This window comes from Actinosynnema sp. NPDC004786 (assembly GCF_053601135.1).
Genome location: NZ_JBSGBG010000014.1, coordinates 1 through 56332, shown reverse-complemented (window position 1 = coordinate 56332; position 56332 = coordinate 1). Strand labels below are relative to the sequence as shown.

Here is a 56332-nt window from a genome sequence, read left to right as displayed (position 1 = left end):
GGTACGGAACTCAAGAGATCACCTCGTGCACCTGGGACGGCAGATCGTCGGCGTGAGCGTAAGGGCCGACCACGGCGGCGGCGACGGGGCGTCGCAGCAAGTCGCGCGCCAGCGCCGCGACGTCCTCGGCGGTGACCGCGTCGATGCGCGCCAGCGTCTGCTCCACCGACAGGTAGTCGCCGTAGTTCAGCTCGCCCTTGCCGATGCGCGACATGCGCGAACTGGTGTCCTCCAGGCCCAGCACGAGCCCGCCGCGCAGCTGGCCCTTGCCCCGGGCCACCTCGGCGTCGCTGATCCCCTCGCGCGCCACGGTGGACAGCACCTCGCGCACCACGCCGGCCACGTCGCCGAGCCGGTCGGGCTGGCAGCCCGCGTACACCGAGAGCGTGCCCGCGTCCGCGTAGAGGCCCACCGACGAGTACACCTGGTACGCCAGGCCGCGCCGTTCCCGGACCTCCTGGAACAGGCGCGAGCTCATGCCGCCGCCCAGCGCGGCGTTGAGCACGTTCAGCGCGAACCGGCGCTCGTCGTGCCGGTCCAGCCCGCGTACGCCCAGCATCAGGTGCGCCTGCTCGGTGTCGTCGGAGTGCAGCACCAGCTTGCGCGACGCGGGGATGCGGGCGCGGCCGGACCGCGGCGCGACCGGCGTGCCGACGCGGTCGAGCCGGTCGCCGACCTGCTTGCGCACCAGCCGCATCACCCGGGCGTGGTCGATGTTGCCCGCCACCGCGAGCACCATCCGCGGCAACGTGTAGCGCTTCTTGTAGAAGCCGAACAGCGCGTCGCGGTCCATGTCCCCGATGGACTGCTCGGTGCCGAGCACCGGCCGGCCCAGCGCGTGGTCGCCCAGCAGGGCGTCGAGGAACGCGTCGTGCAGCAGGTCTTCCGGGTCGTCGTCGCGCATCGCGATCTCTTCGAGCACCACGCCGCGCTCGGTCTCGAAGTCGCGCAGCTCGCACAGCGCGTCGAACACCACGTCGCACACCAGGTCCATGGCCAACGGCAGGTCCTCGTCCAGGACGTGCGCGTAGTAGCAGGTGTGCTCCTTGGCGGTGAACGCGTTCAGCTCGCCGCCGACCGCGTCGATCTCCTCGGCGATCTGCGCGGCCGTGCGGTTCGCCGTGCCCTTGAACAGCAGGTGCTCCAGGTAGTGCGCGGCGCCCGCGACCTCGGTCCGCTCGTCGCGCGACCCGACCTGCACCCACAGGCCGACCGACGCCGACCGCACGCCCGGGATGCGCTCGGTGATGACCCGCAGGCCCGACGGCAGCAGGCTGCGGCGCACGGCCACGCCCTCCGGGCCGCGCTCCAGCGACACCGTGCTGCCGGGCTTCTGCAGGTGCCCGAGCGGGCGGGTAAGCGGACGGCCGCGAGTGCCAGGAGCACTCGCGGCCGTCCCGTTGACGCTCGTCGTCACTGCGCCGGGGCCTCGGCCTCGACGGCGGGGGCGGGAGCGGCGTCCTGGGCGGGGTTGTCGGCGGCGGGCGCCGCGTCCGCGTCCTCGTTGACCAGGACCAGGCTGATCTTGCCGCGCTGGTCGATGTCGGCGATCTCGACGCGGAGCTTGTCGCCGACCTTGACGACGTCCTCCACCTTGCCGATGCGCTTGCCGTTGCCCAGCTTGGAGATGTGGATCAGGCCGTCCTTGCCCGGGAGCAGGGACACGAACGCGCCGAACGCCGCGGTCTTCACCACGGTGCCCAGGAAGCGCTCGCCGACCTTCGGCAGCTGCGGGTTCGCGATCGCGTTGATCAGGCCGATCGCGGCCTCGGCCGACGGGCCGTCCGCCGCGCCGACGTAGATCGTGCCGTCGTCCTCGATGGAGATGTCGGCGCCGGTCTGCTCGGTGATCGAGTTGATCATCTTGCCCTTGGGGCCGATGACCTCGCCGATCTTGTCGGTCGGGATCTTGACCGACGTCACGCGCGGCGCGAACGGGCTCATCTCGTCCGGGCGGTCGATGGCCTCGGCCATGACCTCCAGGATGGTCAGGCGTGCGTCCCGGGCCTGGCCCAGGGCCGCCGCGAGCACGTCCGACGGGATGCCGTCGAGCTTGGTGTCCAGCTGGAGCGCGGTGACGAACTCCTTGGTGCCGGCGACCTTGAAGTCCATGTCGCCGAACGCGTCCTCGGCGCCGAGGATGTCGGTCAGCGCGACGTACTCCGTCTTGCCGTCGACCTCGTCGGACACCAGGCCCATGGCGATGCCGGAGACCGGCGCCTTCAGCGGCACACCGGCGTTGAGCAGCGACATGGTGGACGCGCAGACCGAGCCCATGGACGTGGAGCCGTTGGAGCCCAACGCCTCGGAGACCTGGCGGATCGCGTAGGGGAACTCGTCGCGCTTGGGCAGCACGGGCACCAGCGCCCGCTCGGCCAGCGCGCCGTGGCCGATCTCGCGGCGCTTCGGCGAGCCGACGCGGCCCGTCTCACCGGTGGAGAACGGCGGGAAGTTGTAGTGGTGCAGGTAGCGCTTGTGCGTCTCCGGGGACAGCGAGTCGATCTGCTGCTCCATGCGCAGCATGTTCAGCGTGGTGACACCCAGGATCTGGGTCTCGCCGCGCTCGAACAGCGCCGAGCCGTGCGCCCTCGGGATGACCTCGACCTCGGCCGACAACGACCGGATCTCGGTCAGGCCGCGGCCGTCGATGCGCACCTTGTCGCGCAGGATGCGCTGGCGGACGAGCTTCTTGGTCAGCGAGCGGAACGCCGCGCCGACCTCCTTCTCGCGGCCCTCGAACTGCTCGGCCAGCTTCTCCAGCACCGACGCCTTGACCTCGTCGAGGCGGTTCTCGCGCTCCTGCTTGCCCGCGATGGTCAGCGCCTGCGCCAGCTCGCCGGACGCGGCCTGCTCGACGGCCTCGAAGGCGTCGGGCTGGTAGGCCGGGTACGTCGGGAACTCGGCGGTCTCCTTGGCGGCGACCTGCGCGAGCTGGGCCTGCGCCTCGCACAGCACCCGGATGAACGGCTTGGCGGCCTCCAGGCCGGCGGCCACGACCTCCTCGGTGGGCGCCTGCGCGCCCTCGCCGACCAGGTCGGTGACGTGCTCGGTGGCCTCGGCCTCGACCATCATGATCGCGACGTCGTCACCGACCACGCGACCGGCGACGACCATGTCGAACACGGCCTTCTCGAGCTGCTCGTGGGTCGGGAACGCCACCCACTGGCCCTCGATCAGCGCCACCCGGACGCCGCCGATGGGGCCGGAGAACGGCAGGCCGGCGAGCTGCGTCGACGCGGACGCGGCGTTGATCGCCACGACGTCGTACAGGTCGGCCGGGTTCAGGCTCATCACCGTGATGACGACCTGGATCTCGTTGCGCAGACCGTCCACGAAGGACGGGCGCAGCGGCCGGTCGATCAGCCGGCAGGTCAGGATCGCGTCGGTCGACGGGCGACCCTCGCGGCGGAAGAACGAGCCGGGGATGCGGCCCGCGGCGTACATGCGCTCCTCGACGTCCACCGTGAGGGGGAAGAAGTCGAAGTGCTCCTTGGGGTGCTTCGACGCCGTCGTCGCCGACAGCAGCATCGTCTCGTCGTCCAGGTAGGCGACGACCGAGCCCGCCGCCTGGCGGGCCAGGCGACCGGTCTCGAAGCGGATGGTGCGCGTGCCGAACCGACCGTTGTCGATCACGGCTGAAGTCTCGTGGACCTCGATGTCCGTCATAGGGGTACTTCTCCTCGTCATGCGGGTCACAGCGCGCTCACGGCGCGGGATCGCGGTTCGGACGAGGCCGGTCTTCGATCGAAGTCCCCTGGGTTTCCACCCACCAGGGGGCCACTACCGAGGACCGGCGAACTGTCGTCCCGGGCTCCGCGCGTGCTTCCCTCGTCTTTGTTTTCCGTGTTGCGCCGAGGGGGAGCGACCCGGTGGCCACTCCCCCTCGGCACGTCTCAGCGGCGCAGGCCGAGGCGCCCGATCAGGGCGCGGTACCGCTGGATGTCCACCTTCTGCAGGTAGTTCAGCAGCCGGCGGCGCCGGCCGACCAGCAGGAGCAGACCACGGCGCGAGTGGTGGTCGTGCTTGTGCTTCTTCAGGTGCTCGGTCAGGTCGGCGATGCGCTTGCTCAGCAGCGCGACCTGGGCCTCGGCCGAACCGGTGTCCGTGTCGTGGACGCCGTACTCGGCGAGGATGGTCTTCTTTTCCTGGGTGGTCAGTGCCACGTGCTCGCTACTCCTCGTGCTGGTTGGGTGCCGTGGGGCCCCGCCTGGGCGGGGTAGTCGGTGCTGGCCGCCACGGACCGCAGCCAGACCCAACTGTCGAGGTTACCAGCTGTGGCCGCGCGTTACGCGTTTGGCGTGGTCAAGGGCACCCGGTCCAGCACCGCGTAGCCCTCCCCCGGGCGGCTGCGGACCAGCGCCACCTCGGTGGCGGTCCACTCGCGACCGGTGAACCCGACGTGCGGCAGCACCGCGCCGCGGGCGACCGTGAGGTGGGGCCGCCAGTCCGCCGGCACGCCCGCGGCCGCGCCCAGCTCGTCCAGCGCGCCGTCCACCCCGATCCACAGCACCTGCCGGAACGTGCCGCTGCCGCGCAGCCGCAGCACGGGCGCGGTCACCCGGTCCAGGCCGTCGAGTCGGCCGGCGGGCTCGGCCTCGCCGAAGAACCGGACGGTGACGTGCCAGCGGGTCGGGTCCACCCAGCGCAGCCGGGGGTGCGCCGCGCGGACCGGGCGGAGGGCGTCGTGCAGCTCGGCGACGACGTCGGCGGGCGGGAAGAGGGCGGTGAACAGGCTCACGGCGGTCAGCCGTCGCGGCCCTTGCCCGCGCGGCGCAGCAGCTCGGCGAGGGCCGGGAAGTCCTCGCCCAGCACGTCGGCGGCCTGCGACAGCTCGCGGCGGTCGGCCAGGCGGCGCAGGAAGGGGAACACCACGGCCTCGTCGTCGCCGTTCACGGGCAGCGAGTCGCGGCTCACCGTCGGCTTCGACTGCCGGACGTCCTCCAGCGCGCGCTGCAACGCCTCGGGGGAGCCGGAGGCCACGTCGGGGGTGAGGACCTTGCGCTCCAGCATGATCATCCGGGCGAGGACGGAGGGGTTGCCGATCTTGGCCCGGCGGCCGCTCATGACCTGGCTCAGCATGGGGGCGCTGATGCCCAGCACGTCCGCGAGCTGGGCCTGGGAGACGTTGAACGCGACCACGAGCCGGCGCACCCGGTCGCCCAGGGGTTCCCCGTACCACTCCCGCTGCAACGCGAGGTTGCGTTGGACGATCTTGTGGTCCTCCACCTTCGCCTCTCCCCTGACCGACGGACGTGTCAGGCATCTTGCCAGGTCGTGAGGTGTCGCACGGCGGGTTCCACCCACCTGGTTCAACCCGTCAGGCGTCACCCGGATCCGTCAGGAGTTCACGGGCCGTGGCCACGTCGCGGTGCATCTGCTCCAGCAGCGACTCGACGCTGTCGAACTTCTCCATGTCCCGCAGCCGGTCCACGAAGTCCAGCGCCACCCGCTGGCCGTAGAAGTCCTCGTCCACGTCGAGCACGAACGCCTCGACCCGCCGTTCCCGGCCGGAGAACGTCGGGTTGGTGCCCACGCTCACCGCGGCCCGGAGGCGGCGGCCCGAGCCGTGCACGAACCAGCACGCGTACACGCCGTCCGCGGGCACGGCGGCGAACCGCGTGGTCGACAGGTTGGCCGTGGGGAAGCCCAGCTCCTTGCCGCGGCCGTCGCCGCGCACCACGATGCCCTCCAGCCGGTGCGGCCGGCCGAGCGCCTGGGCCGCGGCGGCCACGTCGCCCGCGTCGATGCACGCCCGGATGTAGGTGGACGAGTACGTCACGCCGTCGTCGGTCACCAGGTCCGCCCCCTCGGTCACGAAACCGAACCGCTTGCCCAGCGCGCGCAGCAACTCGACGTTGCCCGCCGCCTTGTGGCCGAAGGTGAAGTTCTCCCCCACCACCACGGCCGCCACGTGCAGTCGTTCGACCAGCACCTCGTGCGCGAACTCGTCGGCCGGGGTGCGCGCCACCTCGGCGGTGAACGGGATCACGCAGAACACGTCCACGCCCAGGCGCTCGACCAGCTCGGCGCGGCGGTGCAGGCTGGTGAGCTGGGCCGGGTGGCTGCCCGGTCGGACCACTTCGGACGGGTGCGGGTCGAACGTGATGAGGACGCTCGGCACGTTCCGCTCGGCCGCCAGCCCGACCGCGCGGGCGATCAGCGCCTGGTGGCCGCGGTGCACCCCGTCGAACACGCCGATGGTCACCACGCATCGGCCCCAGCCGCCCGGCAGGTCGTCGAGCCCTCTCCAGCGTTGCACGCCGGCAAGCCTAGGGGACGGCCCGAGGGCGACCGCCGAAGCCGGCCGAGCCACGCCGCGCCCGCCACGCCGCGGGGTCGCTCGCGCCTCCGCCGGCACCGCGACCCTCGCCCCCGCCGGCACCGCGACCCTCGCCCCCCGCCGGGCCACCGCGACCTTCGACACGCCCAGGCCACCGCGACCTTCGACACGGCCGGCCCGGCGACGGCCTCGCGTCACCGGCGGGCCGCACCGCAGCCGTTCGACTCCGCGGGGTCAGTCGCGGCGGATGTCGCGGCCGGCCTGGTGCACCGTGCCGCCCTCGCGCGCGACGGCGTGCTGGTTGACCGTGGTCGGCGAGTTGATCGTCACCGAGCCGAGGTCGCCCGCCTGCACCACGCTGCCCGTGACCGAGCCGGACACGCTGTTGTGCACCGTCGTGGCGGGCCGCGGCTCCGGGCCGGCGGGCGGTGTCGTCGGCTGCACGCGCAGCGTGACCACCACGCCCAGCACGACGAGCAACGCGACCGCCACCCACGCCCACGGGTTGCCCGCGGCGTCGGCGGCCAGGCTGATCGCCACCCCGGTGGCCGACGTCACCACACCGGCCACGGCCGGCCACACCCATCTCGCCATGGCTCCACGGTAGGGCCTACCCCGCGGCCGTGAGAACCGCCAACGGGCTCGCGACCCCGGAGCCCTACCCGGCGGGGGTGAGGACCACCAGCGGCTTGGCGATCGGGCCCTCGTCCTTGGCCAGGGCGACCACGTGGCCGTCCGGGCCGAACACGCCGTAGGTGCCGGCCAGCCCGCCGGCGGCCAGGCGGCGGCCGTGCGACAGGGCCACCGCCTCGCGGGGCGCGATCTCGCGGCGCGGGAACGCCGTGGACACGGCCGCGTCGAGGTCCAGGGACAGGCCCGGCGCGCTCTCCAGCTGCTCCAGCGTCTTGGCCACGCGCAGGTCGAACGGCCCGACGCGGGTCCGGCGCAGGGCCGCCAGGTGGCCGCCGACGCCGAGGTCCGCGCCGAGGTCGCGGGCCAGCGCGCGCACGTACGTCCCGGACGAGCACTCCACCATCACGTCGAGTTCGGTGGCGTTCTCCTCACGCCGGACGGCCAGCACGTCGAAGCGGTGCACCGTGACCGGTCGGGCGGGCAGCTCCACGGCCTCGCCCGCGCGGACCCGCGCGTACGCGCGCTTGCCGTCGACCTTCACCGCGCTCACCGCGCTGGGCACCTGCTGGATCGCGCCGGTCAGCTTCGCCACCCCGGCCCGGATCGCGTCCTCGTCCACTTCGGACGCGTCGGTCGTGGACAGCACCTCGCCCTCGGCGTCGTCGGTCGTGGTGGACGAGCCCAGCCGGATCGTCGACAGGTACGCCTTGCTGTCCAGCGCCAGGTGGCCGAGCAGCTTGGTGGCCCGCTCGATGCCGAGCACGAGGACGCCGGTCGCCATCGGGTCGAGCGTGCCCGCGTGCCCGACCTTGCGGGTGCCGAGGATGCGGCGGACCTTGGCCACCACGTCGTGGGAGGTCATGCCGTCGGGCTTGTCGATCACCACGAGGCCGGGCTGGACGGGAGGACGTGAAGATGCGGACACGGACGAGGATCCTAAGCCTCGACCAGATCCCGCTCGCCGGCTCCACGGACGGCCGGGTCGCCGATCACGTCCCAACGACGGCGGCGCAACTGCACGGGCACGGTCTCGCCGCGGTCCTCGGCGGCGAACACCGCGGCACGCGCCCGGCGCCACCACACGACGGTCCGCCACACGCCCACCAGCAGCACCGCGGCCACCGCCACGAACGCGATCCGGTACGCCTGCGGGGCCGCCGCCACGGGCTCGACCACGTCCAGCAGCACGCCGACGACGAGCGCGGTGAACGTGACCGCGCCGAAGCCGCCGACGTTGGCCACGCCGGTCGCCGTGCTCACCCGGTGCAGCGGGTTGTAGTCGCGCACCAGCGCGAACGCCACGCCGGACACCGGGTTGCCCACCGCCAGCACCGCGAACACCCCGTACAGCAGGGGCGTCGGCAGCACGCCGCCGGGCCAGCCCAGCAGCACCGCCCAGCACAGCAGGGCCGCGGCCAGGTAGGTGCCGACGATCGGCATCCGCCAGGCCGGCCTGCTCCCGATCACCGTGCCCATCACGGGCCCGGTCACGATCGCCACCAGCACCAGCGTGCTCAGCACCGCGGACGCCGACGGCCGGGACAGGCCCTGCGCCTCGACCAGGTACGGGAAGCCCCACAGCAGGCCGAGCAGCGCGGGCGTGGACATGGACGTGAAGTGCACCCAGAACCCGAGCCGGGTGCTCGGCTCGCGCCACGCCTGCCGCACCTTCGCGCCGACCGCGCGCAGCGGCACCCGCTCCACCTCCGGCTGCGGCACGCCGTCGGGCACCTCGCGCACCCGCCACCCGACCACGGCCGAGTACGCCGCCGTCGCCAGGCCGGCGACCAGGAACGTCGCCGTCCAGCCCGCGTTGTCGAGCAGCAGCGTCAACGGCACGGTCGCGACCAGGTTGCCCGCGCCGCCGAGCGCCGCGGACAGGGTCATCACCAGCGTGAACCGGCGGGGCGGGAAGTGCGCGGCGGCCAGCCGCAGCACGCTCACCCACGTCATCGCGTCGCCGACGCCGAGCACGGCGCGGGCGGTCAGGCCGAGCGGGTAGGAGCCGGCCAGCGCGAACAGGGTCTGGCCGAGGCCCATGAGCAGGGCGGCGGCCATCAGCACGCGGCGCGGGCCGAAGCGGTCCACCAGCAGGCCGGTGGGGATCTGCATCAGCGCGTAGAGGCCGATCTGGAGCACGGTGAAGGTGCCGAGACCGGCGGGGCCGACGGAGAAGCGGTCGCCCGCCTCCAGGCTGGCGACACCCAGGGAGGTGCGGTGGAAGAGGGCGGCGATGTAGACGAGGACGGCGGTTGACCAGATCAGCCACGCTTGCTTCGTGGCACGATCGACCGGCAAGGCGGATCTCCTAGGCGTTCTGCGGCGGCACTCCCAGTATCGAGAAACAGTTGCCTTGTGTTAACGATTCCCCGGGGTGCCCCTCGCCACATCACGCCTGGTCACCGCCTCACCACCCGGCGCCGACCCGCGCCCACTTGCCCGACCGGGTCCGCGCGAGCACCAGCACCAGCCGCAGCACCATGAACGCGGACAGGCCGCTCCAGATGCCCGCCAACCCCCAGCCGAACGCGTAGGACGCCCACACCAGCGGCAAGAAGCCCAGCGCCGCCGACACCAGCGTGGCGGTCCGCAGGAACCGGGCATCGCCCGCGCCGAGCAGCACGCCGTCCAGCGCGAACACCACGCCCGCGATCGGCTGCAACGCCACGAAGAACCACCACGCGTGCGGCACCTCGTCCAGCACCGCCCGGTCGCTGGTGAACACCAGGGGCAGCGGGCCGGACAGCGCGGCGAACACGATCCCGAGCAGCACGCCGAACCACAGCCCGTACCCGGTGACCTGCCAGGCGAACCGGCGTGCCTGCTCGCGCCGCTCCGCGCCCAGCGCCGCGCCCACGATCGACTGCGCGGCGATCGCCAACGAGTCCAGCACGAGCGCGAGGAACGTCCACAGCTGCAACACCACCTGGTGCGCGCCGACCGCGCCGACCGACGTGCGCGCGGCCACCGACGCGGCGGACAGGAAGCACGCCTGGAAGGCGAGGCTGCGCAGCACCAGGTCGCGGCCGAGGCCGAGCTGGGCCCGCATCCGGTGGCGGTCCGGCCGCAGGGCCACCCGCTCCGAGCGCAGCGCCCGGAAGAACAACCCGGCCGACAGCACCTGCGCGACCACGTTCGCGACCGCCGAGCCCTCCAGCCCCCAGTGCGCGCCGTGCACCAGCAGCGGGCACAGCACGGCCGAGATGCCGTTGCCGACCAGCACGTACCGCAGCGGGCGGCGGGTGTCCTGCACGCCGCGCATCCAGCCGTTGCCCGCCATCGTGACGAGCACGAACGGCGCGCCGAACAACGCGATCCGCAGCCACGACACCGCGTTGTCGGCGACCTCGCCACCGCCTGCCAGCAGCCGTGCGGCGGGACCGGCCAGCGCCTGCCCGAGCACGATCACCAGCGCGCCGACGGCCAGCGCGAGCCAGGTCGCCTGCACGCCCTCCTCGACCGCCTCGGACCGGCGGCCCGCGCCGAACAGCCGCGCCGTGCGGGCCGTGGTGCCGTAGGAGAGGAACGTGAGCTGCGTGGCCACCTGGGTGAACAGCACGCCGCCCAGCGCCAGCCCGGCCAGCGGCAACCCGCCCAGGTGGCCGACGACCGCCGTGTCCACCAGCACGTACAGCGGCTCGGCCGCCAGCACCACCAGCGCGGGCGCGGCCAACCCGACCACCCGCCGCGCCGGAACCCGCTCCTCCACCGACACCCCTCACCGGACCACGTGAGTCCTACGTCCAGAACGCGAGTGTCCTACGTTCGGAACACCCGAATTCAACGCTCAGGACGCGGCCACGGTCTCCAGGGCGGCCCGCAGCCGCGCCAGGACCTCCTCCGCCGGACCCGTCGCGGTGAAGCCCGCGGCGAGCCGGTGGCCACCGCCGCCGAGCAGCTGCGCCACCTCGCGCACGTCCACCGCGCTCACCGCGCGCAACGACACCGACCACGACGACGGCCGCAGCTCCTTCAGCACCGCCGCCACCTCGGCCTCCGCCGTGGTGCGCACCAGGTCGACCACGCTCTCCACCTCCTCGGGCCGCAGCCCGGAGGCGTCCTCCAGCGTCACGACGGCGTGCACGAACCCCAGCCCGCCCGCGGCCTCCCGCTCCAGGCACGCCCGGCCCAGCACCTTCGCCAACATCCCGAGATACCCGAACGGGTGAGAGTCCATCAGCGGCCGGGCCACCGCCTCGGCGTCCACCCCGGCCGCGAGCAGCCGGGCCGCCACCTGGTGCGTCGTCGCCGACGCGTGCCGGAACGACCGCGTGTCCGTCACCAGACCCGCGTACACGCACCGGGCCACCGGCTCGTCCAGCTCCACGCCCAGCGCGTCCAGCAGCCGCAGCACCACGATCGCGGTCGCCTCGGCCCGGTCGTCGACCACGTTCACGTGCCCGAACCGGGGGTTCGACACGTGGTGGTCCAACACCACCACCACACCGGCGGTGGACACCCGGTCGGCCAACGGCCCCAGCCGCCCGACGCTGCCGGTGTCCAGCGCGACCAGCACGGGCGGCGCGGCGGGCACGGCGGACGCGGGCACGAGCAGCCCCGCCACGTCCAGGCTCCGCAATGTCTCCGGCACCTCGTCCGGCGCGCCGAACGACACCCGGACCGCCACCCCGCGGCGGTGCAGGGCCAACCCCAGCGCCAACGCGCTGCCCAACGCGTCCGCGTCGGGGTTCACGTGGGCCAGCAGCGTGACGTCGGTGGCGGTGGACAGGACGCGGGCCGCCTCGGCGAGGTCCGCGTCCAGGTCCTCGGTGGAACGGGGGTCGTTCAAGCTCGGGTCGTTGCGCACGCCCAGAACGCTAGTCGGCGTCCTCGGCGTCGCGCGCGGGCTTGTACGGGTCGGGTTCGCCCGCGGGCTCCGCGCCGTGCGCGATCCGCGCCACCTCGGCGTCCAGCTCCCGCGCCTTGGCCAGCAGCTCGTCCATCCGGCGCGCCTCGTCGGGCACGGTGTCCGTGACGAACGACAGGGTCGGCGTGAACCGGACACCGGTCTGCTGGCCGACCATGGTGCGCAGCACGCCCTTGGCCTTCTCCAGCGCCGCCGCGGCCCCCGCGAAGTCCGGCTCGGAGTCGAGCCGCTCGCCGAGCACGGTGTAGTAGACCGTCGCGTCGTGCAGGTCGCCGGTCACCCTCGTGTCCGTGATCGTGACGCGGGCCAGCCGGGGGTCCTTGACCTCGTGCTCCAGCGCGGAAGCCACGATCTGCGAGATCCGCTTGGCCAGCTTGCGAGCCCGTGCCTGGTCGGCCACGGCGCTCCCCTCCTGTCGTTGCGATTCGTCGCCTCCAGCGGCGACGCCTGCTAGTCGTCCTCCGGCCCGACCAACCTGTGGCGGGCGGAGAGAAGTTCCAGTTCGGGCCGTCCGGCCACCAGCCGCTCGCACGCGGTCAGGACGTCCCTCACATGCTCGGCGTCGGCGGCGACGGCCGCCACTCCGATCAGGGCGCGCCGGTGCAGGTCCAGGTGGCCCGCCTCGGCGACGGACACCTCGAACCTGCGGCGCAGCTCGGCCACGACCGGCTTGACCACCGACCGCTTCTGCTTCAACGAGTGGACGTCGCCGAGCAGCACGTCCAGCTCAAGGGCACCCACGAACACAGATGACCACCGGGTCCGAAGGTGCGGGGCCGCCGCCGGGCGACGGCCCCGCACCTGGTTGACGACGATCAGGCGCGCGGCTTCTCGCGCATCTCGAACGTCTCGATGATGTCGCCGACCTTCAGGTCGCTGTAGTTGCCGAGCGTCAGACCGCACTCGAAGCCCTCGCGGACCTCGGTCGCGTCGTCCTTGAACCGGCGCAGCGAGCTGATCGGCAGGTTCTCCTGCACGACGTTGTTGTCGCGCAGCAGGCGGGCCCGCGCGTTGCGGCGGATCTCGCCCGACACCACGAGGCAACCCGCGATCGTGCCGACCTTGGAGGACTTGAAGACCTCGCGGATCTCGGCACGGCCCAGCTGGACCTCTTCGTACTCCGGCTTGAGCATGCCCTTGAGGGCCTGCTCGATCTCGTCGATCGCCTGGTAGATCACCGTGTAGTAGCGGACGTCCACGCCCTCGCGGTTGGCGAGTTCGGTGGCCTTGCCCTCGGCCCGGACGTTGAAGCCCAGGACGATGGCGCTACCCGCGACGGCGAGGTTGATGTCGCCCTCGGTGATGCCACCGACGCCGCGGTGGATGACCCGCAGCTCGACGTCGTCGCCGACCTCGATCTTCATCAACGCGTCCTCGAGCGCCTCGACGGTACCCGAGTTGTCGCCCTTGATGATCAAGGTGAGGGCGCTGGTCTCCTTCAGCGCGGCGTCCAGGTCCTCCAGGCTGACGCGCTTGCGCTTCGCCGCGTTCATGGCGTTGCGGTTGCGGGCCTGGCGGCGCTCGGCGATCTGCCGCGCCACCCGGTCCTCCTCGACCACGAGGAACGTGTCACCCGCGCCGGGCACCGACGTCAGACCGATGACCTGCACCGGACGCGACGGGTACGCCTCGGTGACGTCCACGCCGTGCTCGTCCACCATGCGGCGGACGCGCCCGTACGCGGCGCCGGCGACGATCGAGTCGCCCACCCGCAGCGTGCCGCGCTGCACCAGCACCGTGGCCACCGGACCGCGACCGCGGTCGAGGTGCGCCTCGATGGCGACGCCCTGCGCCTCCATCTCCGGGTTGGCGCGCAGGTCCAGCGAGGCGTCGGCGGTCAGCAGGATCGCCTCCAGCAGGCCGTCGATGTTGATGCCCTGCTTCGCCGAGATGTCCACGAACATCGTGTCGCCGCCGTACTCCTCGGCGACCAGCCCGTACTCGGTGAGCTGCTGGCGGATCTTGGCGGGGTTGGCCCCCTCCTTGTCGATCTTGTTGACCGCGACCACGATCGGCGCGCCCGCCGCCTGGGCGTGGTTGATCGCCTCCACCGTCTGCGGCATCACGCCGTCGTCGGCCGCCACCACGATGACCGCGATGTCGGTCGAGTTCGCACCACGGGCGCGCATGGCGGTGAACGCCTCGTGACCCGGGGTGTCGATGAAGGTGATCAGGCGCTCGTTGCCCTCCAGCTCCGTGCGGACCTGGTAGGCGCCGATGTGCTGGGTGATGCCGCCGGCCTCGCCCTCGGCCACCTTCGCCTTGCGGATGGTGTCCAACAGGCGCGTCTTGCCGTGGTCGACGTGACCCATGACGGTGACGACCGGCGGGCGGACCTGCAGGTCCTCCTCGCCACCGGCGTCGTCGCCGTAGGTGATGTCGAACGTCTCCAGCAGCTCGCGGTCCTCCTCCTCGGGGGACACGACCTGCACGACGTAGTTCATCTCGGAGCCGAGCAGCTCCAGGATCTCGTCGGACACCGACTGCGTCGCGGTGACCATCTCGCCGAGGTGGAACAGCACCTGCACCAGCGAAGCCGGGTTGGCGTTGATCTTGTCGGCGAAGTCGGTCAACGAGGCGCCGCGGGGCAGGCGGATCGTCTCGCCGTTGCCCTTGGGCAGGCGGACGCCGCCGACCGACGGCGCCTGCATGTTGTCCATGTACTCCTGGCGCTTCTGCCGCTTCGACTTGCGACCGCGACGCGCCGGGCCACCGGGACGGCCGAAGGCGCCCGCGGCGCCGCCGCGACCACCGGGACCGCCGCCACCGGGACGACCGCGGAAGCCGCCGCCACCGGCCGGTGCGCCACCGCCACCGCCGCCACCGCCGCCGGGGCGGAAGCCACCGCCGCCGCCACCGCCGCCACCGGGTCGGAAGCCGCCGCCGGCGCCGCCACCGCCGCCGGGACGGAAGCCACCGCCACCGCCGCCGGGACGACCGCCGCCACCGGGACCGCGGCCACCGCCGCCGCCACCGGGACCGCCGGGGCCACGACCGCCGCCACCACCGCCACCGGGGCGGGGAGCGGGACGACCGGGCATCATGCCCGGGTTCGGCCGCGGCGGCATGTTGCCGGGGTTGGGCCGGGGACCGCCGGGAGCGCCGCCGGAGCCACCCGGACGGGGGCCCGCCGGACGGGTGTCACCGGGCTTGGGACCGGACGGCCGCTCGCCACCGCCGGGCGCGGCCGGGCGCGGCGCCTGCGGACGCGGCGCGGGAGCGCCACCGCCGACGCCGAACGGGTTGTTGCCCGGACGGGGCGGCCGCGGACCGGCGGGCTTGGGGGCCTGCGGGCGCGGCGGGACCACGGACGGGCTGTTCTGCGCCGCCGCGGGCTGCTGCTGCGGGGCGCGGGGGCCGGGGCGCGGGCCGGGAGCCGGGCGCGGCGCCTGCTGGGGGGGCTGCGGCACGGCCGCCGGGGTCGGGGCCGGCGCCGGAGCCGGTGCGGAGGCCGCGGCCGGGGCCGGGGCCTGGGGCTGCGGCGTCGCCGCCGGCGCCGCGGGCTGCGGCGCGGCCGGCTTGGCCATCGGCTTCGGGGCCATCGGCTTGGGGCCGGGCACCGGACGGGGACCCGGCTTGCCGGCGGGCGCCGACGGACGCGGGGTCGGGTCGTTGCGGACCTCGCCCGACGCCGACGGCGCGGGCTTGGGCGGCGCCGGGCGGGCACCGGACGGCTTGGGCTTCGACTCGCCCTTGGCGTAGGCGTCACGCAGCCGCCGGGCCACCGGGGCCTCGACGGTGCTGGACGCGGACTTCACGTATTCGCCCTGGTCGGCGAGCTTGCTCAGCAGTTCTTTACTCGTGACGCCGAGCTCTTTGGCGAGCTCGTGCACGCGGGCCTTACCTGCCACTGCACTCCTCTGTGAGGGAGGCCGGCGGGCAAGTCCCGTCGACCTCGTCTTAACGTCGCGCGTTCATGTCTTCAGCTTCACGGCTGACTCATGACGGGTCGACCTGCTTCCTTGCTTCCTGCTGGTCCCGGGGCGATCCCGCGACCTACTTCCCAACACCGCTCGAGGTGACCGCGAACGCGTTCCACGTCGAGCGGCCCCTGGACCCGGAAGGCCCGGGGGAACGCCCGCCGCTTCTCGGCGTTGCGGAGGCAGTCCGGATCGGGGTGCAACCATGCTCCCCTACCGGGCAGCCGTCTGCGTGTGTCCGGGACCACGGCCCCGTCCACGACCACCACGCGCAGCAGCTCGGAGGGCAACGTCCGGGCGCGGCATCCGATGCACGTACGAACCGGGCCGTGGTGCGTGAGATCCGATCCCCGACGTTGAACCACTGAGAAGTCTATCCCCTGTTGCCTAGTCAGCCGAACCGGATGTCGCCGCGCCCGCCGGAGCGGACCCGCCGGCCTCCGCGTCGCTGCGGATGTCGATGCGCCAGCCGGTCAGGCGCGCGGCCAGCCGGGCGTTCTGGCCCTCCTTGCCGATGGCGAGGGAGAGCTGGAAGTCCGGGACCACGACCCGTGCCGTCTTGGCGCGCTCGTCGAGCACTCTCACGGACACAACCTTCGCCGGTGACAAAGCATTCCCGACGAACGTGGCGGGGTCGTCCGAGTGGTCGATGATGTCGATCTTCTCACCGGCCAGCTCGCTCATGACGTTGCGCACCCGGGCACCCATCGGGCCGATGCACGCCCCCTTGGCGTTGACGCCGGGCACCGTCGTGCGGACCGCGATCTTCGAACGGTGACCTGCCTCACGTGCCACCGCCGGGATCTCCACGGTGCCGTCGGCGATCTCCGGGACCTCCAGCGCGAAGAGCCGGCGGACCAGGTTCGGGTGGGTGCGCGAGAGGGTGATCTGGGGGCCGCGCGCGCCGCGGGAGACGCCCACGACGTAGCACTTGAGCCGCGAGCCGTGCTCGTAGGACTCGCCGGGCACCTGCTCGGCGGGCGGCAGCACGCCCTCCGTGTCGCCGATCTGGACGACGACCATGCCGCGGGCGTTGGCGCGGGCGTCGCGCTGCACCACGCCGGCGATGATCTCGCCCTCCTTGGCGGAGAACTCGCCGAACGTGCGCTCGTGCTCGGCGTCGCGCAGGCGTTGGAGGATGACCTGGCGGGCGGTGGTGGCGGCGATGCGGCCGAAGCCCTCGGGGGTGTCGTCCCACTCCTCGGCGACGGTCCCGTCCGGGTTCAGCTCCTGGGCGAGCACCCGCACCACGCCGGTCTTGCGGTCGATCTCGACGCGGGAGTGCGAGTGGTGGCCCTCGGTGTGCTTGTAGGCGGTCAGCAGGGCGGTCTCGATGGCCTCGAGGACGGTGTCGAAGGGGATGTCCTTGTCCCGCTCGATCGCCCTGAGAGCGGCGATGTCGACGTTCACTCCGACTCCTCCTCCAGGTGCTTGCCTTCGAGGAGCGCGAGCTCTTCGACCGGCGGCTGCTTGAACTCGACTTCGACGACGGCGCGCTCGATCGTCCGGTACTCGACGCGGCGCAGCTCGCCCTTGACCAACAGCACGACCCCGGTGTCGTCGGCGTCGCCGACGCGGCCGAACCACTCGACCTGGTCCGGCTGCTTGACCTTCACCAGGCGCAGCCGGTTGCGCTTCCAGTGGCGAGGCTTGGTGAGCGGGCGGTCCGCGCCGGGCGAGGTGACCTCGAGCGTGTACGGCCCCGCGATCAGGTGCTCGTGCGCGTCGAGGGCGGCGGACACGGCGCGACTGGCCTGCGCCACCTCGTCCAGCCCGATCCCCTCGTCGCCGTCCACGACCACCTTGACCAGCCTGCGACGCCCAGCCTGGTTCACGTCGAGCAGCTCGAGGTCGAAGCCGATCGCCTCGACCGCCTCCCGCACGACGGGTGCTAGCTGCGCGGCGAGTTCTCCGCGCGGCGGGCTGGACACGTGGTGACTCCAAGTTCTCTTCGAGTGCAGAGGGCACGGCAACCCCGGCCGACGCTGCACTCGCCGGCCGTGGTCGCCCAGACTATCTCGTTCGGCGGTCGGACACGTCCCGCGGGCGAGGGGCCGCCTCTGGCAGGATCGGAACCCGTGATCGGAAGAACGGCGTTCAGCAGGCGCGCGGTGCTGCTGGCGACGGCCACCGCGCCGCTGGCAGTCGCGTGCACCACACCCCCTCCCCCTCCGCCGCCACCGGACCCGCTGGCGGAGTTGGTGAAGGCGGCGCTGTCGGACGCCGCGCTGGCCACCGCCGTGGGCGCGCCCGAGACCGCCGCCGCGCGCACCGAGCACGCCACGCGGTTGCAGGCCGAGGTCGACCGCGCCACGCCGCGCGTGCCGGGGTCTTCGGCGCCGCCGACGACGTCGGCCCCGGTCGCGCCGCCCGCGGGGGCGTCGCGCGAGGCGTTGGTGCCGGCGTTGCAGGCGGCGCAGAAGCAGGCGGGGGACATGGTGGCGTCGGTCGAGCCGCACCGGGTGGGCCTGGTGGCGTCGGTGGCGGCCGGGTGCGCGAGCCTGGTGGAGGCGTTGTCGTGAGCGTGGACGCGGTGCAGGGGGCGTTGGCCGCAGAGCACGCGGCGGTGTGGACGTACGGGCTGGTCAGCGCGTTCATCACGGGTCCGCAGCAGGCGGCGGCGGTGGCGGACGGCGCGAACGCGCACCGGGCGCGGCGGGACGTGACGGAGCGGTGGCTGCGCGACGCGGGCGCGACCCCGCGCCCACCGGCCCCGGCCTACCTCCCGCCGCAGCCGGTGGACAGCGCGGCGTCGGCCATCGCGGCGTTGATCACGGTGGAGACCGACGCGTGCGCGGCGTGGCGCGGGGTGCTGGAGCGGACCGACGACGGGGCGCTGCGGACGTCGGCGCTGGACGCGTTGACCGTGTCGGCGGTGCGCGCGACGCGGTGGCGGAAGGCGGCGGGCGTGACGCCCACGTCGATCACGTTCCCGGGTGCCGGGGTGGGCTGACACCCGCCCTCAGGATGCTGCGCAGGGGTCCCCGCCAGGGGACCCCTGTCTTGATTCTGCCGGCGGGCACCGACGACGAGGTGCGTCCGGAGCCGGGCTGTGGACAACTGCGGACGAGCCTGGGCATGGGCTGGGCGCGGGGTTCGGCGTGGGACGTCTCGGGGGCGGCGGGCAGTTCGGGGCACGGCAGGCGGCTCAGGGCACGGCGGGCAGCTCAGGACCCGTCGGCGGCTCACGGCAGGTGGGCGGCTCACGGCAAGGCAGGCAGCTCACGGCGCGGCGGGCGGCTCAGGGTGCGTGGGCGACGCCGGACTGATAGGGGTGGCGGCGAGCCGAGGCGCGACAACCCCGGGACGTGGGCGGCTCCCAGGACGGGCGATCCGGGCGCGGGCGATCCGGGCACCCAGTGGCTCCAGGCGTCCGGAGGCACCCGGTGGCTCCAGAGCCCACGGTGGCACCGGGGCACACGGCGGCTCCCGGCGCAAGGCAGCCGCCGGCGGCTGTGGACAGGTCCGGTGTCCCGGTCGGCCCGCGTCGTGGGCGGTGCCGGGCGCGGTCAGGAGGTCAGTTCGGCGGCGAGGCGGAAGGCGTCGTTGCTGATCCGCTTCATCAGGGTGTTGTGCGCGGTCTCGTCGGGGCCGTGCTTGACCGTGTCCGACTCGATGATGATCACGTCGCGGTCCTGCTGCCGGGCCGCGAAGCCGCCGTTGCCCAGGGTGGTCAGGTTCGGCACCCGCACCGCGCCGTCCTTGACCAGGTCGTTGACGTTGCCCGTGCCGTCGCGGGTGGTCAGGTCCTTCAGCTTGGCGGCGTCCTCGGCCGTCTTCATCCGCACGATGGACACCGACGTGTAGACGGTCACCCCGTCGGGTGTCTTGGTCGTGTACAGACCGCGAGTGAGCTGCTGGCACGGGGTGCTGGTCAGGAACGTCTTGGTCTGCCCGTACGCGTGCACCGCGCAGTCGCTGTCCTTCAGCGGCTCGGGGACGTCCGGCGACGCGGTGAACGCGAACTCGCCCGCCGGCGCGGAGGTGGTGGTCGGCGTGCCGGTGTGGGTGTTCTTCGGCATCACGACCAGCCACACCAGCCCGGACACCACGGCCACGCCGAGCAGTCCCAGCCCCTTGAGCACCAGCCCGCGCCGCGAGCGCGCTGCCGTGCCCGCCGGCGCGGCACGGCGGCGCGGCGGTGGCGGAGGGGAGCCGAGCAGCGAGTCCAGCTGCCCGATCTCCGACCGCCACAGCGGCGCGGTGTCCGACGGACGGACGGGCGGGATCCGCTGCGTCACCTCTTCGGGTGATTCGGGAGGAACCGACACAAAGACCCACGGTAACGGAAGAGGGTCAGGCGAGCGCTGTGAGCACCAGGTCGACGTCCTCCACCGTGTTGTAGAGGTGGAACGCGAGCCGCACCCGCCCGGCGCGCAGGCTGGACCGCACGCCGGCCGCCGCGAGCCGCTCGCCGGCGGACGGCAGGTCGAGCGACACGACGGCCGACCCGCGCGGGGCCAGCCCGAGGCCCGTGAGCAGGGCGTCGGCCAGTCCGACGGCGTGGTCCCGGACGGCCGCGAGGTCGAGCGAGGCGAGGTAGGGCAGGGACGCGGCGGCGCCGTACTGGGACAGCCAGACCGGGGAGATGTCGAGCCGCCGGGCGTCGGGCGCGAGCCGCAGCGGCAGCCCGTACACGGTGGCCCACGGGTCCTCGCCGGCGAACCAGTTCGCCGCCACGGGCACCGTGCGCTCCAGCGCCGAGGGCGAGCAGGCGAGCCACGCGCACCCGCGCGGCGACATCAGGAACTTGTAGCCGACGGCCACCACCCAGTCCGCCCACCCCAGGTCCAGCGGCATCCAGCCGACCGCCTGGGAGGCGTCCAGCAGCACGGGCACGCCGGTCGCGCGCAGGCCGTCCAGGTCCGCCACCCGCCCGTCGGCGGACTGCACGACGCTCACCGCGACCAGGTCGTGCCGCCCCGCTTCGGCCACGACGTCGTCGAGATCGACTTCGGTGACCCGCAGGCCGCGCGCCGCGAACGGGAACGTGAGGCTGGTGAACTCGCCGCGCACCACGAGCACCGACGCGTCGGCGGGCAGCCCGGCCGCCACCAGCGACACGAGCTGGGACGCCGACGCACCCGCGGCGACCCGTTCGGACGGCACGCCGACGAGCCGCCCGAACGCCTCCCTGGCCGTGCCGACCTGCTCGTCCACCGCGCCGGGACCGTCCGCACCGGTCGCCCACCGCCGCACCGCGTCCGCGACGACGGAGGCCGTGTGCGCCGGCGGCACGCCGATGCTCGCCGTGTTCAGGTAGCCGAGGGGGACGTCGAAGGTCGAGCCGAAGGCAGAACGCATGGGATCATCACACGGTCTCGGCCACGCCGCCGTCCACCGATTTGCGGTTCTTGCGCCGGGCGTAGACCTGCTTGCGGGTGCGGGCGACGACCTCGCCGCGGTCGTCCACCACGTCGGTGGAGAACCAGACCAGGGCCTTGCCGCCGTCGGCCGTCAGCGAGCGGACCTCCTCCAGCCGCTCGTCGGTCAGCCGGAACTCGGCGTGCACGGTGCCGCGGCCGGGCTTGACGAACTCGATCTCGCCCGCCCGGTCCCAGACCAGGTGCTCGCGGCCGAGGTTGTGCAGCACGAGCAGCATCCAGAACGGGTCGGTCATCGCGAACAGCGAGCCGCCGAAGTGGGTGCCGACGTAGTTGCGGTTCCACCAGTGCATCCGCATCCGGACCTTGACGTAGCGGTAGTCGTCGGACAGCTCGACCACGCGGATGCCGGCGAACAGGAACGGGGGCCACAGGTTCATGCCGCGGCGCAGACGCGATGCCTTCACGGCCGTCATGTTACCAGCGGGTAATACGCACTCGGCCGGAATCAGCGCAGGGTGACGACGTTCCCCGTCACCCTCGCCGCCGCCTCCGAGCACAGGAACGCCACCACCGCGGCCACGTCCTCGGGCTGCGACACGTCGTGCTCCGCGCGCACCGCGTCGTTGACCCAGCCGGTGTCGGTGACGCCCGGCTTGACCACGTTCGACGTGATGCCGTGCGGCCACAGCTCGGCCGCCGCCGACATGGCGTAGTTGTCCAGCGCCGCCTTCGCCGCGCCGTAGGAGACCTCGCTGGGGAACCCGTGCGGGCCGCCGGAGGTCAGGCCGACGATCCGGCCCCAGTTGCCGCCACGGGCGATGTGCCGCCGGGCGAACTCGGCGATCAGCAGCGCGCCCGCCCGCGCGTCCACCGCGAACTGGGCGTCGAACGTCTGCGGCGTCACGGCCTGGAGCACCCGGCCGAACCGGTCCTTCTCGACCGCGAGGAACGTGTCCTGCACCCAGCCGGAGGCGTTGTTGACCAGGATGTCCACCGGCCCGAAGACCCGTTCCGCGGCGTCGAACAGCGCGGCGGGCGCGTGCGGGTCGGTGAGGTCCGCCTCCACCGCGTGCGCCTTCCCGCCCGCCTCGGCGATCGCGGCGACCACGTCGTCGGCGTCCGACTCGCGGGCGGTGAAGTACTCGCGGGGCAGGCTCGGGTCCGGCGCGGGGGCGAAGCGCAGGAACGTGATGAGGACGTTGACGCCCTGGGCCGCGAGCGCCTTCGCGGTCGCGGCGCCGATGCCCTGGTTCGCGCCGGTGACGATCGCGGTGTGGATCACGGTCGGCATCCTGCCCCATCGGATCGCGGCGTCGCACCGCGTTTTCGGTGGCGGGCGCGCGTCGTTCGTAAGCTCTGGGCATGCGCAGCGAAGAGATCGAGGTCCGCACCGGCTCGACCGAGGTCGTGCACGACCTCACCCGCGCGTGCGAGGACTTCCTGGCCGACGTGGACGGCGACGGGCTGCTGCACGTCTGGGTGCCGCACGCCACCGCGGGCCTGGCGGTGCTGGAGACCGGCGCGGGCAGCGACGACGACCTGCTGGCCGCGTTGCGCGAGCTGCTGCCCGCCGACGGCCGGTGGCGGCACCGCCACGGGACGCCGGGCCACGGCCGTGACCACGTGCTGCCCGCGCTGGTGCCGCCGTACGCGACCATCCCGGTGCTAGGCGGTGTGCTGGCGCTGGGCACCTGGCAGTCGGTCTGCCTGGTCGACACCAACGTCGACAACCCCGTCCGCAAGGTCCGCTTCACGTTCCTGCCCGGGTAGCAGCAGCGCGACCAGGCCGACGGCGGCGAGCGCGACGAACACCCAGACCTGGGCGGCGTCGGGCGAGCCGCCGTGCAGCAGCGCCCGCAGCCCCTCGGTGGAGAACCGGAACGGCGTCCACGACCACAACAGGGCCCGGTAGGCGGGGGCGAGCAGCTCGGGCACCTGGCCCGCGACCGCGGGCGCGATCAGGTACAGCGGGGCGAGCACCGCCATCGCGCGGATGCCGAGCAGCCTCAGCAGCGCGCCCTGGACCAGCGCGAACGCCAGCCCGACGAGCGCGAGGTAGCCGAGCACGCCCCAGTCGAGGGGCAGCGACGAGTCCCACAGCGCGAAGAACCCCGCCACCACGGCGACGCCGAGCACGGTCGTGGCCGCCGCGCCCACCAGCCGGCCCGCCGCCGACTCCCGGCGCGCGAGCAGCGTGAACGCCGCGCCGGCGACCAGGCCAGCGATCCACAGCAACGCGCTCGCCGCGAGCGGCGCGGTCCGGCCGGCGGCGGAGGCCGGGTCCAGCGTGACGACCTCCGCCCGCATCCCCGCGCCCTGCGCGACGCCGCCGAGCACCTGCTGGGCGACCTGCGTGCCGGACGGGTTCACCGCGCCGGACAGCACCACGGTGGCATGGTCGGGCGCGAGTTCCAGCACCCCGTAGACCTCCTGCCGGGACAGCAGCTCCCGCGCCTCGTCCGGCGCGGCCACCCGCCACGAGACCTCCGCCACGTCCCCGCCCGCGAGCCTGTCCGCGACACCGCGCAGCGGGGGCGGCGCGTCCGGGGCCACGGCGACGGCGAGCGGCACCGCGTCGGGGTGCGCCGTCGCCTGGACGCCGAACGTCAGCAGGCCCAGGACGAGGGCGATCACCGCGCCGACCGCGGCGGTGGCCACCGCGATGACCGCCGGCGGCCGGTCGTGCAGTGCGGCCATGGGTGTCCTCCTCGGTAGTTCATCATGTGTTGAATTAGAGGCTACGACCCGTGCGCGCCGGAAGTCAACGCGTGCTGAATTAGGCGGAGCGGTCCGACCACCGGAGGTCATTGGGTACGGTTCAGCCGTGACTTACCCAGGTGGCGGCCGGCCCGGCCAGGGCGACTGGGGCCAGCAGGACAGCGGCTACCCGCAGCAGGTCTTCCCGCAGAGCTACGGCCCGTCGGGCTCGTACGGCGGGCTCGGGGTGTTCTCCGGCGGCGACGAGCCCCCGCCCCCGAAGAAGAGCAAGGCCAAGCTGTGGCTCGTGATCGGCGCGGTCGTCGTCGTCCTGGTGGGCGGCGGCGTGACGGCGTTCGTGCTCACCCGACCGGACGACTCGACCCCGGTCGCGCAGAACACCGACACCAGCACGACCACGACCACCGCCACGACGACCACGACGCCGAAGACCAGCCAGTCGAAGGCCCCGAACGCCACCTGCCAGCCGCTCAAGGCGGACTGGAACTGCCTGCCCGTGCAGGCCCTGTCGTACAGCTACGACGTGCCCAAGGGCTGGTCGCCCGCGCAGGGCAGCGCCCCGGTCGAGGGCATGACCGACGTGAAGCTCACCGGCCTCACCGTCACCGGGGCCTACGACTGCGGCGGCAAGGAGTTCACCCGCGGCGGCGCGGGCGGCGCCGTGGTGCCGCAGACCGACCTGACCGCGGTGGCCAACGACTTCGCCCGCAAGCTCGCCACCCAGTACTACAAGTCCGCACCCCAGTCCGAGGTCAAGCTGGGCGAGCCGAGGTCGGTGACGCTGCCCAGCTCGCTGGGCGACATCCAGGGCGTGCAGGTCGACGCGACCGCCACCACCTCGGGCGACCCGTGCCTGGCCACCAAGGGCATGGTGAAGGTCCTGGTGCTCAAGGGCGACAAGGGCTTCCACGTGTTCATGGCCAACGGCGACCTGGAGGGCGGCCCGGCCGAGCCGAAGCCCCCGACGGAGGCGGACCTGCAGGGCATGGTCGACTCCGTGAAGCCGCTGAGCCAGTGAGCTACACCGGGCTGGGCGTCTACCAGCAGCAACCCCCGAAGCGGCCGAACCGCGCGCCGCTGTGGATCGCGCTGGCGGCGGTGGCCGTGCTGGTCGTCGGCGGCGGGGTGACGGCCTTCGTGCTGCTCGACCGCGACGACGGCGGCGCGCCCGCGGGGACCACGTCGGCCGCGTCGACCGCGCCCGAGCCCGACTGGCAGCCGGTGGACGACTCGCAGGCGGGCCTGTTCTACGAGCTGCCGCCGTCGTGGGAGTCCACCGGCGGCGGCGCGTCCGGCCGGATCAGGCTGACCACGTCGTACGTGTCCCGGCCGTTCCGGTGCCAGGGCCGCGACATGATCCAGGCGCAGGCCATGGCCGGGTCGATCATCGAGGACGACCCGGAGCAGGTCGCCACCGAGCTGGTGAACCGGATCGCGGCCGGCGGGTACACGGTGAACGGCGCGGCCCCGGAGGTCGGCGAGCCGCACGTCGAGGCGGCGGACGACGAGGTGGTCCGGCTCAGCGTGGAGGTGACGCCGAAGGCCGCCAACGCGTGCTACGCGCCGAAGGCCGCGGTGAGCGCGGTGGCGTTCCGGAACGGGGCCAAGGTGTCGGTGTTCGTGCTCAACGTCGCCCAGGGCGGGCCGCACGTGGCCGAAGGCCCCTCGGACGACGACGTCGCGCGCATCCTGGGGAGCGTGCGGCTGTCGTGAACACGCTGGTGCTGTGGGACATCGACCTGACCCTCATCGACGCCCGCGGCCTGGGCCGCGACTGGTACCGCACCGCGCTGCGCGCGACCACCGGGTTGGACCTCGTGCACGTGCCCGCCTTCGCGGGCCGCACCGAGCGCGCCATCACGCGGGAGCTGCTGACGGCGCACGGGCTGGAGCCGACCGAGGAGCTGGTGGGGCGGCTGCACGCGGAGCTGATCGCCGTGGCCACGCGGGAGCGGCACCTGCTGCCCGCCCGCGGCCACGTCCTGCCGGGCGCCCTGGCCACGCTGGAGGCGTTGGCGGCGCGCGAGGACGTCGTGCAGTCGCTGGTCACCGGCAACCTGGTGGAGATCGCCCGGCTGAAGCTGGCCGCGTTCGGCCTGGACCCGCACCTCGACTTCGAGATCGGCGGCTACGGCTCGGTGTCCGAGCACCGACCCGCGCTGGTGCTGGAGGCGGTGCGGCTGGCGACGGCCAAGCACACCCGCGACTTCCGGACCGTGGTCATCGGCGACACGCCGCACGACGTGGACGCGGCGCTGCGCCACGACGCCGTCGCCATCGGCGTGGCGACCGGTCGCAGCACCACCGCGGACCTGCGGGGAACGGGCGCCCACGTCGTCCTGGACGACCTGTCCGACACCGCCGCGGTGCTGCGGGCCGTCCTCAACCCCTGAGAGGCGCGCTCCACAGGCGCAGCTCTTGGTTCGGTGGCGAGTCCACCACGCCGAACAGGAACGTCCGGTCCCGGGTCGACGCGACCGCGGGCACCTCGGCGAGCCGGTCGAAGCCGTGGTCCCGAACCGGCATCCGGGTCCACGTGATGCCGTCGGGCGAGGTCCACACCAGTCCGGCCGCGCCGTCGTCGGTGCGCCCGATGGCCAGGGCGCCGCGGCCCCACGGGTGCGCGTCGACCGCCCACTGGTGGTCCCGGTCCGTCACGCCCGCGTCCGGCAGCCGCCCGAGGTCGATGCTGCCGGCGCTCCACCCCGGCTCGTCGTCACGCCGGTACCGCGCGTGGAGACCGTCGGCATCCCGCCCGAGCACGAAGGTGAGCGACCCGATCCGCCCGGTGGCATCGCGGTAGCCCTGGGGCAGGCCGTCGCCGATGTAGGTCCACGTCGTCCCGTCCGCCGAGCGGAACAGCGGGGTGCCGTCGCTCAGGCCGAGATCCGAATCGTGCAGGAGGAAGCCGTCCTGCGTGGCCGTCAACCGGGGGAGCACCCCCGCGGGCTCGTCATCGGCGATCGTGACCGCCTGGCCGAAGGACCGCCCGTCCTCCGCGTGCCACACCCGGAAACCCTGGAAGCCGTCGGGGTCGTCCGTCGCGCCGAGCCCCATCGCCGGGTGGTCGTAGCCGATCACGACCACGCCGCGCGGCCCGGCCGCGATCGTCATGAACGGGTCGTCACGGGCGCTGTCCGGCAGCGGCGACCGTTCCCACCGCTCGCCGTCCTCCGTGCGCCACACCACCACCTCGTCCCGGCTGCCCCCGAGCACGTACGCGGCGGAGGCGTGCGCGGCGACCGACCGACCGCGCAGGAACAGGGAGAACCCCTCCGGGGCGCGGGCCGTCCACGCATGCCCGTCCGGTGAGGTGAACAGCGCCGGCGCGGCGTACTCCCCGGCGACCAGGAGCCCGCCGTCCCACCCGGCCGCGTCGAGCACGTACAGCGACGCGAGCGCCGGTGGCAGCTCGCCCGGGTCGTGCGGCGACCAGCGCGGCACCTCGAACGGGGTCGGCGCGGGAGCCGCCGCGCACCCCGTCAGGAGCAGCAGCGACAGCACGACCGACCTCAGCACGACGGCCGCCAGACGAACGCCTCGGTGTCGGCGCAGAACGGCCGGGCGGCGACGACCGCCGTGGTGCGGAACGGCGTGCCCCCGTCGTCCACCAGCAGCTCGCCCTCCTGCCCGCCGGAGGTCCACCGCAGGTGCAGGCGCCACTCGACGTCCTCGGTCCCCGAGTACGGGCGGATGACGAGCAGCTCGGGCTCGAAGTCGTTGACCTTGTACGGGAAGGGCGGCACCGGGCCGCCCTCGTCGTCCCACGGGACGACCTCGGGGGCCACGGGGTCGAGGTCGAGCCGGAAGTACCGGGGCTCGACCTCGGCCCCGCACGGCGAGGGCAGGAAGGCCCCGGTCATGGCGGGCGCCCGGCGGACGACCTCGACCCGCGCCGACTGCAGCACCACGGCCGCGCCGGTCAGGCCCTGGACCGTCACGGCCACCTCGCCACCGCTGCCCAGCACGGCGCCGGCGGGCCGCTTCCTGGTGGAGATCGGGATCGGCACGTCACCGGGGTCCGGCACGACCCAGCCGGACTGGCAGCTCTTCTTGAGCCGGACGTCGGTGGTCGCGGCGAGCGGCGACGCGGGCGGCTCCTCGTCGGCCGTCACCCGCCACACGGCGACGACACCGGCGACGACCAGCAGGACCACCACGACGAGCAGCGCGAACACGCCGCGCCGGTCGTGGTCGTCGCCGATCCGGACGTCCCGGACCGACCCCGTCTGCACGACCGCGTCCACGCGCCCGTGCACCGAGTTCCGGATCCCGCCCTGCTCGCCGATACCGGGATGATCCCGAGCGGGCCGCCGCGGGCAGTAGGCAATACTGCGGTCGCGGCCGCCCCGGACGGGTGGTGCTTCAGCCCTTGACGACGTCCAGCAGGTGCGCGACCGCGCGGTCGACCGGCACCTCTTCGCGCTCGCCCGTGCGGCGGTCCTTGACCTCGACCAGGCCGTTGGCCAGGCCCCGGCCCACCACGAGGATCGTCGGCACGCCGATCAGCTCGGCGTCGGCGAACTTCACGCCGGGGCTCGCCTTGCGGTCGTCCAGCAGCACCTTCAGGCCCGCCGCGGACAGCTCGCCCGCCAGCTTCTCGCCGCCCGCGAGCAGCGCCTCGTCCTTGCCCGCGACGACCACGTGCACGTCCGCGGGGGCGACGTTGCGCGGCCAGATCAGGCCCCGCTCGTCGTGGCTCTGCTCGGCGATGGCGGCGACCAGGCGGGACACGCCGATGCCGTAGGAGCCCATGGTGATCCGGATGGGCTTGCTGTCCGGGCCGAGCGCGTCGAGCGAGAACGCGTCCGCGTACTTGCGGCCGAGCTGGAAGATGTGGCCGATCTCGATGCCGCGCGCGGCGACCAGCACGCCCTTGCCGTCGGGCGACGGGTCGCCCTCGCGGACCTCGGCCACGTCGATCGTGCCGTCGGGGGTGAAGTCGCGGCCCACGACCAGGTCCACCACGTGGTGGTCGGCCTTGTCCGCGCCGGTCACCCACGCCGTGCCGCGCACCACGCGGGGGTCCACCAGGTACCGCACGCCGTTGGCCTGCAGCGCGGCCGGGCCGATGTAGCCCTTGACCAGGAAGGAGTTGCGGGCGAAGTCCGCCTCCTCCAGCATCGCGACCTCGGCCGGCTCGACCGCCGCCTCCAGGCGCTTCAGGTCCACCTCGCGGTCGCCGGGCAGGCCGACGGCCAGCAGCTCCCACTCCTTCTGCCCGGGCTGCCGGGTCTTCACCAGGACGTTCTTCAGGGTGTCCGCGGCGGTGAAGGCGCGGTCGGTGTTGGCGTTGAGGAACGCGACCAGCGACTCGATGGTGGGCGTGTTCGGCGTGTGGTGCACCTGCGCCTCGGGCTTCGTCGCCGGGTCCTGCTCGGCGGGCGCGGGCGTGGTGACGGCCTCGACGTTCGCCGCGTAGTCCGACTCCGTGCTGCGGACGAAGGTGTCCTCGCCGGTCTCCGCGACCGCCAGGAACTCCTCCGACGCCGAGCCGCCCATCGCGCCCGACGTGGCGGAGACGATCACGTACTCCAGGCCGAGCCGGTCGAAGATGCGGATGTACGCCTCGCGGTGCTGCCGGTAGGACTCGGCCAGGCCCTCGTCGGCGAGGTCGAACGAGTAGGAGTCCTTCATCAGGAACTCGCGGCCGCGCAGGATGCCCGCGCGGGGCCGCGCCTCGTCGCGGTACTTGGTCTGGATCTGGTAGAGCGTGACCGGGTAGTCCTTGTAGGACGAGTACTCGCCCTTCACGGTGAGCGCGAACAGCTCCTCGTGGGTGGGGCCGAGCAGGTAGTCCGCGCCCTTGCGGTCCTTGAGGCGGAACAGGTTGGGGCCGTACTCGGTCCACCGGTTCGTCGCCTCGTAGGGCTCCTTCGGCAGCAGCGCGGGGAACTGGATCTCCTGCGCGCCGAAGGCGTCCATCTCCTCGCGGACGACGTGCTCGATGTTGCGCAGCACCCGCAGGCCCAGCGGCAGCCACGAGTAACCGCCCGGCGCGACGCGGCGCACGTAGCCGGCGCGGACCAGCAGCTTGTGGCTGGGTACTTCGGCGTCGGCCGGGTCCTCGCGCAGGGTGCGCAGGAACAGCGACGACATCCTCGTGATCACGGTGGGCGCTCCTCGTGGGCGGGTTGTCCGGGAAAGGGTAGTGAACGGGCCCTGATCAGTTCCAACGGGTTCCGGCCGGGCGGAATTGTCGGTGGTCGCGTCTAGCGTGCGCGGCATGACCATCACCATCGGCATGATCACCATCGACACCGCCGACCCGCGGCGGCTGGCGGAGTTCTGGACCAAGGCGCTGGGGACGGCGGTGCAGCACGACTGGGGCGAGTTCGTGATGCTCGCGCCGGCCGGCGGCCCGGGCGGGCTCCAGCTGGGGTTGCAGCGGGTGGACGACCCGACGCCGGGCAAGAACCGGGTGCACTTCGACGCGCACGTGCCGGACCGGGTGGCGGAGGTGCGGCGGCTGGTGGCGTTGGGCGCGACGGAGGTCGCGGAGCACACCGTGCCGGGGCTGACGTGGACCGTGCTGGCGGACCCGGACGGCAACCAGTTCTGCGTGGGCCAGGAGGGCTGACGGCGGCGGGGCGTGAGGGGGCGGCGGGCGGCCGGTCGGGGTGTGCGGGACCGGCGGCGTGCGGGGCCGGCGGGGCCGGGGGCTGCGGGCCGGGCTCGGCGTGGCTCGCGGTCGGCGGTTCGGGCGGACGGCGGTTCGGGCGGACGGCGCGGCGGGGGCGCTGTGAGCGGCGCGCAGCCTGGCCGGGCGGTTCCGGGCGGAGCGGGCCGGGCGGTTCCGGGCGGGGCGGGGCGGGCCGGGCGGTTCCGGGTGGGACGGAGCGGCGCAGGCGGTTCCGATGCCGTGGCGGAGTGGGTGGCGGGGTGCGGTGGCGTGGGCGCTTAGGCTTGCGCGTCGTGTTGGTACTGCTCCCCCCGTCTGAGACCAAGGCCCTGGGCGGCTCCGGCGCGCCGCTCGACCTCGACCGGCTCTCGCACCCCGACCTCACGCCGGTCCGGGCCAAGCTGGTCGACGCCCTGGTCGACCTGGCCGCCGACGTCCCGGCGAGCCTGGCCGTCCTCGGGCTCTCCGAGCGCCAGGCCGGCGAGGTGGAGCGCAACGCCGAACTCCGCCGCTCCCCCACCCTGCCCGCGCTCGCCCGCTACACCGGCGTCCTCTACGACGCCCTGGCGCTGGACGCGCTGACCAAGGCCGAGAAGTCCCGCGCCTTCGCGCGCCTCGCGGTGGCGTCCGCCCTGTTCGGCGTCGTCAACGGCGGCGACCCGATCCCCGCCTACCGGCTCTCCGGCGGGAGCGTGCTGCCGTCCGTCGGACCGCTGGGCGGTCTGTGGCGGCCCGCGCTCGAACCGGTGCTCGCGGCCGCCGACCGGTTCGTCGTGGACCTCCGGTCGAGCCCGTACACCTCGCTCGCCCGCATCCCGGACGCCGCCGTGGTCCGGGTCGTCACCGAGGACGGCACGGGCCGGCGCAACGCGGTCAGCCACTTCAACAAGGCCCACAAGGGCCGGCTCGCGCAGGCGCTCGTCACGTCGCGGTCCGAGCCGACCGACCTGAAGGGCCTGGTCAGGGTCGCGGTCAAGGCCGGGCTGCGGGTGGAGCCCACCGGGACCAGGACCGCCGACCTGATCGTCTAACGGCCGAGGACGGCGTGGACCGGCGCCACCCGTCGGGTGATCGCCGGACGGTCGGGGGACGTGTGGGCGGCCGCGGCGTGCAGGTCGGTCGTCACGCGCGTCACGTCACGGTCCTCGACGTCGGTGCTGCCCGCGAGGCGTGCGCCCGGACGGGCGGCGCGCCGGTGGTTGCTCTCCAGGCCGTAGCCGACCAGGGCCAGGACCGCGAGGGTCACGATGATCGCTGTCATGGCACCAACTGTGCGATACACAAGATGCCGCCACAATTGGCACTCTTGCCGTTGTGCGTCAAGATCCTGCCAAGTAGGGTGGCGTCATGCTGCGCACCGTCGCCGCCGTCGTCATCGACGGTCTGGCCCCGTTCGAGTTCGGCGTGATCTGCGAGGTCTTCGGCGTGGACCGGACCGAGGAGGGCGTGCCGGGGATCGACTTCCGGGTCTGCGGCGAACGGCCCGGCGAACCGGTCCGCACCAGCGTCGGCGCGTCCTTCACCCCCGATCGCGGCCTCGACGCGCTCGCCGACGCGGACCTGGTGGCCGTGCCCGCCGTGACCATCCGGGACGAGTACCCGCCGCACGTGGTCGACGCCGTCCGCGCGGCGCACGAGCGGGGCAGCACGCTGCTGTCGGTGTGCAGCGGGGCGTTCGTCCTCGGCGCGGCGGGCCTGCTGGACGACCGGCGCTGCACGACCCACTGGCGTCACGCCGACCACCTGGCCGAGCGGTTCCCCCGCGCCAAGGTGGACCCGGACGTGCTGTTCGTGGACGAGGGCGACATCGTCACCAGCGCGGGCACGGCGGCGGGCATCGACGCGTGCCTGCACCTGGTCCGCCGGGAACTGGGCGCGGCCGCCACGGCGACCATCGCGCGCCGCATGGTCGTCGCGCCGCAACGCGAGGGCGGCCAGCGCCAGTTCGTGGAACTGCCCGCGCCGCACCAGGCCGACAGCCTCCAGCCGCTGCTCGCCTGGCTGCAGGACCGGCTGGAGGACGAGCACACCGTCGCGAGCCTGGCCGAACGGGCGAACATGTCCGAGCGCACGTTCGCCCGCCGCTTCGCCGCCGAGACCGGCACGACGCCGCACCGCTGGCTCACCGCGCAACGCGTCCTGCGCGCGCGGCACCTGCTGGAGGAGACGCAGCTCCCGGTGGAGGACGTCGCGCAGCGCTCCGGTTTCGGTACCGCCGCGCTGCTGCGCCACCACTTCACTTCCGTGGTCGGCGTAGCCCCGAAGGATTACCGACGGTCGTTCTCGCCCCTCGCGGGCCGCCGTTCGCGTGACACAGCGGAGTGACCTGACACCTCATCGTGAGGCGAATGTCAGAATGACCGGGTGAGCCCCGACACATCCGACGACTCAGCCGGCTCCGCACCGCCCGAACCGGTCACACCCGCGCGACTCCGGGAGATCACGGCGGGCCTGGAGGCGGACGACCTGACCGCCCCGGAAGCGTTGCGGCGGGTGTGGTCCGGGCTGTGCGCCGCCAGGTCGCTGGGGCTGCGCCTGGCGCTCGTGGACGAGACGTGGCGGCAGCGCCAGGTGAACGCGGAGTCGGTGGAGCACCAACTGGCGCACGACCTCGGCACCTCGGCGACGTTCACCGACACCAAGCTCGCGCTGCCGGACCCCGTCGTGACGCGACCGCTCCCGCCGGCGGAGGCCGAGGACGCCCTGGCCGCGCTGCTGGAGTTCAGCGGCACGGCCCGGCAGCGGATGCTGGCCGTGGCCCCGAGGGCTCCCCAGTGGCACGACGAACGCGTGCTGCGGCACGACTCCCTGATCGTCGCGCAGCTCGGCGCGGCGTGGCTGGGCCAGCGCGCCAGCTACCGCGTGGAGTCCCGGTAGGCGTCCGCGGGTAAATCGGTTGCCCCGCGCCGACGGCCGGGGCACCCTGTGCCCGTACGCGCAAGCGCCGGTGGTGGCAGACCACGGGCGGACCCGAGGAGGTGCCAGATGGCGACAGCTGTCCGGGACGTGGCACCGACCCGTCCGCTCGCCCCTCTCGCCTGACGCGAACCCGCGCGAAGGACCACACCGCGCCGGTGGGGGCGACCACTCCCACTTCACCTGGAGCACATCCAGTGCGCGAGCACGACGAGTACGCGGATTTCGAATCCGAGTTCGACCACGCCGACGACCTGCGTTGGCGGATCAAGAAGGCCAAGAAGCAACTGGCGCGCGCCGACGGCGACGTCGAGCCGGGCCGACGCGGCCGGCTCACCGAGGAGGCCAAGGACCGCCTCGCCCAGATGCGGGACGACGCCGCCGCGGCGGACGTGCCCGAGGACGGCGACCGGTGGTCCACCTGGGGCGACGCCGACCAGGGGCCGAAACCGCACCCGGAGTGGCTGGTCACGGACCTGGCCGCGGTGGACCGCGAGCTGGGGATCGTGAAGACCGGCAAGGAGGCGGACGTCTTCCTGCTGGAACGCGCCATGCCGGGCACCGACCGGGCGTGCCTGATGGCCGCCAAGCGGTACCGCAGCAACGACCACCGGCTGTTCCACCGGGACGCGGGCTACCTCGAAGGGCGGCGCATGCGCCGGTCGCGGGAGATGCGCGCGATGGCGAACCGCAGCGCGTTCGGCCGCAACCTCATCGCCGAGCGGTGGGCCGTGGCCGAGTTCGCCGCGCTGGCGAAGCTCTGGCAGCTCGGCGCGCCGGTGCCGTACCCGGTGCAGCGCGACGGCACCGAGCTGCTGCTGGAGTTCGTCGGCACGGACGGCGCGGCCGCGCCCCGGTTGGCGCAGTTGCGGCCGGAGCCGGACGAGCTGCTCGACCTGTGGCGGCAGCTCGTGGACGCGCTGGCCCTGATGGCGGCCGCGGGGCTGGCGCACGGCGACCTGTCGGCGTTCAACCTGATGGTGCACGACGGGCGGCTGGTCGTGATCGACCTGCCGCAGGTGGTGGACCTGGTGGCGAACCCGCGCGGGCCGGAGTTCCTGGACCGGGACGTGCGCAACGTGGCCGGCTGGTTCACCGCGCGCGGCCTGCCGCCGGAGCTGGCCGACCCGCGCGAGGTCACCGAGTCGCTGCTGGACCAGGCCGGCCTGCGGTGACCCGGGGCCGGGGTCCGTCGGTCCCCGGCCGATGACGGATCGGACGAGTCCCCGGGTCGATCGTGACCCGGGGGCTCGTCGTCGCCGACCGGGGGAACTGCGGGAAGTCGAAGTTCCCCCGGTCGGTGCGCACCGCGCCGGTCCGCATTGCTCCGTTCAGCTGGTGCCCGCCCCGCCGGTCGACCCGGGCAGACGGGGCGATGTAGTGCCCGTGACCTGCACTGATGCGGTTCACGGTGATCGTCGGCGGAGTGCGGCGGACCGGTCGTGTGCGTTAGAACACCGCCGGGATGACGAACTCCGTCGCGTGATCAGCTAGACTGAGTGGTGCACCGCCCGGTGGCGCCACGAAGCGCCCCAGGCCGCCAGAGTGGCCGGTGGTGCTCCCCAACCACTATCGGCGCGATCCGCGCGCCGGGCCCGTCCCCGCGATCGCGCCTGCTCAAGCAGAGCAATCCTCGAGACGTGCCGTGTCCCGGAGGTTTGTTTTGCCCACGATGTCCCAAGGCCGTTCCGAGCGCCAGCAGTTCCGCAAGCCCCGCAGCAGGCGCCCTGGCCAGGGCAACCGTCGTCCCGCTCCCGTCGTGGAGCAGGCGACCACCATTCCCGACCACGTCGAGAGCACCGTGCCCGAGGGCCCGCTGCCCTCGTTCGCCGAGCTGGGCCTGTCCGACGAGCTGCTCCGCGCGCTCGAGCAGGCCGGCATCACCGAGCCGTTCCCCATCCAGGCCGCCACGCTGCCGGACGCCATGGCGGGCCGCGACCTCCTCGGTCGCGGTCAGACCGGCTCCGGCAAGACGCTGGCGTTCGGCCTGGCGCTGCTGTCGCGCCTGACCGGCGGTCGGGCCAAGCCGCTCAAGCCGCGTGCCCTCGTGCTCGTGCCCACCCGTGAGCTGGCGATGCAGGTCGAGGAGGCGCTCAGCCCGTTCGCGCGCGCCCTCGGCCTGTGGTGCCGCACGGTCGTCGGCGGCACGTCGTTCCCGCGCCAGGTCGACGCGCTGCGCCGCGGCGTGGACCTGCTGATCGCCACCCCCGGCCGGCTGTCCGACCACGTCCGGCAGGGCACGGCCGACCTGTCCGAGGTCATGTTCACCGCGCTGGACGAGGCCGACCAGATGGCGGACATGGGCTTCATGCCGCAGGTCCGGGCCATCCTCGACCTGACCCCGCAGGACGGCCAGCGGCTGCTGTTCTCCGCGACGCTCGACGGCGACGTGGACAAGCTGGTGCGCCAGTACCTGCACGACCCGGTGGTCCACTCGGTGTCGCCGCCCACCGGCAGCGTCACCACGATGGAGCACCACCTGCTGTTCGTGTCCGCCGAGGACAAGCAGAACGTGGTCACCGAGGTCGCCGCGCGCGAGGGCCGCACGATCATGTTCGTGCGCACCAAGCACCACGTGGACCGGTTGGCCAAGAAGCTGCGGTCGATGGGCGTGCACGCGGGCGCGCTGCACGGCGGCAAGGCGCAGAGCGCGCGGACGAGGGTGCTCGGCCAGTTCCGCGAGGGCACCACGCCGGTGCTGATCGCCACCGACGTGGCGGCGCGCGGCATCCACGTGGACGACGTGAGCCTCGTCGTGCACGTCGACCCGCCGGCCGACCCGAAGGACTACCTGCACCGCGCCGGCCGCACGGCGCGCGCCGGCCAGTCCGGTGTCGTCGTCACGCTGGTCACGCACGACCAGCGGCGGGCCGTGCAGGGCCTGACGGCCCGGGCGGGCATCCGCCCGGCGTCGACCAAGGTCCGTCCCGGTGACGAGGAGCTGATCCGCATCACCGGCGCGCGGGTGCCCAGCGGCGTCCCCGTCGTGGAGCCCGAGATCCCGGTGCGCGCCCGTCGTGGTGGCGGCGGCGGTGGCGCCCCTCGCCGCAACGGCGGCGGCTTCCGCGGCGGTCGCTTCGACCGCGAGCGCGGCGGCTCGGGCGCGGCCTCCGGCCGTCCCCGCCGGGTGGCGCAGCACTAGTCCACAACCGACCACCGACGGCCCGACATCGTCGGACCGTTGTGGCAGGGTAAAAGCAGGGGTCCCCTTGGCGGGGACCCCTGCTTTCGCATTCCCGCGCAGCTTGGCGGGGAACTCCTGCTCTCGCGTTCCCGCGTAGGTTGGCGAGAACTCCTGCTCCCGCGTTCCCGCGCAGCTTGGCGGGGACCCCTGCTCCCGCGTTCCCGCGCAGGCTGGCGGGTATCCCTGCTCTCGCGTTCCCGCGCGGACGGCGTCCGAGCACCGGTCCACCGGTGGCCCCGACGCCGTCGTCGGGGCCACCGGCACCACGGGCTCTCGCGCCAGGCGGCGCGGTCCGATCCGGAGCGTCGTTCAGCAGCGGACCGAGGAGCCGTAGCCCTGGAGGTTCTCGTCCCAGACCCAGCCCGCGATGTCCCCGCCCACCACGCGCACCCACGTCCACGTGTTGCCGACGTCGTTCGTCGTGTAGCAGTGGTAGTGCAGGCGCGTGCTGGAGTCGATGTAGCCGTCGATCGAGCAGTCGGCGTAAGGGCCGCTGGAACGGACCGGGACGCTCGACTTGGCCGGGTAGCCGTTGTTGAACGTGTCCTTCGCCGAGTGGGTGTGCAAGCGACAGGCGAGCGGAGCGGCGTCGGTGGCCTCGTCCGCCTGCGCGGCGGGCGACGCCAGGGAGACGAGGAAAGCCCCGACCACGCCGAACGCCGCCACGAATCTGCGTGATGCCATCAGTGTCCTCCATTGGTCGTTGGGATTCCGCTCCCGACGTTCCACAGCCGGCCCACCGCCGCGCAACCGCGCCGCCGGTTCGGGACTATCCCGAACCGCCGAGCCGATTCCCGACCGCGTGCGAGAATGAGCCGAACGGCGCACGAGACGTTCGAACCGCGCTCGAACACCACGAACAAGCACGTTGAGCAGGCAAAACGACAATGACCGGTGTGCCCGGAAGTCTCCCTGGGCACGAATAAGTAGCGGTTTTCCCGCCGACTCGGCATGAATGCACGAGAGCGATTCGACCGCACACCCGTTTCGCGTATCGACGGCACACCGGACAAAGCACGATCCTTTGTCGGTGAGATCATCCCGGCCGGGCGACGACGGTCGCCGGCGACCGACCGGTCGCCCCGAACCGGGCGACGCGACCGACGCCGTCGAGTTCACCGACGCCCTCCGCCGGCTGCGCAAGTGGTCGGGGCTCACCTACCGCCAACTCGAGGGCAAGGCCGCGGCCAACGGCGCGGTCCTGCCGTCCAGCACGATCGCCACCGCCCTCAGCCGCTCGACGTTGCCCCGCGAGCCGTTCGTGGAGGAGTTCGCCAAGGCGTGCGGGCTCGACGAGCCGGACGTCCGGCTGTGGGTCGAGGCACGCAGGCGCCTCGCCGGCGACCCCGCCGCCCCCGAGCCGACGACGCCCACGCGCCGCGTCCCGAGGGTCGTCGCGGCGCTCGCGGTCGTCGGAGCCCTGAGCGTGGCGACCGCCGTCGGCGTGGCGGTGCACGCCGGGATCCGAACCGTCACCGGTGGCACGACGACCTCCGCTGCCACCACCACTCCCCAAGTGCCGGGCCTGCCGATCCCCGCCGTGGGCAGCTGGGCGGTGATCCGCCCCGTCCGGACGCCGCACCTGTGCCTCACCGAGGGTTTCGACCGGTCGCGCCGCTACCCGACGGAGATCGCCGTCCAGCGCCCGTGCGACCAGGCCGCCTTGCCGCGGACCTACCTGGAGCCGCTGGGGGACGGCCTGCTGCAAGATCCAGTGGCACCACCCCGTGCACAACGTCGGGTGCCTCACCGCGATCACGTCGGGCGACGGGCAGGACCTGCTGGAACCGCGCGAGGACTGCGACGACGACCGCGCCTCCCAACAGTTCCGCTTCGAGCCGTCCGGCCCGCCGACGGCCGGGCGGTACCGCGTGCGGATCGCGGCCACGGACCGGTGCCTCGCGCTGCGCGGGGAGGAACTCGGCGAGGGCGTCGAACTGGTGCAGGGCCTGTGCTCCGAGGCACTGGCCCAGCGCTTCCTCGTGGACCTGGTGCAACCGCCTCCGTAACGGTGGCGTTCGGGGGAAAGCGTTTGCGGAGCGCGGGGTGTCAGCTCAGCAGTGCGTCGGCACGCGTAGTGCGCATGTGGAGCACGTAACGGCCTTCACGGCGCGTCGTCACCAGTCGGGCCGCCCGCAGCACGGCGATGTGCTGCGACACCGCCCCCGCCGTCACGCCGAGCGCCGCGGCCAGGTCGGTGGTGCTCTTCGGCGCTTCCAGCAACGTCAGCAGGTGCGCGCGGGTCCGGCCGATCAGGGCCGCCAGGTCGTGGGACGTCGCCCGCTCCTCCCACAGCGTGCCGATGCCGCGGGCCGGGTAGCGCAGCACCCCTTGGCCCACCGGGTCGATCGCGATCCACGCCTTGGGCCAGCAGAACACGCTCGGGCACAGCACCAGGCCGTGCTCGGCCAGGTCCACCCGGTGCTCGGGCTTGCGGTGCAGGACCAGTTCGCCGTCGGCCCACGTGATCTCCGGGTGCAGGTCCCGGAACACCGCCTCCACGCCCTGGTCCGCGAGCGTCGCCGCGCGGGCCGCGATGTCGGCTTCGAGGACGGCGGTGATGCGCTTCCAGTGCGGCGCGATCAGCAGCTCGTAGCACCGGCGGATGATGTCGGCCTCCGGCTGCGGCACGTGGCGCAGCTCGGCGTCCAGGTCCGGCATGCGGACGTCCGGCACCGGCATCAGGTCGCCCGGTTTGGCCGGACCTTCCAACCGGGCCAGCAACGCGTCGAGGCCGGGGATGTCGTCGAGGCGGTCCCGCGCCCACCGCACCCACGGCAGGTGCACGGCGTGCGCGCCCGGCGTGCGCAGCCCGTCCACCGCCATGACGGTCTCGAACACCGGGGAGTGGGCGAACCGCACCTTCGCCAGCCCCACCCCCGCGAGTCGAACCCAGACCGCCAACGCCACGACCCCGTTCCGCACGGCCCGCCGGTGCGGGCGGCTCGGGCCGCATTCTCACATCCGGGGGCCTGCCCCACCGCGCGGCGCCGGGCCTGCACCAGTGATCTTGCCGGGGAGGTCGGGCGACGCTGTCGGCCATGACGAGGACGTGGCACCGGCCGACCCTCTGGGTGGCCGCGGTGATGGCGGTGGGCGCGCTGGTGTGCGCGGTGGCGGTGCTGGTCGACGGGCGCGTGCTCCAGGGCGCGCCGCTGTGGGCGAAGCCGTTGAAGTTCACGGCGTCGTTGGCGGTCTACTCGGCCACCCTGTCGTGGCTGCTGTCCGTCCCGCACCGGGACGGCGGTGGACGTCGGGCGCGGCGACGTTCATCGCGGTGGTGCTGTTCGTGGAGGTCGGGCTGGTCGTCGTGCAGGCGGCCCGCGGCACGTTCACCCACTTCAACGGTTCCGACGACCCGTCGAACCAGTTCGTGCAGGCGAGCTTCGCCCTCGGCATCCCGGCGATGTTCCTGGCCAACGTGGCGCTCGCGCTGGTGCTGTCGTTCCAGCGCTTCGGGCGGCCGGACGTGCGGCCGGCCGTGCGCTCCGGGCTGTACCTGGCGATCCTCGGCATGGCCTCCGGCTACCTGATGTTCGGGCAGCGCCGCGAGGTCACCGTGGCCGACGCGGGCGGCCGGGAGGTCGAGCTGGTCGCCGGGCACAGCGTCGGCGTGCCCGACGGCGGACCGGGCCTGCCGCTCACCGGGTGGAGCACCACCGGCGGCGACCTGCGCGTGCCGCACTTCGTCGGCATGCACGGCCTCCAGGCGATGATCCTGCTGGCGCTGGGCCTGGCGGCGCTCGGCCTGGCCGAACGGGTGCGCACCCGCCTGGTCGCGGTGGCCGCGCTCGGCTACACCGGCCTGTTCGCGCTGCTCGTCCGGCAGGCGCTGCACGGCGAACCGCTGGTCCACCCCGGCGGCACGACGCCGGCCGCGGCGGCCGGGCTCGTCGTCGTGGTCGCCGCCGGGGCGGTGTGGGCGCTCAGGAGCGGAACGGCAGCTCCCCGGCCAGTCCGGCCACCGGTCCCACGACGATGATCGCGGGCGGGCGGATGCCGTGCTCGGCGATGTCCCCGGCCAGGGACGCCAGCGTCGACCGCACGACCTTCTGCGTGCGGGTGCTGCCCTCCTGGATCACCGACACCGGGGTGTCGCCCGGACGGCCCGCCATCAGGGCGTCCGCGAACGCCGCCGCCCGCTCCACCCCCATGAGGATCACGACGGTCCCGGTCAGCCTCGCCAACGCCGACCAGTCGACCAGGGACCGCTCGTCGTCGGGCGCGACGTGCCCGGACACGACCACCACCTCGTGCGCCACGCCGCGGTGCGTCACCGGCACGTCCGCCAGCGCCGGCACGCCGAACGCGCTCGTCACGCCGGGCACCACGGTGACCGGCACGCCCGCCTCGGCGCACGCGATCAGCTCCTCGAAGCCCCGGCCGAACACGTACGGGTCGCCGCCCTTGAGGCGGACCACGAACTTGCCGGACTTGGCGTGCTCGACGAGCGTGGTGTTGATGAAGTCCTGGGTGGCGGCCCGGCCGTACGGGATCTTCGCCGCGTCCACCACCTCGACGTGCGGCGGCAGCTCGTCCAGCAGCTCACGCGGCGCGAGCCGGTCGGCCACCACGACGTCCGCCCGCGCCAGCATCCTGCGCCCCCGCACGGTGATCAGGTCCGGGTCGCCCGGACCGCCGCCCACGAGCGCCACACCCGCGGGCTGGTCGTGGTGGTCGGCGGTGGACCCGTCGCGCAGCGCCGACAGCACCGCGTCCCGCACGGCGGCGGACCGCCGGTGCTGACCACCCGCGAGGACGCCGACCAGCAGGCCGTCGTGCTCGCCGACGGCGGGCGTGACCGCGGTGCCCTTCACCGCCACGTCGGCCCGCACGCAGAACACCCGGCGCTCCTCGGCGTCCGCGGCCACCTTCGCGTTCACCTCGGGCGAGGAGGTGCAGGCCAGCACGTACCACGCGCCGTCGAGGTCGCCGTCGGCGTACTCGCGGGCCTGCCAGGTCGCCTCGCCGCCGTCGACCAGGCCCTGGACCGCCGGGGTCACCTCGGGGGAGATCACCTCCACCCTGGCGCCCGCCGCGACCAGCCTGGGCAGCCTGCGCTGCGCGACCGTGCCGCCGCCCACGACGACGACCCGCCGGCCGGTCAGGTCCAGGCCCACGAGGTAGTGCTGTTCACCGTGCATGGGTAGAAGCATCCACGTCGGACATGTCCTGTCCAACGGTGGTGCTTCACATCACGGGCGCCACCGGCTGCCGCTGCTCGATCACCGCGCTCACGGCGGTCGTGCGGCAGCGGACCTTGGTGCGGCCCATGCCGTCGCGGATGGTGAGCCACGAGCTGTCCACCTTCCGGCCGTCGTCGCACGACGCGACGAGCCGGAACGTCCCGCTGCCGTGGCAGCGGCCCGAGGCGGCGTTCCCCTCGACCCACGTGACGCACGAGTGCAACGCGTCCGCCGCGGTGGCGACGCCCGGCACGGCGGTCAGGACGACCAGGAGGACCAGGAGGACCACGAGAAGTCGGCGCATGGCACCGCATCGAACACGCGGACCGTGCCCACGACCGGGAATGCACCCGGTCGTGGGCACGTCGCGGCGGTTACAGCTGCGCCGTGATCACCGAGTAGTACGACGCGATCCGCGCGTACACGCCGGGGTAGCCCGCGAGCGCGCAGCCCCGGCCGAACGAGGTCGCGCCGATGAGCTTGCCGCCCGCGACCAGCGGGCCGCCCGAGTCGCCCTGGCAGGTGTCCACGCCGCCCTGCGGGTAGCCCGCGCACACCATGGACGTGTTGCTGTAGTTCGAGTACGCCGTGCGGCAGGTCGCGTCGGACGTCACCGGCACGGTCGCGCCGAGCAGGTAGCGCGACGCCGAGCCGCCGGACGACGTGGTGCCCCAGCCGTAGATCCGGGCGCTCGTGTTCGCCGCGTACAGCGCGGTGTCGGACGGGGTGGCCAGCGGCAGGTAGGTGGAGTTGATGCTGGTGCCCAGGGTCAGCACCGCCACGTCGTAGCCGGAGCTGGCGGTCCGGTAGCTGGGGTGCACCCAGATGCCGCTCACCGTGGCGACCGTGCCCGCCGTGCTCTGCTTGTCGTCCCGGCCGTGCACCACGCGGGTGCTCGACGCGGACCGGCCGCTCACGCAGTGCGCGGCCGTGACGACCTTGTTGGCCTTGACCAGCGTGCCGCCGCAGAACTGGCTGCCGGTGCTGGTGGCCAGGTAGACCACCCACGGGTAGGTGCTGGTGGACACGCGCGACCCGCCGACGATGTACGGCGACACGCCGGTGTCGGACGAGGCGCCGGCCGACGCGGGCGCGACGGTCAGCAGACCGATCGCGGCCACGGCCGCGGCCATCGCGGTGACCAGGCGACGCAGGGTTTTCGCCATGTCGATCCTTCCGGTGCAGGGACGCCCGGGACGGGCGCACATCCAGCTAGGACCAAGACGACGAAAGCGACAACCGCCTTTCGACGGTCCGTCGGGACTTCACAGTTGACGAGTGACACCCGTCACACGGACGACATCCGCCCGAATCGGCCCGGCAACAACGGGTCCCGCGCCCGCCTCCACGTAGGCCACCGCCGCGCCCGCCTCCGCCAGCCGCACCGCGCCGTCCGCCGCCACCCGCGTGCCGGGCCGCAGGAGGTGCCGCACCTGCGCCACGCACTCGGCGCTGCCCACCACGACCGACGCCCGCCGCAGCTCGGCCTCGGCCCGCGGGGTGCGCTCGTCCGCGTCGCCGGGGCCCAGGCCCACCAGCGCCAACCGGCCGCGCGGCAGCACCCGGGCGGCGGCCACGGTCACGCCCGCGCCCTTCACCTTCTCCGCCGCCATCTCCACCCGGCCGCCTCCGGACAGCTCCATCGCGCCGCGCAACGCCGCCGCCTCGGCCACGCTGGGGATGCCGATCGCCAGCTCCGCCGGGTTCGGCACGGGGATCACCGCCAGCTCCTCCCCGGGGTAGGACAGCAGCGGCGCGGTGGTCGAGTCGTGCCAGAAGCCCCAGTCCTCCAGGGCGTCGGCGATGCCCTGCTCGGCGACCTTGCGGTCCAGCGTGGCGAACGCGCGCACCGCGCGCGGGTCCAGCTCGTGCTCCTCCTCCAGCCGCGCCAACGCCGCCGACACCGCGGCCGCCGACACCCCGGTGGCGGACCCGACGCCGACCACGAGCGTGCGGGGCACGATCCGCACCAGGCGGTCGTTCCGCGGCCCCCGGGGCACCCGGTCGTCCACCACGACCGTCCACCCGGTCCCGCGCTCGCGCCCCACCACGTTGTCCGGCAGCGCGGGCAGCGGGAACCCGAGCGGGTTGACCAGCGCCACCGGCTCGCCCAGCCGCACCGCCTCGCCGCACCCGGCCAGGTCGCCCTCGACCGCGGCGTCCAGCAGCTCCACCAGCTCGTCCAGCGGCGAGTCGGCCGCCGCGGACGTGGTCACGGCCTGCGCGCCCAGCACGTCGGCGATCCGGCCGGCCAACGCGTCCGCGCCGCCCAGCAGCGACACGGCGAACCCGCCGTCCACGCACACCACGCCGGGGTCGGCGCGCTCGTCGCGCAGCAGCGGCGCGACCAGCCGCACGGTCGCCGCCGTGCCGAGGAAGAACACCGCCGACCCCAGCCTGGGCCACAGCGCGCGCAACGCGGGCCCGATCGGCCCGTCCGGCACCACCGCGTCCGGCCCCAGCAGCCCGGCCAGGTCGACCGCGGCCCGCCGACCGCGCTCGCCGGCGGCGAACACCCCGATCACGCCCGCTTCACCCCCCACAGCACGGTCACCGGGTTGGTGGCCGTCAACGTCCCGCCGGTCAGCCGCGCCGCCGCGACCTGGCTGCCCTCGACCTCGTACCCGGCGTCCAGCAACGCGTCCCGCGCGGGCAGGACGCGGTCCAGGTCGGGGGTCGCCACCACGACCCGCCGCGCGCCGGACTTCGCGCACCGCCGCACCACGTCCGGGCCGCCGCCGCCGACGAACACCGCGTCGGGCCGGGGCAGCTCGCCCGCCTGGTCCAGCTCGGCCTCGACCACGCGCACGTCCACGCCGTGCGCGGAGGCGTTGGCGATGATCCGCACGCACTGCACCGGATCCCGCTCCACCGCGACGACCGCCGCGCCCAGCCGCGCGCACTCGACGCCGATCGCGCCGGGGCCCGCGCCGACGTCCCACACCAGCACGCCGGGGCGCGGCGCGAGCCGGGCCAGCACCAGCGCCCGCACCTCCGCCACGGCCACCATGCCGTCGCGGTGCGCGAAGTCGTCGTCCGGCAGCGCCCAGCCCTCGCCCGCCGGCGCGAAGCCCTGCTCCGCCAGGCACAGCAGCGGGCCCGGGTCGGACCACCGGCGCGCCACCGCGTCCGCAGGGTCCACAGTGGACAGACCGGCGGCGGAGGACACCACCAGGGAGCGCCGCCACCCGGCCAGCCCGCGGGCGAGTTCGGCCGGGTCGGCGCCGGAGACGACGACGGCGGGCCGCGCGCGGCACACGTTCAGCGCGTGGCGCGGCCCCGACGCCGCGGCGTCCACCACTGTCACGTCGGCCCAGGACCGGCCGGCCTCGGTGACGAAGCGGTGCAGCGCGACGACGTCCACGTCAGTTCACGCGCTTGTTCTTCTTGGCCCGCGGCGCGGCCGGCTTGCGGGGCGTCGTGCTGGCCTGCACGGCGGCGGGCTTGCGCTTCGCGGCGGCGGCCACCACGGGCTTCGGCTTGGGCTTGGCCCCCGGCTCGGGCGCCTGCCCGTCCGACGGCGGCACGGCCTGCCCGGCCTGCCCGGACCCGGCGTGCTCCCCGGGCTCGTCGGCCCCGGCGTGGCCGTCGGCGATCAGGTGCAGCAGCGGCTCGCCGACCGGCTCGGGCTTCGGCTTGGCGGCGGCGGGGCGCTTGGTGCGCGCGGTCTCCTGCCACTCGTGCACGGCCGACCACGCCGCGACCGACGACGGCGACTCGGCGGACGGCTTCGCGACCGGGCGGTTCGCGCGCAGGGCCCACCGCGACGGCCGCGCCCGGCGCACCGGCTCGTCGCCCTCGACCACCGGGGAGCGGCGGCGCGGCGCGGGCTGCGCGAGCACCTTGCCGACCAGGAACAGCGTGGTGCGGTAGAGCTTGTGCTCCTTCACGCACGCCTCCAGCTCGCCCACCGTGGTGTGCGCGACCGTCTCGTCGGGCAGGGAGACCTTGTAGGCCACCACGACCGGCGTGTCGTCGGGGTAGCCGCCCGCGCGCAGCCGCTCGACCAGCAGGCCGGCCCGCGCGCCGGACGCGGAGATCGCCATCGTGGTGCCGTGCGCGGCGAACTCCTCGACGTGCTCGGCGGTCTCGGGCCCGACCAGCAGCAGCGACTGCGCGACGTCCGAAGTGGTCAGTTCGCGGCCGACGGACGCCGCCGCGGCGGACACCTGCGACACCCCGGGCACCACGTCGGTCTCCAGGCCGAGCCGGCGGCACGCCTCCTGCTGGTCGCGCAGCCCGCCCCACAGCGACGGGTCGCCCGCGTGCAGCCGCACGACCTTCAGCCGGCCCGCCGACGCGCGCCGGTACACCTCGACCACCTCGGCCTCGGTGACGCGCGAGAAGTCGACCAGCTCCGCGTCGGGCCGGGCGTGCTCGCGCACGCACTCGGCCTCGACCACGCTGGGCGCCCACAGCACGACGTCGGCCTCGGCTATCCGCTTGGCGCCGCGCACGGTGATGAGATCGGCGGCGCCGGGACCGGCGCCCACGAAGGAGACCCGACCAGTCATCACAACTGCTCCCCACGACGTGTCCGGCTTGCTGGGCAAGGACCGTACCGCGCGAGCGCGATCCACTAACGAGTGGCCTCGGAGCGCGCGGACGCGCTGGCGCAGGCCCGCACGAAGCGGGTCACGGCCTCCGGCGCGGACGCGGGATGGGTGTGCAGGTACGACGCGTGGACCCGGCCGACGACGAAACCCTCGGCCACCGGGCGCTGGTCGTGGCCGCGCCACCGCCAGGCCGGTTTCGCGCCGTGCGGGACGCTCAGCGCGGTGCGGTGGAACTCGTGCCCGGTGACGCGGGAACCCGCGCGGGCCAGCACGGAGTCCTGCGGCGCGACGGCGTCGCGGTAGCCGAGCGTGAGCCGGGAGGTCATCGCGCCCTCCGCCTCGATCACGCCGCACATCGGCGCGCCGTCCAGCGACTTCGCCAGGTACAGCAGGCCGCCGCACTCGGCGTGCACCGGCGCGCCGGCGCGGGCCAGGGCGGCGACGGCGGCGCGCAGCCCCTCGTTGGCCGACAGCTCGGCGGCGTGCTGCTCGGGGAAACCGCCGGGCAGCACCAGACCGGCCGTGCCGGCGGGCAGCGCCTCGTCCCGCAGCGGGTCCACCACGACGACGTCCGCGCCGGCCGCGGCCAGCAGCTCGACCTGCTCGGCGTAGCCGAACGTGAACGCCGCGCCGCCCGCGACGGCCACCGCAGGCGCGCCGACGACCGGCTCGACCTCGGCGCGCGGGTCCCAGGCGGGCACCGCCAGGGCGGGCGCGCCGGCGGCGAGCCGGCGCACCGCGTCGAGGTCCACGTGGCGGGCGACGGCGTCCGCGATGGCGTCCACGGCGGCCACCGCGGCGGGTCCGTGCTCGGCGGCCGTGACCAGGCCCAGGTGCCGGGACGGCAGCGCGAACCGGTCGTCGCGCGGCAGCACGCCCAGCACCTCCAGCCCGACCTCGGCGCACGCGCCGCGCAGCACGTGCTCGTGCCGGGCGGAGCCGACCTGGTTGAGCACCACGCCGCCGAGCCGCACGGTCGGGTCGTAGCCCCGGAAACCGTGCAGCAGGGCGGCGAGGCTGCGGCTCTGGCCGCGCGCGTCGACCACGAACAGCACCGGCGCGGACAGCAGCTTGGCCACGTGCGCGGTGGACCCGACGCCCTCGGTGTCCACCCGCCCGTCGAACAGCCCCATGACGCCCTCGACCACGGCCAGGTCGCAGCCGCGGGCGCCGTGCGCGAACAGGCTCGCCACCCGGTGCTCGCCGACCATCACGGGGTCGAGGTTGCGGCCCGGCCTGCCGGTCGCCACCGAGTGGTAGCCGGGATCGATGTAGTCGGGGCCGACCTTGAACGGCGCGACCCGGTCGCCCGCGCGCCGCAGCGCCGCCATCAGGCCGGTGGCCACGGTGGTCTTGCCGCTGCCCGACGCGGGCGCGGCGACCACCAGCCGGTTCACCACTCGATCCCCTTCTGGCCCTTCTGACCCGCGTCCATCGGGTGCTTGACCTTGGTCATCTCCACCACCAGGTCGGCGGCGTCCACGAGCGCGGCGGGCGCGTGCCGCCCGGTGATGACCACGTGCTGGTGGCCGGGCCGGGAGGCGAGGGCGTCCACCACCTCGGCCACGTCGATCCAGCCCCAGTGCAGCGGGTAGGTGAACTCGTCCAGCACGTACAGGCCGTGCCGCTCGGCGCGCAGCCGCCGGGCGATCTCCCGCCAGCCCTCGCGGGCGGCGGCGGCGTGGTCCTCCTCGGTGCCCTGCTTGCGGGTCCAGGACCAGCCCTCGCCCATCTTGTGCCACTCGACGGGCCCGCCTTCGCCGGTCTGCTCGTGCAGGCGGCCGAGGGCGCGGAACGCCGACTCCTCGCCGACCTTCCACTTGGCCGACTTGACGAACTGGAAGACGCCGATGGACCAGCCCTGGTTCCAGCCGCGCAGCGCGAGCCCGAAGGCGGCGGTGGACTTGCCCTTCATCTCGCCGGTGTGCAGCACGACCAGGGGCCGGTTGCGGCGCTGGCGCGTGGTGAGGCCGTCGGCGGGGACGACGGCCGGTTGTCCTTGGGGCACTTCGACGCTCCTACGCGGCTCGGGCGGCGCGCACGACGCCGGCGACCTGGTCTGCGGACAGTTCCTCCAGGCGCACGCACGCCGCGCCGAGCGCGGACGCGACGCGGGCGGCCAGGCCGAGCCGGATCGGGCCGTGCTCGCAGTCGACCACGACGGACGCGACCGGGTCGGCGGCCAGCAGGCCGGCCGCGCGCAGCGCGTCGCCCATCGGGTCGCCGCCCGTCCCGGCGGCGGTCGCGCGGCCGTCGGTGAGCAGCACCAGCAGCGGCCGGCGGCGCGGGTCGCGGACGCGTTCGGCCTCCAGCACGCGGCGGGCGCGCAGCAGGCCGTCGGCCAACGGGGTCCGGCCGCCGGTGCGCAGGGCGCGCAGCCGGGCCGCCGCCGCGTCCACCGAGTTCGTCGGCGGCAGGGCCACCTGCGCCTCCCGGCCGCGGAACGTGACCACGCCGACCTTGTCCCGCCGCTGGTAGGCGTCGCGGAGCAGGGAGATCACCGCGCCGCCGACCGCGGCCATCCGCTGCCGGGCCGCCATCGAGCCGGACGCGTCGACCACGAACAGCACGAGGTTGCCCTCCTTGCCCTCGCGCACCGACAGCCGCAGGTCGGACGCGCGCAGCTCCAGGCCGGGGCCGCGGCGTCCCCGGGCCGCCTGGTGCGGCGCGGCCGCGCCGAGCGTGCCGACGACGTGCAGGCCCGTTCCGTCCACAGTGGACGAGCGGACCACGCGGCCGGTGCGGGCGCGGGCCCGGGACCGCTTGCCCGGCGCGCCCTCGCCGACGCCCGGAACCTGCAACAGCCGGACGCGGAACGCGGGCGCGGGGGCGTGCGACCGCTCGGCCGAACCGGAACCGTCCGAAGTGGACTCCGGCGGTTCACCGGGCAGGGGCGCGCCGCCGCCTCCGTCGTCGTCCGGGCCGTCGGGGCCGTCCTCCGGCTCTTGGGCGGCCTCGGAACCCTGCCGGAGGGCGTCGTCGAGCTGCTCCTGCTCCAGGCCCGGCTCGTCGAACGGGTCGCGGCGCCTGCGGTGCGGCAGCGCGAGCCGGACGGCGGCCTCCACGTCCTCCTCCGCCACCTCGTCCGCGCCCCGCCAGGCGGCGTGCGCGGTCGCGGCGCGGGCCACCACGAGGTCCGCGCGCATCCCGTCCACCTCGAACGCGGCGCAGATCGCGGCGATGCGGCGCAGCTCCGGGTCCGGCAGCGCGACCGCGGGCAGCCGGTCGCGGGCGGCCACGATCCGCCGGGCCAGCTCCGCGTCCGCCTCGGCCCAGCGGGCGGCGAACCCCTCCGGGTCGGCCTCGTAGGCCAGCCGCCGCCGCACGACCTCGGCGCGCGTCGCCACGTCCCGGGAGGCGCGGACCGCGACCGTGAGGCCGAACCGGTCGAGCAGCTGCGGGCGCAGCTCGCCCTCCTCCGGGTTCATCGTCCCGACCAGGAGGAACGACGCGGCGTGCGACACGGACACGCCTTCGCGCTCGACGTGCGCGCGGCCCATGGCGGCGGCGTCGAGCAGCAGGTCCACGAGGTGGTCGTGCAGCAGGTTCACCTCGTCCACGTAGAGCACGCCCCGGTGCGCGGCGGCCAGCAGGCCGGGTTGGTAGGCGCGGACGCCCTCGGTCAACGCGCGCTCCAGGTCGAGCGAGCCGACCAGCCGGTCCTCGGTTGCGCCCACCGGCAGCTCGACCAGCCGGGCCGGTCGGCGTTCCGAGCCGCCGCCGTGCGGCCCGTCGGGGCAGTCGGCCGGCGCGGCCGGGTCGCAGCCGAACCGGCAGCCCGGCGCCACGTCCAGCTCGGGCAGCAGCGCGGCGAGCGCGCGGACCACGGTCGACTTCGCGGTCCCCTTCTCGCCTCGGACGAGCACCCCGCCGATACCGGGGTGCACGGCGTTGAGCAGGAGGGCCGTGCGGAGGTCGTCGTGGCCGACGACGGCGGAAAAGGGGAAACGCGCGCCCATGCGGCGGTGTCCTTCCTCGGGTGTCCACGCCCGTGTCCGGTCTACGAGTCGGGGGTCGAGTTCCTGACTCCCGGCTCCTCGGTCCGGTCACAGTGGCGGGACCGCGCCGGATTCGCACCGGCTTCCTCGCACACCCCCTCTACAGCCTGGGCATCGTCGCACTTCGCCCGGCCGCCTCCAAGTCCCCGGCCAGCACGCCCCGCGCGAGCGAGATCACACCGGCCCGCACCCGCGGCACGCCCAGGCCGCACTCGCGCACCAGGTGGCCGAGCGTGTCCGCGCGGAGCTGGGCCAGCAGCGCGTGCGCCAGGAACTCCGCGTCCACACCCGGCCTGACCTGGGCGATCAAGGTGGTGAGGCGCTGCCGGGTCAGCTCGGCGTTCGCGTCGCACGCGATGCTGCGCGAGGACACCCGCTCGAACGCGGCCACCAGCGGCAGCGAGGCCGTCACGTGGTCGAACAGGGTGGCCACGAACGTGACGACCCTCTCGTCCGCGGGCACGTCGTCGGCCTCCAGCAGGGCCCGGGACTGCTCCCGCCACGTGCGCGAGGTCTCGTCCACGACGGCCCGCACGAGCCCGTCGCGGTCGCCGAAGCGGCGGAAGACCGTGCCCTTGCCCACACCGGCGGCGGTCGCCACGTCGTCCATCGAGAACCCGTCCGGCCCGCGTTCGGCGATCAGGCGCGCGGCCGCGGCGAGGATCGCGGCGCGGTTGCGCTCGGCGTCCTTCCGCATCGTGGACCTCCTCCGCCGCCGCTTGACAGAACCGGACCGGCGGTCCGTATTGTAGCGGACGTAAACGGACCGACGGTCCGCTTGAGTGGTGGGAGGCGCGGTGCGCGCAGTGCGGTTCGACGAGTTCGGTCCGGCGGACGTGCTCGGGGTGCGGGAGGTGCCCGACCCGGTCCCGGGTCCGGGCCAGGTGCTGGTCCGCGTCACGGCGATCGGCCTCAACTACGGCGAGACGCTCATCCGCTCGGGCCGGGCGTCGGCGGTGGTGCCCTGGTACGACCTCGCGCCCGGCGCGCTCGGCGGCGAGGTGGTCGGGGTGGCCGCCGACGGCCGGCGGCTGGTCGGGTTCGCGCTGGGCGAGGGCTACGCCGAGCTGGCCCTGCTGCCGCAGGACGCGACCGAGGTGCCCGACGGCGTGTCCGACCACGAGGCGCTGGCGCTGTACCTGCAGGGCGCGACGGCGGTGACGGCCGCGGACGCGGTCCGGCTCGCCGCGGGCGAGCGGGCGCTGGTCGAGGCGGCGGGCGGCGGGGTCGGCAGCCTGCTGGTGCAGGTCGCGGCACGGGCGGGCGCGACCGTCGTGGCCGCCGCGCGGGGCGGGCGGAAGCTCGACCTGGCCCGCGAGCTGGGCGCGCACGAGGTCGTCGACTACGGCGAGCCGGACTGGTCGGCCGGGGTCGAGCCGGTCGACGTGGTGTTCTCGTCGGTCGGCGGCGCGGTCGGGCGGCAGTCGTTCGAGCTGCTGCGCGACGGGGTGGGCAGGCTGGCCGTGTTCGGCTTCGCGAGCGGCGAGCCGCTGGACGTGACGGCGTCCGACGTGTTCCGCAAGGGCGTGGCCGTGCTGGGGTTCGGCAACCCCCTCACGCCCGACGTGGTGCGGCGGGTGTTCGACCTCGGGCTGCGCCCCGTGCTGGGCGAGGCGCTACCGCTGGCCGACGCCGCCCGCGCCCACGAACTGCTGGAGGGCCGGGCCACCACCGGCAAGGTCGTGCTGGTCCCCTAGCTCGACCTCCACGCTCAGCGGCGCGCGGAACGACAGCAGGCCCAGCATCGGCGGCGGCGCGGCGGAGGCCAGGCGCAGGCGCGGGAACCGCCGCGCGGTCTCCCGCAGCACCACCTCCGCCTCCAGCCGGGCGAGGCCCGCGCCGAGGCAGAAGTGCCTGCCGAAGCCGAACGCCAGGTGCCGGCGCGCGTTCGGCCGGGCCGGGCAGAACCGCTCGGGCTCCGCGAACACCTCCGGGTCCGACCCGCTGCCCGCGAGCATCAGCAGCAGCGGCGCGCCCGCCGGGACGTCCACGCCCGACAGCGTCACCGGCTCGGCGGTGACGCGCCGCCACGTGCTCACCGGCGGGTCGCGCCGCAGCACCTCCTCCACGCACGCGGCGGCCACGCCCGGCTCGCCCAGCCGGGACCACAGGCCCTCCTCCCGCAGCACCGCGTGGAACGCCGAGCACAGCAGCTGGGTCGTCGTCTCCTGGCCCGCGATCAACAGGAAGTAGCAGAGGCCGGCCGCGTCCCGGATCGGCACGTCGTCCGCCCGCAACGCGCCGAACAGGTCGTCGTCGGCCGGGTCGGCGGCCCTGATCCGCGCGGTGAGCCACCGGTGGAACTCGGCGGCCGGGCGGGCCAGCTCGTGCTGCCGCTCCTCCGTGACGTCACCCCAGAACAGCTCCAGCGACGCCGTGCTCCACGCCTTGAGCGCGTCGACGTCCACGTCCCGGATGCCCATGACCTCCAGCAGCACGATCGCGGGCAGGTCGCGGGCCAGCGCCGGGTGCAGGTCGGCCCGACCGCTGAGCCGGTCCAGCCGTTCGGCGGCCAGGTCGGCGATCCGCGGGCCCGTCGCCGCCACCCGCGCCGGCGTCAGGAACCGGGCCACCAGGCGGCGCAGCGCGGCGTGCGTGCCGGTGCCGTTGTTGGCCAGCGTCGGCGGCAGCGAGAACCCGGCGCGGGCGAGCACCCGCAGCACCGAACCCGGCATCCCGGTCACCGCGGTCAACGCGTTGTCCGGGCGGAACCGGCGCGGGTCCGCCAGCACGGCGCGCACGTCGTCGTAGCGGCTGACCAGCCACAGCCCCGTGCGCCCGTCGCGGTGGACCGGCGCCTCCTCCCGCAACGAGCGCAGGTCGCCTGGTTCCGGCCGGAAGAGGTCCACGCCGGCACGGTAGCCGTCGGATGCGACACTGCCGGCGTGAGCGTGCGCACAGGGGAGTCGGTGTTCGACTGGATCGACACGCGGGCCGACGCCCGCGCGAAAGCCGGCCTGGCGCGCCGGGTCCGGCCGCGCCCGGCCGACTCGACCGACCTCGACCTGGCGTCGAACGACTACCTCGGCCTGGCCCGCGACAAGCGGGTCACCGGCGCGGCCGCGGCGGCCTCGCTGCGCTGGGGCGCGGGCTCCACCGGCTCGCGGCTCGTCACCGGATCCACCGAGCTGCACACGGAGCTGGAGTACGAGCTGGCGAACTTCTGCGGCACGCAGTCGGCGCTGGTGTTCTCGTCGGGCTACGCGGCGAACCTGGGCGCGCTGACCGCGTTGTCCGGTCCGGGCACCGCGATCGTGGCCGACCAGCACATCCACGCCTCCCTGATCGACGGCACGCGGCTGTCCAAGGCGGACGTCGTGGTCGCCGGGCACTGCGACGTCGGCCAGGTCGCGCACGCCCTGGCCACCCGCGGCAAGCGGCGGGCGCTGGTGGTGACCGACTCGGTGTTCTCCGTCGACGGCGACCTCGCGCCGCTCGCGGAGCTGGCCGCGACCTGCCGCGAGCACGACGCCGCGCTGGTCGTGGACGACGCGCACGGCCTCGGCGTGGTGGGCGACGGCGGGCGCGGCGCGGTGCCCGCCGCGGGCCTGGCCAAGGCCCCCGACGTGGTGACGACGGTGACGCTGTCGAAGTCGCTGGGCGCGCAGGGCGGCGCGGTGCTCGGGCCGAGCCGGGTGATCAGGCACCTGGTCGACACCGCGCGCACGTTCATCTTCGACACCGGGCTCGCGCCGTCGAGCGCGGCGGCGGCGCTGGCCGCGTTGAAGGTGCTGCGGGAGGAGCCCGACCGGCCCGCGCGCGCCCTGGACGTGGCCCAGGACCTCGCGTTCCGGTTGCGGGACAAGGGGTTGCGGGTGAGCACGCCGACGGCGGCCGTCGTCTCGGTGCAGGCGCCGTCGCCCGAGGCGGCGTTCGGCTGGGCCGAGGCGTGCCGCGCGCAGGGCGTGGTCGTCGGCTGCTTCCGGCCGCCATCGGTGCCCGACGGGATCTCCCGGCTCCGCCTGACCGCGCGGGCCGACCTGTCCGAGGGCGACCTCGACCGGGCCGTGCGGGTGATCACGGAGACCGGCGCATCCGCAGGTGCGGTATCCCGTCCTCGATGAACTCCGCGCCCTGCGGCTCGAAGCCGAACGACGCGTAGAAGTCGGCCACGTAGGTCTGCGCGTCCAGCACGCACGTCGCCTGCCCGACCTCCGCCAGCGCCGCCTCCACCAGCCGGCGGCTGTAGCCGCGGCCGCGGGCGGCGCGGGCGGTGCACACCCGGCCGATGCGGAACGTGCCATCCGGCTCCTCCAGCAGCCTCAGGTACGCCCGCGGTCCCGGTGAGCCGTCGGCCTCCAGCCAGAAGTGCCGGGTGCCCGGCTCCAGGTCACGCCCGTCGAGGTCCGGGTAGGCGCAGTCCTGCTCCACCACGAACACCTCGCCGCGCAGCTTGAGCACGGCGTAGAGCTGGTCGGCGGTCAGGTCGGCCGACCACTGCCGGCGCAGCGTCGCCGGGAACCGGGGTGAGTGCACCTCGCCTTGGTACCACAGCGTCAGAGCAGGTCCTGGTACCGGCTCAGCCGGGTGTAGACGCCGGGTTCGCCGGGGCGGGCGCAGCCGCGGCCGTAGGACACGAGGCCGACGAGCCGCCCGGCCGCGGTGAGCGGGCCGCCGGAGTCGCCCTCGCAGGCGTCCTTGCCGCCCTCCGGGTAGCCCGCGCACAGCATCCCGCCCGGCTGGTAGCCGGGGATCGCGGCGGCGCACTCGGCGTCCGGGCGGATCGGCACGTCGACCTCCCGCAGCCGCCTGCTCGGCGGGCTCAGCTCGCCGGTGCGGCCCCAGCCGTGCACGGTGGCCGGGCCGGGCGCGGCGGCGGCGACGGCGATCGGCCGGTACGGCAGCGGGGTGGCCAGGGTGAGCGTGGCCACGTCGTGACCGGCGGAGACCTCGGTGAAGGACGGGTGCCGCCAGACGGCCGTGACGCCGACCGCCCGGCCGCCGCCGGTGTCGAGGTCGGCCCGGCCGGCGACCGCGGTGAGGTCCGCGGGCAGCCGGTCGCGGTCCCCGAGCACGGTGCGCGACCGGGTGCAGTGCGCGGCGGTGACCACCTTGTCCGGGGCCACCAGCGCGCCGCCGCAGAAGAAGGCGCCCCGGTCGAACAGCGCCACGACCCACGGCGCCGCGGCCGCCTCGCGGCCGCCCACGATCGCGTCCGCGGGCAGCGCCGACAGGACGAGCACGAGCACGGCGAAGACCGGCGCGCTGATGCGCATGGAGCACCCCTCTTGCGTCGTGTGGCCGAACGGGCACAGACCGTAGCGGACTGCGCCTTCGCGCGTCATACGGGGATGGGATCCGGAAAATCTGTTGTTAGGATCCAGTGGAACCGAAGATTTCACGGCAAGTGAGGCAGGTCACCGACGATCTGTCCGGAACATGAGGGAGGTTTCCATGCACCTGGACTTCACCCAGCTGCCGGCGTTCCTGATCGCCTGCGCGGTGGTCGTGCTGACCCCCGGCGTGGACGCCTTCCTGCTGCTGCGCACCTCGATGCGCTCGGGCACCCGGGCGGGGCTGCTGGCGCTGGCGGGCATCCACACCGCGGCCTTCGTGCAGGTGGCGCTGGTCATCTCGGGCCTGGGCGTGGTGATCGCCCGCTACCCCGCCGTGCTGACCGGGCTGCGCTGGATCGGCGCGGCGTACCTGCTCTACCTCGCCGTGTCGATCACGCGCGGGCTGGTGCGGCGGTCGGGCGGCGGCGAGGTGGCGCCGGTCGCGCCCCGGCCGTTCCGGCAGGGGTTCCTGACCAACATCACGAACCCGAAGATGCTGCTGTTCTCGCTGGCGTTCCTGCCGCAGTTCATCGGCACGGGCGACCCCGCGCTCCAGCTCGGCGTGCTCGCCGCCGTGTTCCTCGGCCTGGCCGCGCTGTGGGAGCTGATGATCGTGGTCGCCGCGGCCCGGGTCGCCGGCTCCCTGCGCCGCCCCGGCGTGACGACGGCGCTGGACGCGGTGTGCGCGGCGGTGTTCCTCACCATGTCGGTCGGGCTGGTGCTCTGAGCCGGCGCGCGGACCGCCGAGGCCCGGCCCGCATCAGCAGGGTGTCCACCCAGCCGCCGAGCGCGCCCGCGAGGCCGCCGATCAGCATGCCGATCGCGGCGCCCACCAGCGTCGCCACCACG

At 74.3% G+C, this 56332-nt stretch carries 60 protein-coding genes, 1 pseudogene and 1 riboswitch (1 of these 62 cut by a window edge); of the genes and pseudogenes, 18 read left to right on the top strand and 43 right to left on the bottom strand.

All coding sequences use genetic code 11. The features are described from left to right. The 18 genes from dapB to rimP all read right to left on the bottom strand — a co-directional run. Positions 1-14, bottom strand: partial view of a 4-hydroxy-tetrahydrodipicolinate reductase gene (dapB, locus tag ACWEFJ_RS14990; protein ID WP_449714052.1) — the start only. Its footprint begins 778 nt before the window's first position; the window shows 14 of its 792 coding nt (coding positions 1-14); the start codon lies at positions 12-14; its stop codon lies off the left edge, out of view. Then, positions 11-1318 carry a M16 family metallopeptidase gene (locus tag ACWEFJ_RS14985; protein WP_449714051.1) on the bottom strand — a complete coding sequence of 436 codons (1308 nt, stop codon included), beginning with the start codon at positions 1316-1318 and terminating at the stop codon, positions 11-13. Before ACWEFJ_RS14985 ends, dapB begins: the two co-directional genes overlap by 4 nt. A 95-nt stretch (positions 1319-1413) precedes the next feature. Continuing rightward, positions 1414-3666, bottom strand: coding sequence for a polyribonucleotide nucleotidyltransferase (locus ACWEFJ_RS14980; protein WP_449714050.1), 2253 nt, complete (start codon positions 3664-3666; stop codon positions 1414-1416). Positions 3667-3893: 227 nt separating this feature from the next. After that, the gene (gene rpsO / locus ACWEFJ_RS14975; protein ID WP_141981300.1) at positions 3894-4163 is read right to left on the bottom strand and encodes a 30S ribosomal protein S15; all 270 of its coding nucleotides are present in this window, start codon (positions 4161-4163) and stop codon (positions 3894-3896) included. Between the two features lie 122 nt (positions 4164-4285). Then, positions 4286-4738 (bottom strand): 2'-5' RNA ligase family protein, encoded by a 453-nt coding sequence (locus tag ACWEFJ_RS14970; protein WP_449714049.1) that lies wholly within the window; start codon positions 4736-4738, stop codon positions 4286-4288. A gap of 5 nt (positions 4739-4743) precedes the next feature. Further along, complete coding sequence (locus ACWEFJ_RS14965; RefSeq protein ID WP_378096318.1) at positions 4744-5226, bottom strand: helix-turn-helix domain-containing protein; 483 nt, start codon at positions 5224-5226, stop codon at positions 4744-4746. Between the two features lie 91 nt (positions 5227-5317). Further along, a complete protein-coding gene (locus ACWEFJ_RS14960) occupies positions 5318-6259 on the bottom strand; it encodes a bifunctional riboflavin kinase/FAD synthetase (RefSeq protein ID WP_378096315.1) in 942 nt (313 codons plus the stop codon). A 255-nt stretch (positions 6260-6514) separates the two neighbouring features. Beyond that, positions 6515-6874, bottom strand: a complete 360-nt coding sequence (locus ACWEFJ_RS14955; protein WP_378096312.1) for a hypothetical protein — start codon at positions 6872-6874, stop codon at positions 6515-6517. Between the two features lie 64 nt (positions 6875-6938). Then, positions 6939-7838, bottom strand: coding sequence for a tRNA pseudouridine(55) synthase TruB (gene truB, locus ACWEFJ_RS14950; RefSeq protein ID WP_378096309.1), 900 nt, complete (start codon positions 7836-7838; stop codon positions 6939-6941). Positions 7839-7849: 11 nt separating this feature from the next. After that, complete coding sequence (locus ACWEFJ_RS14945) at positions 7850-9211, bottom strand: MFS transporter (protein WP_378096306.1); 1362 nt, start codon at positions 9209-9211, stop codon at positions 7850-7852. A 109-nt stretch (positions 9212-9320) separates the two neighbouring features. Then, positions 9321-10622, bottom strand: coding sequence for an MATE family efflux transporter (locus tag ACWEFJ_RS14940; protein WP_449714048.1), 1302 nt, complete (start codon positions 10620-10622; stop codon positions 9321-9323). Between the two features lie 78 nt (positions 10623-10700). Beyond that, the gene (locus ACWEFJ_RS14935) at positions 10701-11720 is read right to left on the bottom strand and encodes a DHH family phosphoesterase (RefSeq protein ID WP_378096300.1); all 1020 of its coding nucleotides are present in this window, start codon (positions 11718-11720) and stop codon (positions 10701-10703) included. A 10-nt stretch (positions 11721-11730) separates the two neighbouring features. Next, positions 11731-12180 carry a 30S ribosome-binding factor RbfA gene (gene rbfA, locus ACWEFJ_RS14930; RefSeq protein WP_378096297.1) on the bottom strand — a complete coding sequence of 150 codons (450 nt, stop codon included), beginning with the start codon at positions 12178-12180 and terminating at the stop codon, positions 11731-11733. Between the two features lie 50 nt (positions 12181-12230). Beyond that, positions 12231-12527: a DUF503 domain-containing protein gene (locus ACWEFJ_RS14925; RefSeq protein ID WP_378096294.1), complete on the bottom strand. Its 297-nt coding sequence runs from the start codon at positions 12525-12527 to the stop codon at positions 12231-12233. A gap of 68 nt (positions 12528-12595) precedes the next feature. Beyond that, on the bottom strand, positions 12596-15631 hold the full coding sequence (gene infB, locus ACWEFJ_RS14920) for a translation initiation factor IF-2 (RefSeq protein WP_449714047.1): 3036 nt from the start codon (positions 15629-15631) through the stop codon (positions 12596-12598). A gap of 77 nt (positions 15632-15708) precedes the next feature. Further along, a complete protein-coding gene (locus ACWEFJ_RS14915; protein WP_449714108.1) occupies positions 15709-15960 on the bottom strand; it encodes a YlxR family protein in 252 nt (83 codons plus the stop codon). A 127-nt stretch (positions 15961-16087) separates the two neighbouring features. Beyond that, positions 16088-17110 (bottom strand): transcription termination factor NusA, encoded by a 1023-nt coding sequence (nusA, locus tag ACWEFJ_RS14910; protein ID WP_378096675.1) that lies wholly within the window; start codon positions 17108-17110, stop codon positions 16088-16090. After that, positions 17107-17631, bottom strand: a complete 525-nt coding sequence (gene rimP / locus ACWEFJ_RS14905; RefSeq protein WP_378096678.1) for a ribosome maturation factor RimP — start codon at positions 17629-17631, stop codon at positions 17107-17109. The genes nusA and rimP overlap by 4 nt, the downstream gene beginning before the upstream one ends. 147 nt (positions 17632-17778) lie before the next feature. On the opposite strand from rimP, the gene ACWEFJ_RS14900 reads away from it, so the two are divergent. Next, positions 17779-18222: a hypothetical protein gene (locus tag ACWEFJ_RS14900; RefSeq protein ID WP_449714046.1), complete on the top strand. Its 444-nt coding sequence runs from the start codon at positions 17779-17781 to the stop codon at positions 18220-18222. Next, positions 18219-18653, top strand: coding sequence for a ferritin-like domain-containing protein (locus ACWEFJ_RS14895; protein ID WP_378096684.1), 435 nt, complete (start codon positions 18219-18221; stop codon positions 18651-18653). The genes ACWEFJ_RS14900 and ACWEFJ_RS14895 overlap by 4 nt, the downstream gene beginning before the upstream one ends. 556 nt (positions 18654-19209) lie before the next feature. On the opposite strand, the gene ACWEFJ_RS14890 is transcribed toward ACWEFJ_RS14895, so the two are convergent. Genes ACWEFJ_RS14890 through ACWEFJ_RS14875 form a run of 4 tightly spaced genes read right to left on the bottom strand, consistent with a single transcriptional unit; the run spans position 19210 to position 22318 of the window. After that, positions 19210-19971 carry a hypothetical protein gene (locus tag ACWEFJ_RS14890; protein WP_449714045.1) on the bottom strand — a complete coding sequence of 254 codons (762 nt, stop codon included), beginning with the start codon at positions 19969-19971 and terminating at the stop codon, positions 19210-19212. A gap of 25 nt (positions 19972-19996) precedes the next feature. Next, a complete protein-coding gene (locus ACWEFJ_RS14885; protein ID WP_449714044.1) occupies positions 19997-21004 on the bottom strand; it encodes an aminotransferase class V-fold PLP-dependent enzyme in 1008 nt (335 codons plus the stop codon). Positions 21005-21011: 7 nt separating this feature from the next. Beyond that, the gene (locus tag ACWEFJ_RS14880) at positions 21012-21491 is read right to left on the bottom strand and encodes a DUF4442 domain-containing protein (RefSeq protein ID WP_378096693.1); all 480 of its coding nucleotides are present in this window, start codon (positions 21489-21491) and stop codon (positions 21012-21014) included. A gap of 41 nt (positions 21492-21532) precedes the next feature. Further along, positions 21533-22318 (bottom strand): SDR family NAD(P)-dependent oxidoreductase, encoded by a 786-nt coding sequence (locus ACWEFJ_RS14875; protein ID WP_449714043.1) that lies wholly within the window; start codon positions 22316-22318, stop codon positions 21533-21535. Positions 22319-22389: 71 nt separating this feature from the next. On the opposite strand from ACWEFJ_RS14875, the gene ACWEFJ_RS14870 reads away from it, so the two are divergent. After that, entirely contained in the window at positions 22390-22797 is a 408-nt protein-coding gene (locus tag ACWEFJ_RS14870; RefSeq protein ID WP_073899510.1) for a YjbQ family protein, read from the top strand. Here ACWEFJ_RS14870 and ACWEFJ_RS14865 read toward each other — a convergent pair. Beyond that, on the bottom strand, positions 22693-23724 hold the full coding sequence (locus ACWEFJ_RS14865; RefSeq protein WP_378096699.1) for an ABC transporter permease: 1032 nt from the start codon (positions 23722-23724) through the stop codon (positions 22693-22695). The genes ACWEFJ_RS14870 and ACWEFJ_RS14865 overlap by 105 nt on opposite strands. A 127-nt stretch (positions 23725-23851) precedes the next feature. On the opposite strand from ACWEFJ_RS14865, the gene ACWEFJ_RS14860 reads away from it, so the two are divergent. From ACWEFJ_RS14860 to ACWEFJ_RS14850, 3 genes are read left to right on the top strand one after another with little or no spacing between them, the layout of a single operon-like run. Further along, entirely contained in the window at positions 23852-24763 is a 912-nt protein-coding gene (locus ACWEFJ_RS14860) for a hypothetical protein (protein WP_378096702.1), read from the top strand. Then, on the top strand, positions 24760-25458 hold the full coding sequence (locus tag ACWEFJ_RS14855; protein WP_449714042.1) for a hypothetical protein: 699 nt from the start codon (positions 24760-24762) through the stop codon (positions 25456-25458). The genes ACWEFJ_RS14860 and ACWEFJ_RS14855 overlap by 4 nt, the downstream gene beginning before the upstream one ends. Continuing rightward, positions 25455-26138: an HAD family hydrolase gene (locus ACWEFJ_RS14850; RefSeq protein WP_449714041.1), complete on the top strand. Its 684-nt coding sequence runs from the start codon at positions 25455-25457 to the stop codon at positions 26136-26138. The genes ACWEFJ_RS14855 and ACWEFJ_RS14850 overlap by 4 nt, the downstream gene beginning before the upstream one ends. Here ACWEFJ_RS14850 and ACWEFJ_RS14845 read toward each other — a convergent pair. The 3 genes from ACWEFJ_RS14845 to ACWEFJ_RS14835 all read right to left on the bottom strand — a co-directional run bounded on the left by ACWEFJ_RS14845 (position 26128) and on the right by ACWEFJ_RS14835 (position 29856). Continuing rightward, positions 26128-27264: a hypothetical protein gene (locus ACWEFJ_RS14845; protein WP_449714040.1), complete on the bottom strand. Its 1137-nt coding sequence runs from the start codon at positions 27262-27264 to the stop codon at positions 26128-26130. The two genes, ACWEFJ_RS14850 and ACWEFJ_RS14845, sit on opposite strands and share 11 nt — an antisense overlap. Beyond that, the gene (locus tag ACWEFJ_RS14840; protein ID WP_449714039.1) at positions 27258-28004 is read right to left on the bottom strand and encodes a hypothetical protein; all 747 of its coding nucleotides are present in this window, start codon (positions 28002-28004) and stop codon (positions 27258-27260) included. The genes ACWEFJ_RS14845 and ACWEFJ_RS14840 overlap by 7 nt, the downstream gene beginning before the upstream one ends. Before the next feature lie 106 nt (positions 28005-28110). Beyond that, complete coding sequence (locus tag ACWEFJ_RS14835) at positions 28111-29856, bottom strand: proline--tRNA ligase (RefSeq protein ID WP_378091111.1); 1746 nt, start codon at positions 29854-29856, stop codon at positions 28111-28113. 115 nt (positions 29857-29971) lie between these two features. On the opposite strand from ACWEFJ_RS14835, the gene ACWEFJ_RS14830 reads away from it, so the two are divergent. After that, positions 29972-30325 carry a VOC family protein gene (locus ACWEFJ_RS14830; RefSeq protein ID WP_378091109.1) on the top strand — a complete coding sequence of 118 codons (354 nt, stop codon included), beginning with the start codon at positions 29972-29974 and terminating at the stop codon, positions 30323-30325. A gap of 335 nt (positions 30326-30660) precedes the next feature. Then, positions 30661-31398, top strand: coding sequence for a peroxide stress protein YaaA (gene yaaA, locus ACWEFJ_RS14825; RefSeq protein ID WP_449714038.1), 738 nt, complete (start codon positions 30661-30663; stop codon positions 31396-31398). On the opposite strand, the gene ACWEFJ_RS14820 is transcribed toward yaaA, so the two are convergent. After that, positions 31395-31628 (bottom strand): hypothetical protein, encoded by a 234-nt coding sequence (locus ACWEFJ_RS14820; protein ID WP_378091106.1) that lies wholly within the window; start codon positions 31626-31628, stop codon positions 31395-31397. The two genes, yaaA and ACWEFJ_RS14820, sit on opposite strands and share 4 nt — an antisense overlap. Positions 31629-31714: 86 nt before the next feature. On the opposite strand from ACWEFJ_RS14820, the gene ACWEFJ_RS14815 reads away from it, so the two are divergent. From ACWEFJ_RS14815 to ACWEFJ_RS14800, 4 genes are all read left to right on the top strand, one after another. After that, complete coding sequence (locus ACWEFJ_RS14815; RefSeq protein ID WP_449714037.1) at positions 31715-32692, top strand: helix-turn-helix domain-containing protein; 978 nt, start codon at positions 31715-31717, stop codon at positions 32690-32692. A gap of 39 nt (positions 32693-32731) precedes the next feature. After that, on the top strand, positions 32732-33244 hold the full coding sequence (locus ACWEFJ_RS14810; protein WP_378091102.1) for a hypothetical protein: 513 nt from the start codon (positions 32732-32734) through the stop codon (positions 33242-33244). 236 nt (positions 33245-33480) lie between these two features. Further along, on the top strand, positions 33481-34458 hold the full coding sequence (locus ACWEFJ_RS14805) for a serine protein kinase RIO (protein WP_378091100.1): 978 nt from the start codon (positions 33481-33483) through the stop codon (positions 34456-34458). Between the two features lie 497 nt (positions 34459-34955). Then, the gene (locus ACWEFJ_RS14800) at positions 34956-36425 is read left to right on the top strand and encodes a DEAD/DEAH box helicase (RefSeq protein ID WP_449714036.1); all 1470 of its coding nucleotides are present in this window, start codon (positions 34956-34958) and stop codon (positions 36423-36425) included. Between the two features lie 351 nt (positions 36426-36776). Here ACWEFJ_RS14800 and ACWEFJ_RS14795 read toward each other — a convergent pair whose 3' ends face one another. Beyond that, positions 36777-37151 (bottom strand): hypothetical protein, encoded by a 375-nt coding sequence (locus tag ACWEFJ_RS14795; protein WP_449714035.1) that lies wholly within the window; start codon positions 37149-37151, stop codon positions 36777-36779. 271 nt (positions 37152-37422) lie between these two features. Between ACWEFJ_RS14795 and ACWEFJ_RS14790 the strand changes: the two are divergent. Then, positions 37423-37719 (top strand): annotated as a pseudogene (locus tag ACWEFJ_RS14790) (hypothetical protein); the annotation flags it as partial. Here the strand turns inward: ACWEFJ_RS14790 and ACWEFJ_RS14785 are convergent. Beyond that, a complete protein-coding gene (locus tag ACWEFJ_RS14785) occupies positions 37626-37970 on the bottom strand; it encodes a hypothetical protein (protein ID WP_449714114.1) in 345 nt (114 codons plus the stop codon). The pseudogene ACWEFJ_RS14790 and the gene ACWEFJ_RS14785 sit on opposite strands and share 94 nt — an antisense overlap. A gap of 224 nt (positions 37971-38194) precedes the next feature. On the opposite strand from ACWEFJ_RS14785, the gene ACWEFJ_RS14780 reads away from it, so the two are divergent. Further along, positions 38195-38476: an RICIN domain-containing protein gene (locus ACWEFJ_RS14780; protein ID WP_449714113.1), complete on the top strand. Its 282-nt coding sequence runs from the start codon at positions 38195-38197 to the stop codon at positions 38474-38476. Between the two features lie 40 nt (positions 38477-38516). Here ACWEFJ_RS14780 and ACWEFJ_RS14775 read toward each other — a convergent pair whose 3' ends face one another. Beyond that, positions 38517-39392: an ArsR/SmtB family transcription factor gene (locus tag ACWEFJ_RS14775; RefSeq protein ID WP_378091093.1), complete on the bottom strand. Its 876-nt coding sequence runs from the start codon at positions 39390-39392 to the stop codon at positions 38517-38519. A gap of 289 nt (positions 39393-39681) precedes the next feature. Between ACWEFJ_RS14775 and ACWEFJ_RS14770 the strand changes: the two genes are divergently transcribed. Further along, positions 39682-40449, top strand: a complete 768-nt coding sequence (locus tag ACWEFJ_RS14770) for a hypothetical protein (protein WP_449714034.1) — start codon at positions 39682-39684, stop codon at positions 40447-40449. Here ACWEFJ_RS14770 and cobA read toward each other — a convergent pair. From cobA to ACWEFJ_RS14720, 10 genes are all read right to left on the bottom strand, one after another. Further along, a complete protein-coding gene (gene cobA / locus ACWEFJ_RS14765) occupies positions 40394-41611 on the bottom strand; it encodes a uroporphyrinogen-III C-methyltransferase (protein WP_449714033.1) in 1218 nt (405 codons plus the stop codon). The two genes, ACWEFJ_RS14770 and cobA, sit on opposite strands and share 56 nt — an antisense overlap. A 46-nt stretch (positions 41612-41657) precedes the next feature. Then, positions 41658-41957 (bottom strand): hypothetical protein, encoded by a 300-nt coding sequence (locus ACWEFJ_RS14760; RefSeq protein WP_449714032.1) that lies wholly within the window; start codon positions 41955-41957, stop codon positions 41658-41660. 70 nt (positions 41958-42027) lie between these two features. Further along, entirely contained in the window at positions 42028-42819 is a 792-nt protein-coding gene (locus tag ACWEFJ_RS14755; protein ID WP_449714031.1) for a S1 family peptidase, read from the bottom strand. Between the two features lie 99 nt (positions 42820-42918). Then, complete coding sequence (locus tag ACWEFJ_RS14750; RefSeq protein ID WP_449714030.1) at positions 42919-44178, bottom strand: cobalamin biosynthesis protein; 1260 nt, start codon at positions 44176-44178, stop codon at positions 42919-42921. Further along, a complete protein-coding gene (locus tag ACWEFJ_RS14745; RefSeq protein ID WP_378091081.1) occupies positions 44175-45017 on the bottom strand; it encodes a bifunctional cobalt-precorrin-7 (C(5))-methyltransferase/cobalt-precorrin-6B (C(15))-methyltransferase in 843 nt (280 codons plus the stop codon). Before ACWEFJ_RS14745 ends, ACWEFJ_RS14750 begins: the two co-directional genes overlap by 4 nt. Before the next feature lies 1 nt (position 45018). Next, positions 45019-46167: a cobalt-precorrin-4/precorrin-4 C(11)-methyltransferase gene (locus ACWEFJ_RS14740; protein WP_449714029.1), complete on the bottom strand. Its 1149-nt coding sequence runs from the start codon at positions 46165-46167 to the stop codon at positions 45019-45021. A gap of 65 nt (positions 46168-46232) precedes the next feature. After that, positions 46233-47606 carry a cobyrinate a,c-diamide synthase gene (locus tag ACWEFJ_RS14735; protein WP_449714028.1) on the bottom strand — a complete coding sequence of 458 codons (1374 nt, stop codon included), beginning with the start codon at positions 47604-47606 and terminating at the stop codon, positions 46233-46235. Continuing rightward, complete coding sequence (gene cobO, locus ACWEFJ_RS14730; RefSeq protein WP_449714027.1) at positions 47603-48217, bottom strand: cob(I)yrinic acid a,c-diamide adenosyltransferase; 615 nt, start codon at positions 48215-48217, stop codon at positions 47603-47605. The genes ACWEFJ_RS14735 and cobO overlap by 4 nt, the downstream gene beginning before the upstream one ends. 10 nt (positions 48218-48227) lie before the next feature. Then, positions 48228-50168 carry a putative cobaltochelatase gene (locus tag ACWEFJ_RS14725; protein ID WP_449714026.1) on the bottom strand — a complete coding sequence of 647 codons (1941 nt, stop codon included), beginning with the start codon at positions 50166-50168 and terminating at the stop codon, positions 48228-48230. 57 nt (positions 50169-50225) lie between these two features. After that, positions 50226-50296, bottom strand: a riboswitch (cobalamin riboswitch). A gap of 11 nt (positions 50297-50307) precedes the next feature. Beyond that, positions 50308-50904 carry a TetR/AcrR family transcriptional regulator gene (locus tag ACWEFJ_RS14720; protein ID WP_449714025.1) on the bottom strand — a complete coding sequence of 199 codons (597 nt, stop codon included), beginning with the start codon at positions 50902-50904 and terminating at the stop codon, positions 50308-50310. Positions 50905-51004: 100 nt separating this feature from the next. On the opposite strand from ACWEFJ_RS14720, the gene ACWEFJ_RS14715 reads away from it, so the two are divergent. Further along, positions 51005-51904 (top strand): quinone oxidoreductase family protein, encoded by a 900-nt coding sequence (locus tag ACWEFJ_RS14715; RefSeq protein WP_449714024.1) that lies wholly within the window; start codon positions 51005-51007, stop codon positions 51902-51904. On the opposite strand, the gene ACWEFJ_RS14710 is transcribed toward ACWEFJ_RS14715, so the two are convergent. Further along, entirely contained in the window at positions 51824-53056 is a 1233-nt protein-coding gene (locus ACWEFJ_RS14710) for a cytochrome P450 (RefSeq protein WP_378091066.1), read from the bottom strand. The genes ACWEFJ_RS14715 and ACWEFJ_RS14710 overlap by 81 nt on opposite strands. A 36-nt stretch (positions 53057-53092) precedes the next feature. Here ACWEFJ_RS14710 and ACWEFJ_RS14705 point away from each other — a divergent pair, with 36 nt between their 5' ends. Next, complete coding sequence (locus ACWEFJ_RS14705) at positions 53093-54271, top strand: 8-amino-7-oxononanoate synthase (protein ID WP_449714023.1); 1179 nt, start codon at positions 53093-53095, stop codon at positions 54269-54271. Here ACWEFJ_RS14705 and ACWEFJ_RS14700 read toward each other — a convergent pair. Then, positions 54225-54683 (bottom strand): GNAT family N-acetyltransferase, encoded by a 459-nt coding sequence (locus tag ACWEFJ_RS14700; protein ID WP_378091062.1) that lies wholly within the window; start codon positions 54681-54683, stop codon positions 54225-54227. The genes ACWEFJ_RS14705 and ACWEFJ_RS14700 overlap by 47 nt on opposite strands. A gap of 20 nt (positions 54684-54703) precedes the next feature. Then, on the bottom strand, positions 54704-55423 hold the full coding sequence (locus tag ACWEFJ_RS14695; RefSeq protein ID WP_378091060.1) for a serine protease: 720 nt from the start codon (positions 55421-55423) through the stop codon (positions 54704-54706). A 178-nt stretch (positions 55424-55601) separates the two neighbouring features. Between ACWEFJ_RS14695 and ACWEFJ_RS14690 the strand changes: the two genes are divergently transcribed. After that, positions 55602-56210 (top strand): LysE family translocator, encoded by a 609-nt coding sequence (locus ACWEFJ_RS14690; RefSeq protein ID WP_378091058.1) that lies wholly within the window; start codon positions 55602-55604, stop codon positions 56208-56210. Positions 56211-56332: the final 122 nt, after the last annotated feature.

Bases quoted from the DNA above. Each gene is read 5' to 3' on its own strand.
- ACWEFJ_RS14815 (WP_449714037.1), top strand. From the start codon at position 31,715: ATGCTGCGCACCGTCGCCGCCGTCGTCATCGACGGTCTGGCCCCGTTC.
- ACWEFJ_RS14955 (WP_378096312.1), bottom strand. From the start codon at position 6,874: ATGGCGAGATGGGTGTGGCCGGCCGTGGCCGGTGTGGTGACGTCGGCC.
- ACWEFJ_RS14980 (WP_449714050.1), bottom strand. From the start codon at position 3,666: ATGACGGACATCGAGGTCCACGAGACTTCAGCCGTGATCGACAACGGT.
- ACWEFJ_RS14830 (WP_378091109.1), top strand. From the start codon at position 29,972: ATGACCATCACCATCGGCATGATCACCATCGACACCGCCGACCCGCGG.
- ACWEFJ_RS14740 (WP_449714029.1), bottom strand. From the start codon at position 46,167: ATGACTGGTCGGGTCTCCTTCGTGGGCGCCGGTCCCGGCGCCGCCGAT.
- ACWEFJ_RS14695 (WP_378091060.1), bottom strand. From the start codon at position 55,423: ATGCGCATCAGCGCGCCGGTCTTCGCCGTGCTCGTGCTCGTCCTGTCG.
- ACWEFJ_RS14755 (WP_449714031.1), bottom strand. From the start codon at position 42,819: ATGGCGAAAACCCTGCGTCGCCTGGTCACCGCGATGGCCGCGGCCGTG.
- ACWEFJ_RS14875 (WP_449714043.1), bottom strand. From the start codon at position 22,318: ATGCCGACCGTGATCCACACCGCGATCGTCACCGGCGCGAACCAGGGC.
- ACWEFJ_RS14720 (WP_449714025.1), bottom strand. From the start codon at position 50,904: ATGCGGAAGGACGCCGAGCGCAACCGCGCCGCGATCCTCGCCGCGGCC.
- ACWEFJ_RS14885 (WP_449714044.1), bottom strand. From the start codon at position 21,004: ATGCGTTCTGCCTTCGGCTCGACCTTCGACGTCCCCCTCGGCTACCTG.
- ACWEFJ_RS14820 (WP_378091106.1), bottom strand. From the start codon at position 31,628: ATGACAGCGATCATCGTGACCCTCGCGGTCCTGGCCCTGGTCGGCTAC.
- ACWEFJ_RS14800 (WP_449714036.1), top strand. From the start codon at position 34,956: ATGTCCCAAGGCCGTTCCGAGCGCCAGCAGTTCCGCAAGCCCCGCAGC.
- ACWEFJ_RS14870 (WP_073899510.1), top strand. From the start codon at position 22,390: ATGCGCAGCGAAGAGATCGAGGTCCGCACCGGCTCGACCGAGGTCGTG.
- ACWEFJ_RS14760 (WP_449714032.1), bottom strand. From the start codon at position 41,957: ATGCGCCGACTTCTCGTGGTCCTCCTGGTCCTCCTGGTCGTCCTGACC.
- ACWEFJ_RS14865 (WP_378096699.1), bottom strand. From the start codon at position 23,724: ATGGCCGCACTGCACGACCGGCCGCCGGCGGTCATCGCGGTGGCCACC.
- cobA (WP_449714033.1), bottom strand. From the start codon at position 41,611: ATGCACGGTGAACAGCACTACCTCGTGGGCCTGGACCTGACCGGCCGG.
- ACWEFJ_RS14725 (WP_449714026.1), bottom strand. From the start codon at position 50,168: ATGGGCGCGCGTTTCCCCTTTTCCGCCGTCGTCGGCCACGACGACCTC.
- ACWEFJ_RS14795 (WP_449714035.1), bottom strand. From the start codon at position 37,151: ATGGCATCACGCAGATTCGTGGCGGCGTTCGGCGTGGTCGGGGCTTTC.
- ACWEFJ_RS14690 (WP_378091058.1), top strand. From the start codon at position 55,602: ATGCACCTGGACTTCACCCAGCTGCCGGCGTTCCTGATCGCCTGCGCG.